The 56,829-nt window shown below is 71.3% G+C and carries 49 protein-coding genes, 1 pseudogene and 1 riboswitch (2 of these 51 only partly in view); of the genes and pseudogenes, 19 read left to right on the plus strand and 31 right to left on the minus strand.

The features are described from left to right. On the minus strand, positions 1-825 hold the 5' end (the start) of the coding sequence (gene pcrA / locus ACIRJP_RS07760) for a DNA helicase PcrA (RefSeq protein WP_404169513.1). It extends 1,650 nt beyond the left edge of the window; the window shows 825 of its 2,475 coding nt (coding positions 1-825); its start codon is at positions 823-825; its stop codon lies off the left edge, out of view. Between the two features lie 248 nt (positions 826-1,073). After that, positions 1,074-1,239, plus strand: a riboswitch (cyclic di-AMP (ydaO/yuaA leader). Between pcrA and ACIRJP_RS07765 the strand changes: the two genes are divergently transcribed. Further along, complete coding sequence (locus tag ACIRJP_RS07765; protein WP_404169516.1) at positions 1,238-2,383, plus strand: NlpC/P60 family protein; 1,146 nt, start codon at positions 1,238-1,240, stop codon at positions 2,381-2,383. (Overlaps the previous riboswitch by 2 nt.) Positions 2,384-2,432: 49 nt before the next feature. Here the strand turns inward: ACIRJP_RS07765 and ACIRJP_RS07770 are convergent, their stop codons facing one another. Next, positions 2,433-2,786: a hypothetical protein gene (locus ACIRJP_RS07770; RefSeq protein ID WP_404169519.1), complete on the minus strand. Its 354-nt coding sequence runs from the start codon at positions 2,784-2,786 to the stop codon at positions 2,433-2,435. Between the two features lie 321 nt (positions 2,787-3,107). Between ACIRJP_RS07770 and ACIRJP_RS07775 the strand changes: the two genes are divergently transcribed. Both ACIRJP_RS07775 and ACIRJP_RS07780 read left to right on the plus strand, forming a co-directional pair. After that, a complete protein-coding gene (locus ACIRJP_RS07775) occupies positions 3,108-4,151 on the plus strand; it encodes an NlpC/P60 family protein (protein WP_404169522.1) in 1,044 nt (347 codons plus the stop codon). 106 nt (positions 4,152-4,257) lie between these two features. Next, positions 4,258-5,019, plus strand: a complete 762-nt coding sequence (locus tag ACIRJP_RS07780) for a GNAT family N-acetyltransferase (RefSeq protein ID WP_404169525.1) — start codon at positions 4,258-4,260, stop codon at positions 5,017-5,019. A 31-nt stretch (positions 5,020-5,050) separates the two neighbouring features. Here the strand turns inward: ACIRJP_RS07780 and ACIRJP_RS07785 are convergent, their stop codons facing one another. Further along, a complete protein-coding gene (locus ACIRJP_RS07785; protein ID WP_404169528.1) occupies positions 5,051-5,746 on the minus strand; it encodes a LuxR C-terminal-related transcriptional regulator in 696 nt (231 codons plus the stop codon). Then, entirely contained in the window at positions 5,730-7,028 is a 1,299-nt protein-coding gene (locus ACIRJP_RS07790; RefSeq protein WP_404169531.1) for a PspC domain-containing protein, read from the minus strand. Before ACIRJP_RS07790 ends, ACIRJP_RS07785 begins: the two co-directional genes overlap by 17 nt. Positions 7,029-7,197: 169 nt before the next feature. Between ACIRJP_RS07790 and ACIRJP_RS07795 the strand changes: the two genes are divergently transcribed. After that, positions 7,198-8,538 (plus strand): PspC domain-containing protein, encoded by a 1,341-nt coding sequence (locus ACIRJP_RS07795; protein WP_404169534.1) that lies wholly within the window; start codon positions 7,198-7,200, stop codon positions 8,536-8,538. A 156-nt stretch (positions 8,539-8,694) separates the two neighbouring features. Here the strand turns inward: ACIRJP_RS07795 and ACIRJP_RS07800 are convergent, their stop codons facing one another. The 5 genes from ACIRJP_RS07800 to guaA form a co-directional block, all read right to left on the minus strand. Next, entirely contained in the window at positions 8,695-9,204 is a 510-nt protein-coding gene (locus tag ACIRJP_RS07800) for a DoxX family protein (protein WP_376418433.1), read from the minus strand. A 169-nt stretch (positions 9,205-9,373) separates the two neighbouring features. Further along, positions 9,374-10,642, minus strand: a complete 1,269-nt coding sequence (locus tag ACIRJP_RS07805; RefSeq protein ID WP_404169538.1) for a hypothetical protein — start codon at positions 10,640-10,642, stop codon at positions 9,374-9,376. A 134-nt stretch (positions 10,643-10,776) separates the two neighbouring features. Next, positions 10,777-11,547, minus strand: coding sequence for a class II aldolase/adducin family protein (locus tag ACIRJP_RS07810; RefSeq protein ID WP_404169541.1), 771 nt, complete (start codon positions 11,545-11,547; stop codon positions 10,777-10,779). A 118-nt stretch (positions 11,548-11,665) separates the two neighbouring features. After that, a complete protein-coding gene (locus tag ACIRJP_RS07815; protein WP_404169544.1) occupies positions 11,666-12,274 on the minus strand; it encodes a Uma2 family endonuclease in 609 nt (202 codons plus the stop codon). A gap of 114 nt (positions 12,275-12,388) precedes the next feature. Continuing rightward, positions 12,389-13,984: a glutamine-hydrolyzing GMP synthase gene (gene guaA, locus ACIRJP_RS07820; RefSeq protein WP_404169547.1), complete on the minus strand. Its 1,596-nt coding sequence runs from the start codon at positions 13,982-13,984 to the stop codon at positions 12,389-12,391. A 364-nt stretch (positions 13,985-14,348) separates the two neighbouring features. Here guaA and ACIRJP_RS07825 point away from each other — a divergent pair, with 364 nt between their 5' ends. Both ACIRJP_RS07825 and ACIRJP_RS07830 read left to right on the plus strand, forming a co-directional pair. Further along, positions 14,349-14,678 (plus strand): chorismate mutase, encoded by a 330-nt coding sequence (locus ACIRJP_RS07825; protein WP_404169550.1) that lies wholly within the window; start codon positions 14,349-14,351, stop codon positions 14,676-14,678. A 642-nt stretch (positions 14,679-15,320) separates the two neighbouring features. After that, complete coding sequence (locus ACIRJP_RS07830; RefSeq protein WP_404169553.1) at positions 15,321-16,349, plus strand: LAETG motif-containing sortase-dependent surface protein; 1,029 nt, start codon at positions 15,321-15,323, stop codon at positions 16,347-16,349. A 101-nt stretch (positions 16,350-16,450) separates the two neighbouring features. Here the strand turns inward: ACIRJP_RS07830 and ACIRJP_RS07835 are convergent, their stop codons facing one another. The 5 genes from ACIRJP_RS07835 to ACIRJP_RS07855 form a co-directional block, all read right to left on the minus strand. After that, the gene (locus tag ACIRJP_RS07835; RefSeq protein WP_404169556.1) at positions 16,451-18,280 is read right to left on the minus strand and encodes a GMC oxidoreductase; all 1,830 of its coding nucleotides are present in this window, start codon (positions 18,278-18,280) and stop codon (positions 16,451-16,453) included. Positions 18,281-18,330: 50 nt separating this feature from the next. Next, on the minus strand, positions 18,331-19,959 hold the full coding sequence (locus ACIRJP_RS07840; protein WP_404169559.1) for a succinic semialdehyde dehydrogenase: 1,629 nt from the start codon (positions 19,957-19,959) through the stop codon (positions 18,331-18,333). Between the two features lie 140 nt (positions 19,960-20,099). Further along, positions 20,100-21,770 carry a serine/threonine-protein kinase gene (locus ACIRJP_RS07845; RefSeq protein WP_404169562.1) on the minus strand — a complete coding sequence of 557 codons (1,671 nt, stop codon included), beginning with the start codon at positions 21,768-21,770 and terminating at the stop codon, positions 20,100-20,102. Positions 21,771-21,901: 131 nt separating this feature from the next. Further along, positions 21,902-24,706, minus strand: coding sequence for a protein kinase (locus ACIRJP_RS07850; RefSeq protein WP_404169565.1), 2,805 nt, complete (start codon positions 24,704-24,706; stop codon positions 21,902-21,904). Positions 24,707-24,933: 227 nt separating this feature from the next. Beyond that, positions 24,934-26,901, minus strand: a complete 1,968-nt coding sequence (locus ACIRJP_RS07855) for a protein kinase (protein WP_404169568.1) — start codon at positions 26,899-26,901, stop codon at positions 24,934-24,936. 120 nt (positions 26,902-27,021) lie between these two features. On the opposite strand from ACIRJP_RS07855, the gene ACIRJP_RS07860 reads away from it, so the two are divergent. Beyond that, complete coding sequence (locus ACIRJP_RS07860; RefSeq protein WP_404169571.1) at positions 27,022-28,110, plus strand: serine hydrolase domain-containing protein; 1,089 nt, start codon at positions 27,022-27,024, stop codon at positions 28,108-28,110. On the opposite strand, the gene ACIRJP_RS07865 is transcribed toward ACIRJP_RS07860, so the two are convergent. Further along, on the minus strand, positions 28,107-29,813 hold the full coding sequence (locus ACIRJP_RS07865) for a glycerol-3-phosphate dehydrogenase/oxidase (protein WP_404169574.1): 1,707 nt from the start codon (positions 29,811-29,813) through the stop codon (positions 28,107-28,109). The two genes, ACIRJP_RS07860 and ACIRJP_RS07865, sit on opposite strands and share 4 nt — an antisense overlap. Before the next feature lie 256 nt (positions 29,814-30,069). Here ACIRJP_RS07865 and ACIRJP_RS07870 point away from each other — a divergent pair, with 256 nt between their 5' ends. Beyond that, positions 30,070-31,332: a nucleotide sugar dehydrogenase gene (locus ACIRJP_RS07870; protein ID WP_404169577.1), complete on the plus strand. Its 1,263-nt coding sequence runs from the start codon at positions 30,070-30,072 to the stop codon at positions 31,330-31,332. 102 nt (positions 31,333-31,434) lie between these two features. Further along, positions 31,435-32,001 (plus strand): hypothetical protein, encoded by a 567-nt coding sequence (locus tag ACIRJP_RS07875; protein ID WP_404169580.1) that lies wholly within the window; start codon positions 31,435-31,437, stop codon positions 31,999-32,001. A gap of 68 nt (positions 32,002-32,069) precedes the next feature. On the opposite strand, the gene ACIRJP_RS07880 is transcribed toward ACIRJP_RS07875, so the two are convergent. From ACIRJP_RS07880 to ACIRJP_RS07895, 4 genes are all read right to left on the minus strand, one after another. Further along, complete coding sequence (locus ACIRJP_RS07880; RefSeq protein WP_072486665.1) at positions 32,070-33,194, minus strand: GuaB3 family IMP dehydrogenase-related protein; 1,125 nt, start codon at positions 33,192-33,194, stop codon at positions 32,070-32,072. 104 nt (positions 33,195-33,298) lie between these two features. Further along, positions 33,299-34,804 carry an IMP dehydrogenase gene (gene guaB, locus ACIRJP_RS07885; RefSeq protein WP_404169583.1) on the minus strand — a complete coding sequence of 502 codons (1,506 nt, stop codon included), beginning with the start codon at positions 34,802-34,804 and terminating at the stop codon, positions 33,299-33,301. 139 nt (positions 34,805-34,943) lie between these two features. Next, a complete protein-coding gene (locus ACIRJP_RS07890) occupies positions 34,944-35,519 on the minus strand; it encodes a sigma-70 family RNA polymerase sigma factor (RefSeq protein ID WP_351255630.1) in 576 nt (191 codons plus the stop codon). A 297-nt stretch (positions 35,520-35,816) separates the two neighbouring features. Beyond that, positions 35,817-36,428: a response regulator transcription factor gene (locus tag ACIRJP_RS07895; RefSeq protein WP_003948568.1), complete on the minus strand. Its 612-nt coding sequence runs from the start codon at positions 36,426-36,428 to the stop codon at positions 35,817-35,819. 412 nt (positions 36,429-36,840) lie between these two features. On the opposite strand from ACIRJP_RS07895, the gene ACIRJP_RS07900 reads away from it, so the two are divergent. After that, complete coding sequence (locus tag ACIRJP_RS07900; protein WP_404169586.1) at positions 36,841-37,167, plus strand: WhiB family transcriptional regulator; 327 nt, start codon at positions 36,841-36,843, stop codon at positions 37,165-37,167. Positions 37,168-37,299: 132 nt separating this feature from the next. On the opposite strand, the gene ACIRJP_RS07905 is transcribed toward ACIRJP_RS07900, so the two are convergent. Continuing rightward, entirely contained in the window at positions 37,300-38,190 is an 891-nt protein-coding gene (locus ACIRJP_RS07905; RefSeq protein WP_404169589.1) for a LysR family transcriptional regulator, read from the minus strand. Between the two features lie 108 nt (positions 38,191-38,298). On the opposite strand from ACIRJP_RS07905, the gene ACIRJP_RS07910 reads away from it, so the two are divergent. Beyond that, the gene (locus tag ACIRJP_RS07910) at positions 38,299-38,973 is read left to right on the plus strand and encodes an MOSC domain-containing protein (RefSeq protein ID WP_404169730.1); all 675 of its coding nucleotides are present in this window, start codon (positions 38,299-38,301) and stop codon (positions 38,971-38,973) included. A gap of 35 nt (positions 38,974-39,008) precedes the next feature. Continuing rightward, on the plus strand, positions 39,009-39,782 hold the full coding sequence (locus ACIRJP_RS07915; RefSeq protein WP_404169592.1) for an SDR family NAD(P)-dependent oxidoreductase: 774 nt from the start codon (positions 39,009-39,011) through the stop codon (positions 39,780-39,782). Between the two features lie 8 nt (positions 39,783-39,790). On the opposite strand, the gene ACIRJP_RS07920 is transcribed toward ACIRJP_RS07915, so the two are convergent. After that, positions 39,791-41,320 (minus strand): right-handed parallel beta-helix repeat-containing protein, encoded by a 1,530-nt coding sequence (locus tag ACIRJP_RS07920; RefSeq protein ID WP_404169595.1) that lies wholly within the window; start codon positions 41,318-41,320, stop codon positions 39,791-39,793. A 242-nt stretch (positions 41,321-41,562) separates the two neighbouring features. On the opposite strand from ACIRJP_RS07920, the gene ACIRJP_RS07925 reads away from it, so the two are divergent. The 5 genes from ACIRJP_RS07925 to ACIRJP_RS07945 all read left to right on the plus strand — a co-directional run bounded on the left by ACIRJP_RS07925 (position 41,563) and on the right by ACIRJP_RS07945 (position 46,982). Continuing rightward, positions 41,563-42,654 (plus strand): substrate-binding domain-containing protein, encoded by a 1,092-nt coding sequence (locus ACIRJP_RS07925; RefSeq protein ID WP_404169598.1) that lies wholly within the window; start codon positions 41,563-41,565, stop codon positions 42,652-42,654. A gap of 191 nt (positions 42,655-42,845) precedes the next feature. Further along, positions 42,846-44,174, plus strand: coding sequence for an ABC transporter substrate-binding protein (locus tag ACIRJP_RS07930; RefSeq protein ID WP_404169601.1), 1,329 nt, complete (start codon positions 42,846-42,848; stop codon positions 44,172-44,174). Continuing rightward, positions 44,174-45,067, plus strand: coding sequence for a sugar ABC transporter permease (locus ACIRJP_RS07935; RefSeq protein WP_327273458.1), 894 nt, complete (start codon positions 44,174-44,176; stop codon positions 45,065-45,067). Before ACIRJP_RS07930 ends, ACIRJP_RS07935 begins: the two co-directional genes overlap by 1 nt. Beyond that, the gene (locus ACIRJP_RS07940; protein ID WP_266730320.1) at positions 45,064-45,918 is read left to right on the plus strand and encodes a carbohydrate ABC transporter permease; all 855 of its coding nucleotides are present in this window, start codon (positions 45,064-45,066) and stop codon (positions 45,916-45,918) included. Before ACIRJP_RS07935 ends, ACIRJP_RS07940 begins: the two co-directional genes overlap by 4 nt. Positions 45,919-45,953: 35 nt before the next feature. Continuing rightward, positions 45,954-46,982 (plus strand): hydroxyacid dehydrogenase, encoded by a 1,029-nt coding sequence (locus ACIRJP_RS07945; RefSeq protein WP_404169605.1) that lies wholly within the window; start codon positions 45,954-45,956, stop codon positions 46,980-46,982. A gap of 131 nt (positions 46,983-47,113) precedes the next feature. On the opposite strand, the gene groL is transcribed toward ACIRJP_RS07945, so the two are convergent. Beyond that, positions 47,114-48,739 (minus strand): chaperonin GroEL, encoded by a 1,626-nt coding sequence (groL, locus tag ACIRJP_RS07950; protein ID WP_266730323.1) that lies wholly within the window; start codon positions 48,737-48,739, stop codon positions 47,114-47,116. A gap of 98 nt (positions 48,740-48,837) precedes the next feature. Further along, positions 48,838-49,146, minus strand: coding sequence for a co-chaperone GroES (groES, locus tag ACIRJP_RS07955; RefSeq protein WP_124716902.1), 309 nt, complete (start codon positions 49,144-49,146; stop codon positions 48,838-48,840). 286 nt (positions 49,147-49,432) lie between these two features. Between groES and ACIRJP_RS07960 the strand changes: the two genes are divergently transcribed. Next, the gene (locus ACIRJP_RS07960; protein ID WP_404169608.1) at positions 49,433-49,900 is read left to right on the plus strand and encodes a DUF6234 family protein; all 468 of its coding nucleotides are present in this window, start codon (positions 49,433-49,435) and stop codon (positions 49,898-49,900) included. 77 nt (positions 49,901-49,977) lie between these two features. Here the strand turns inward: ACIRJP_RS07960 and ACIRJP_RS07965 are convergent. Beyond that, a pseudogene (locus tag ACIRJP_RS07965) lies at positions 49,978-50,109 on the minus strand (polysaccharide deacetylase family protein); the annotation flags it as partial. After that, on the minus strand, positions 50,106-51,128 hold the full coding sequence (locus tag ACIRJP_RS07970; RefSeq protein ID WP_404169611.1) for a polysaccharide deacetylase family protein: 1,023 nt from the start codon (positions 51,126-51,128) through the stop codon (positions 50,106-50,108). The gene ACIRJP_RS07970 and the pseudogene ACIRJP_RS07965, both read right to left, overlap by 4 nt. Before the next feature lie 115 nt (positions 51,129-51,243). On the opposite strand from ACIRJP_RS07970, the gene ACIRJP_RS07975 reads away from it, so the two are divergent. Then, complete coding sequence (locus ACIRJP_RS07975; protein ID WP_404169733.1) at positions 51,244-52,590, plus strand: methyltransferase domain-containing protein; 1,347 nt, start codon at positions 51,244-51,246, stop codon at positions 52,588-52,590. Here the strand turns inward: ACIRJP_RS07975 and ACIRJP_RS07980 are convergent. The 6 genes from ACIRJP_RS07980 to ACIRJP_RS08005 all read right to left on the minus strand — a co-directional run. Then, positions 52,542-52,907: a hypothetical protein gene (locus tag ACIRJP_RS07980; RefSeq protein WP_266730325.1), complete on the minus strand. Its 366-nt coding sequence runs from the start codon at positions 52,905-52,907 to the stop codon at positions 52,542-52,544. The genes ACIRJP_RS07975 and ACIRJP_RS07980 overlap by 49 nt on opposite strands. Before the next feature lie 50 nt (positions 52,908-52,957). Then, complete coding sequence (locus tag ACIRJP_RS07985) at positions 52,958-53,623, minus strand: hypothetical protein (RefSeq protein WP_404169615.1); 666 nt, start codon at positions 53,621-53,623, stop codon at positions 52,958-52,960. A 57-nt stretch (positions 53,624-53,680) separates the two neighbouring features. Next, positions 53,681-54,145 (minus strand): VOC family protein, encoded by a 465-nt coding sequence (locus ACIRJP_RS07990; RefSeq protein ID WP_404169618.1) that lies wholly within the window; start codon positions 54,143-54,145, stop codon positions 53,681-53,683. A gap of 62 nt (positions 54,146-54,207) precedes the next feature. Next, the gene (locus tag ACIRJP_RS07995) at positions 54,208-55,482 is read right to left on the minus strand and encodes an RNA polymerase sigma factor (RefSeq protein ID WP_404169621.1); all 1,275 of its coding nucleotides are present in this window, start codon (positions 55,480-55,482) and stop codon (positions 54,208-54,210) included. 78 nt (positions 55,483-55,560) lie between these two features. After that, positions 55,561-55,929 (minus strand): YciI family protein, encoded by a 369-nt coding sequence (locus ACIRJP_RS08000; RefSeq protein ID WP_404169624.1) that lies wholly within the window; start codon positions 55,927-55,929, stop codon positions 55,561-55,563. A gap of 40 nt (positions 55,930-55,969) precedes the next feature. Then, positions 55,970-56,829, minus strand: partial view of an MFS transporter gene (locus ACIRJP_RS08005; RefSeq protein WP_404169736.1) — the 3' portion only. The gene runs 589 nt beyond the window's last position; 860 of the gene's 1,449 nt are visible here — the last part of the coding sequence; its start codon lies off the right edge, out of view; it ends in the stop codon at positions 55,970-55,972.

Below are 56,829 nucleotides of genomic sequence, written 5' to 3' on the forward strand. Positions count from 1 at the left end.
GAAGCGGCGGCGGTAGTGCTCGGCGACATCCGGGAACGCCTGGAGCAGGTGGACCGTCGTCATGATGATGTCGTCGAAGTCGAGCGCGTTGGCCTCGCGCAGCCGGGACTGGTACATCGCGTAGGCCTGGGCGAGGGTCTTCTCGAAGCCGTCCGCGGCCTGGCCGGCGAAGGTCTCCTCGTCGATCAGCTCGTTCTTCAGGTTGGAGACCTTGGCCGTGAACGACTTCGGAGGGAAGCGCTTCGGGTCCAGGTCGAGATCGCGGCAGACCAGGGCCATCAGCCGCTTGGAGTCGGCGGCGTCGTAGATCGAGAACGACGACGTGAAGCCGAGCCGCTTCGACTCGCGGCGCAGGATGCGTACGCACGCACTGTGGAAGGTCATGACCCACATCGCGTTGGCGCGCGGTCCGACGAGCTGCTCGACGCGCTCCTTCATCTCGCCCGCGGCCTTGTTGGTGAAGGTGATCGCCAGGATCTGGCCGGGGTGCACCCCGCGCTCCGCGAGGAGGTGGGCGATCCGGTGGGTCAGCACCCGGGTCTTGCCCGAGCCGGCCCCGGCGACGATGAGGAGCGGGGAGCCCGCGTGGACGACGGCGGCGCGCTGCTCGGTGTTCAGCCCGTCGAGGAGCGCCGCCGAGTCGATGACGGGGCGGTGCGCGCCGTCGCGGTAGTAGGCGTCCCTGGGCGGCGGGGGCCCGTCGAACACGCCCGCGAAGAGGTCCTCCGGCACCGCTTCGGGTGCGGAGTCCTCGGGGGGCGGCGGGGGCTCTTCCTCCGAGTGCTGGAGGCCGGCCAGGAAGCTGTCGTCAAAGAGGCTGCTCATCGCTTGTCGAGTCTAGGCGGCCGCGCCGACACCCGGAGGCCGCATGGCCAACCACACAGAAGGCGGCAAACACGCAGCGGGACCGGCCACCCACTCCACGTGAGGAATTCCGGGCCTCCGCCACCCGTCGCGGTCAGGTAACGAAAACGTATCGGGCATATCGAACATCAACCTTCCCAGCAGCACCATGGGTTGGCTAGCGTGCTCGACCGGGCGGCCCGTACCCCCTTGAGGCGAACCACGCCGAGCGGGCGCCTGCGCCGAATCCGGGCTGCCCCCACGGCAGTTCGGAACCGGGGACCCATACGCAGTACCGGGGTGAATCGGTCCTTATCCCCCACTCGGACCGTAGGGCAGCCTTCCGTTCCGCCCGAACCCGACAGCTAACCCGGTAGGCGGTCCACGGAAGGAGATGCCGGCCTTGGCATCCCATCGCAAGCCGCGCACCCTGGTGCGCACCACCACACCGGCCATCGGTCTCACCACGGCGGCCCTGGCGTCCGTGACCCTGCTCTCCACGCAGAGCGCGGTGGCCGCGCCCGATCCGAAGCCCAGCGTCGAGGACGTCCAGAAGAAGGTCGACGACCTCTACCGGCAGGCGGGCACCGCGACCCAGCAGTACAACCAGGCGAAGGAAGCCTCCGCCGCCCAGCGCGCCAAGGTCGACGCCCTGCTGGACGACGTCGCCAAGCGCGCCGACAAGCTCAACGACGCCCGCAGGACGCTCGGCACCTACGCGGCCGCGCAGTACCGCAACGGTTCCATAGCGCCGAGCGCCACGTTCTTCCTGGCCGACGACCCGCAGTCGTACTTCGACCAGAGCCAGCTGATGGACCGGATGACCAGCCGGCAGCAGAAGGCGATCACGGACTTCCGTACGCAGCAGGCCAAGACGGCCAAGAAGCGCGCCGAGGCGGTGCGGAGCCTGGAGACGCTGACGACGACGCAGGCCACGCTGCGCACCAGCAAGCAGGACGTCCAGACGAAGCTGGGCGAGGCGCGCACGCTGCTGTCGAAGCTGACCGCCGAGGAGAAGGCGCGGCTCGCGGAGATCGAGCGCAAGAAGGAGGCGGAGGCCAAGCGCAAGGCCCAGGAGCTGGCGAAGCAGCAGGCCGAGGCGGACCGCAAGGCCGAGGAGGCCGCGAAGGAGTCAGGGAGCGGCAGCGGTACGGGGACGGGCACCGGAACCGGCTCGGACAGCGGCGCCACCACCAAGGCGGAGCAGGTCCTCGCCTTCGCCAGGGCCCAGATCGGCAAGCCGTACGTCTGGGGCGCGACGGGCCCGGCGTCGTACGACTGCTCCGGGCTCACCCAGGCCGCGTGGAAGGCGGCGGGGGTCGACATCCCGCGCACCACGTGGGACCAGGTCGAGATCGGCACCCGGGTCGCCACGGCGGACCTGCGGCCGGGGGACCTCGTCTTCTTCTACGACGACATCAGCCACGTCGGCATCTACAAGGGCGGCGGGATGATGATCCACGCGCCGAAGCCCGGAGCGAACGTGCGCGAGGAGTCGATCTACTACATGCCGATCTACGGGAGCGTGCGGCCCGCGTAGGGAATCGCGCCCGCGCCGCCCCGGTGCCGGGGCGGCGCCGCGGGCGGGATCAGACCCAGAGGGTGGCGATGAAGATGTTGAGGAGCGTCAGCCCGCCCACCGCCGCGAAGGCGCCCTTGTCGACTTTCTCCTCGTCCCGCTTGACGTAGACGAGCGCGAGGACGGCGATCAGGACGAGCAGCTTGACGCCGATCTTGATGTTGTTGACGTGGTTGCCGTCGGCCTGGTTGAGCCCGACCAGTGCGACACCGGTGACCAGCATGGTCAGCGCACCGTGCAGCATCGCCGGGACGAACCGGGCCGTGCCCGCGCCCATCGCCTTCATCTGGGTCAGGAAACCGCCAAGCAGGGAGGCGATACCGATGATGTGCAGGGCGACGAAGACATGAATGAGTACGTCCATGAGGCCGCAGCCTAGCCCCGGCCACATCACCGCTCGGAGGGCAGGTGCGCCTTCGCCGCTTCCCGGTCACTTCACTCGCTTCCGTACTAATTGCCTGACTCTGGCGTAATTTTTCCGATCGTTCGACGACAGCGCCGCGCCAAGTTCGGACAATAAGCGTCATTACGACTCCTGCCGGTGCCCCGGGTTTAGCGTCGCTGACCAGACGACCGGATCGCCGCCGCTCCGTACGCGGACGGTGCACCGGTCGCCCCGCCGAGAGTTGTGGCGGGCCCACCGGTATCCCCCGGCGGGCAGTCGTCAGGAAGGACGCACGCCCTCGTGGCAGCGCATCGAAAACCCAAGCAGCGCTTGTACACCGGCCCTGCTGCCCGCACCGCGGCGACCCTCGCCCTCGCCGGGGCCGCCACCGCCGCCGCCCTGCCCGGCCCGGCGCACGCCGACCCGCAGCGCACCCCCGCCCAGGTCAAGGCCGAGGTGGACCGGCTGTACCACGACGCGGAGGTCGCCACCGAGCAGTACAACGGCGCGAAGGAGAAGGCGACCGCCGCCGAGCACGCCCTCGACACCCTGCGCGACGAGGCCGCCCGCCGGACCGATCGCCTCAACGCCTCTCGTGACGCACTGGGTTCGTTCGCCGCGGCGCAGTACCGCGCCGGCGGCCTCTCCACCTCCGTGCAGCTGGCGCTCTCCTCCGACCCCGACCAGTACCTGGAACGGGCGTCGTACGTGGACCGCATCGGCGACCGCCAGGCCGCCGCGCTCGCCAAGGTCCGGCGGCAGGTCGCCCAGATCGCCACGCTGCGCTCGCAGGCCGAGGAGGAGCTGGCCACGCTCACCTCCCGCCGGGCCGAGCTGAAGAAGCACAAGGCGACGATCACCACCAAGCTGGCCGAGGCACAGCGGCTGCTCGACCGGCTCACCCCGCCCGAGCGCACCGCCTACGAGAACGCCGGCCACGGGTCGGCCGACCGCGCCGACCGCTCCACAGCGCGCGGCCCCGTCCGGGCGCCGAACGCCCGCGCCGCCGAGGCCGTCGCGTTCGCGTACGGGGCGCTCGGCAAGCCGTACGTCTGGGGCGCCACCGGCCCCTCCTCGTTCGACTGCTCCGGTCTCACCCAGGCCGCCTGGCGCTCCGCGGGTGTCTCGCTCCCCCGGACCACGTACACCCAGATCAACGCCGGGCAGCGCGTATCGCGCTCCGAACTCGCGCCGGGCGACCTGGTGTTCTTCTACTCCGGCATCAGCCACGTCGGGCTGTACATCGGCAACGGACAGATGATCCACGCCCCGCGCACCGGGTCACCGGTCCGGATCGCACCGATCGACCAAATGCCCTTCGCCGGGGCCACCCGGGTGGCATAGGCTCCGGCTCCGATCGGGATCGACCCGCCATCGGAGCAACTGCCTTCGGGCCGGACCGCCATCGGACCGGCCCACCGTCGCCCAACCGGCCGGAGGACCACCCCACATGACCATGGACGCCGAGGTCCAGAACCACGCCCGTACGCTCGCCCAGCGCTCCCCGGACCACCTCCGGGTAGGGCCCTTCACGGTGCGCCACAACCCCAACTGGTCGATCAAGTACGCCAATTACGCCATACCCGACCAGGACGCCGAGCCGACCCCCGCCGATCTCGACGCACTGGTCGCGGCGTTCCGCGAGCACGACCGGCTGCCCCGGCTGGAGTTCCTGCCCGGTGCGGCGCCCGCGGTCGAACCCGCGCTGCTGGCCGCCGGGTTCACCGTCGAGAACCGGGCCCCGATCATGGCCTGCGCACCGGACGGCCTGCTGACGCCGAAGCAGGTGGACTCCCTCACGATCACCGAACCGGCCACCGACGCGGAGCTGGCCGCCGCCGCGCTCGTCCAGCACCACGGATACGGCGGCACCGGCGAACCCGAGGCCGGTGTGGCGGACTGGCTGCGCACCGCGGCCCGGGACGGCGGGGTCGCCGCCCTCGCCATGGTCGACGGCGTACCGGCGGGCGCGGGCGGCTGCTCCGTCCCGGTCGACGGCCTCACCGAACTGGCCGGTCTCGCCGTCGCCGACGCCTACCGCCGCCGCGGCATCGGCGCCGCGCTCTCCGCGCATCTGACCGCGACCGCCTTCGAGCGCGGCTGCCGGGTGGTGTGGCTGGAGCCGGGCGACGCCGATGTGGAGCGGATCTACGCGGGCATCGGCTTCCGCAGGATCGGCGAGAAGCTGAACATCTCGCTCGAACCGGCCTGACGGGACCGCCTCCCGACGCCCGCCGGCGTACTCAGACCAGCCGCCGGGCCGTCGCCCACCGGGTCAGCTCGTGGCGGTTGGAGAGCTGGAGCTTGCGCAGCACCGCCGAGACGTGCGACTCGACCGTCTTCACCGAGATGAAGAGCTGCTTGGCGATCTCCTTGTAGGCGTAGCCCCGGGCGATCAGCCGCAGCACCTCGCGCTCGCGCTGGGTGAGGCGGTCCAGGTCCTCGTCGACCGGCGGCGCGTCGGTGGAGGCGAAGGCGTCGAGGACGAAGCCGGCCAGCCGGGGCGAGAAGACCGCGTCGCCGTCCTGGACCCGGAAGACCGAGTCGACCAGGTCGGCGCCGGTGATCGTCTTGGTGACATAGCCGCGGGCGCCGCCCCGGATGACGCCGATGACGTCCTCGGCGGCGTCCGACACGGACAGCGCCAGGAACCGCACCGGGTTCTCGACCGCCCCCATCAGCGGGGCGCAGCGGCGCAGCACCTCGACGCCGCCGCCGCCGGGCAGGTGCACGTCGAGGAGGACGACCTCGGGGCGGGTCGCCGTGATGACGGTGACCGCCTGGTCGACGTCGGCGGCCTCGCCGACCACCTCGACGCCGGTCTCCTCGGTGCGGCCGATCTCGGCCTGGACGCCGGTGCGGAACATCCGGTGGTCGTCGACGAGCACGACCCGTACCCGGCGCTCCGGGCCGTCGGTCGCCTCAGTGGTCCTGGTCATCGCTCGCCCTCTCCATCTCCAGCTCGACTTCCGTGCCCCCACCGGGCACCGAACGCAGCCGCGCCGTACCGCCGTTGCGCTGCATCCGGCCGATGATCGATTCTCGTACGCCCATTCTGTCCCCCGGTACGGAGTCCAGGTCGAATCCCGGACCCCGGTCGCGCACCGAGACGAAGACCGTACGGCCCTCGACCTCCGCGTAGACCTGCACGGCGCCACCCTCGCCACCGTACTTGGCGGCGTTGACCATCGCCTCGCGCGCGGCCTGCATCTGCGCGGCCAGCTTCTCGTCCAGCGGGCAGTCGCCGACGACGACCACCTCCAGCGGGACGCCGTGCTTGTCCTCGACCTCGGCGGCGGCGCGCTTGACCGCTTCGGCGAGGGTCTCGGGTTCGTCGTCCTCGTCCTTGCCGGTCCCCTCGGGGTTGTACAGCCAGTTGCGCAGTTCGCGTTCCTGGGCGCGGGCGAGCCTGCGGACCTCGCCGGCGTCCTCCGCGTTGCGCTGGATCAGGGTGAGGGTGTGCAGCACCGAGTCGTGGACGTGGGCGGCCACCTCGGCGCGCTCCTGGGCCCGGATGCGCATCAGGCGTTCCTCGGAGAGGTCCTGGGTCATGCGGACGAGGTAGGGGCCGGCCAGCAGCGCGATGCCGGTGAGGACGGCGATGGCCGCGGTCATGACGTTGCCGAGCTGGGCCGCGGAGCCGCGTACCACCATGAAGACGGCCAGGCCCAGGCCGACCAGGGCGACCCCGGCGAGCCCCCGGGCCAGGTGCAGCACCCGGCGGCGGCTGCCGACCTCCATCCAGCGGGCGCGCCGGGCGTTGTCGGCCTGCCGCCACACCAGTACGGAACCGGCACCGATCAGCAGCGTGGGCCAGATGTAGCGGTTGGCCCCGCTGCCCATGTCGACGTTGCCGACGAAGATCATGGCGCCGAAGAGCAGCGCGATCAGGGCGAAGACCTGGCCCCGGTCGGGTTTGCGGAGCCGGCGGCTGCCGTCCGGGGCGGTCTCGAAGACCGAGCGCGGTGCCTCGACGCCGCCGACGCCGAGCGGGACGACGATCCAGAACACGGCGTAGAGCAGCGCTCCGAGGCCGTCCGCGAAGAAGAGGCCGAGGAAGACGAACCGCACCCAGACGACGGGCAGCCCGAGATGCCCGGCGAGGCCGCGCGCGACGCCGCCCAGCAGCCGTCCGTCGGCGCTGCGGTACAGCCTGCGCAGCGGCGGCTCCTCCGGAGCGGGGTTGCGGGAGCTGGCGGCTCGGCTCGTGGCGGCTGGCATGCCCCGATCGTCACATGTCCGTACGGGTGGAGGCATCAGGGTCGGCCCCCGAATCGACCCTGAGAGCCCGGGGCCGGGACCGCCCTCAGGGGTGCGGCGGGCCAATATCAGGGATCGGCCAGGGTCGGCTCGGGTCCCGGACGGGCTCCCGGCCCGTCACCATGGAGCCATGACCGTTCCCCAGGACACCGCCCCCGGTGTCGCTCCGCCCCCCGAACCGGCCCCGCTGCTGCGGCGCAGTCCGCAGCACAAGGTCGTGGCCGGGGTGTGCGGCGGGCTCGGCCGGTACTGCGACGTCGACCCGGTGATCTTCCGGATCGTGCTCGGTGTGCTGTCCGTGACCGGCGGCATCGGGCTGATCTTCTACGGCTTCGCCTGGCTGCTCGTCCCGGTGGACGGCGAGGAGGAGAACGAGGCGCGCAGGCTGCTGTCCGGCCGGGTGGAGGGGGCGTCGCTGATCGCGGTGCTGCTCGCGCTGATCGGCTGCGGTCTCTTCCTGTCGATGCTGGGCAACGGCGGCACCCTGGCGTTCTCCGCGATGCTGTCGCTCGCGGTCGTCGGATTCGCCGTGTGGACGCAGCACCGCAGGACCGCGGCGCCCGAGGACCCGCTGCATCCGGCGACCGCGCAGGCGGTGGCGGACGCGCCCCCCGAGGTGAAGGCGCCGCCGACGCCGGGCAGCCCGTCGTGGTGGCGGGACCCGATCGTCAAGGACGGTACGACGGGGCCGGTGGGCGCGGGCTATCTGTGGGGTCCGGCCGACACGGTGGTCCCGCCCCGTTCGGCCCGGCCCGCGGGTGCCGCGCCGAAGGATCCGTTCCGCACGCCCCGGCCGGAGGCCGGCACCAGGGGCCCGACCTCGATCGGCGGTGTGGTGTTCCTGTTCGCGCTGATCGCGGGCGGTCTGGGCACCTCGCTGAGCTGGGAGTCCCAGCCGCTCGGTACGAGCCTGCAGTTCGGCCTGGCCGCCGCGCTCGCGGTGTTCGGGCTCGGCATGCTGGTCAGCGCGTTCCTGGGGCGGACCGGGTTCGGCACGGTCATGCTGTCGATGGTCACGGCCGTCCTGCTGGCGTGCGCCTCCGCGCTGCCCAAGGACATCTCGACCCAGTGGGTGCGCGAGGGCTGGCGCCCCGCCTCGGTGGCCGCCGTCCAGCCGCGGTACGAGCTGGGCACCGGGGTGGCCCGGCTGGACCTCACCGGGATCGAGGTGCCCCGGGGCGAGACCCTCGCGACCGAAGTGGGCGTGGGGGCCGGCCGCGTGGTCGTGGTCGTGCCGAAGGAGGTGACGGTGAAGGTGCAGGCGCGAGCGAGCCTCGGCGACATCACCCTGCCGGTCAGCCGGCCCGGCGCGGCCCCGGCCGGCGAGGCGCCGGTCGACGTGGACATCAGGCCGTCGCAGAACGAGCACCGGACGCTGCCGCCGTCCCCGGGCAGCAGGCCGGCGGGCACGGTGGAGCTCACTCTCGAAGTCGGCATCGGACAGGTGGAGGTCACCCGTGCTGCGTCATGAGATCCGTCCGGGGCGGGCGGTGGCGGGCCTCGTCATGCTCGCGCTGGCGGCGGGATACGCGGCGGACGCCGCGGGGTTCTGGGACGCCCCGTGGGTGTTCTTCTTCCCGCTGTTCTTCGGCGGCCTCTGGCTTGCCGCCACCGCGACCTGGGTGAACTACCGGATCCGTCGCCGCCGCGACGCGAGAAGGGCGTCCGCGGAGAACGCCGCGGCCCCGCCGAGCAGCAGCGGCAGCCAGGCCATGAGGTAGACCAGGTCGTTGCCGAAGTAGTACGGCGAGACCTGCCAGCTCACGGTCAGCCACAGGCTCAGCGAGATCAGCGCCCCGCCGAGCGCGGCGAGCCGTGCCCACAGCCCGACGAGGGTGCCGAGGCCGACGAGCAGTTCACCGATGGCGATGGCGTACCCGAAGGCGCCGGGGCTCTTCAGCGCGAGGTCGACGAGGGCCGGGATCGCGGAGGAGTCCCGTACCGCGTGCATGGTCTCGCCTATGGAGCCGGCGCCGCTCGCCCGGAAGAAGCCGCTGTCCGTGAGCTTGTCGAGCCCGGCGTAGACGAAGGTCACGCCGAGGAAGATCCGCAGCGGCAACAGGGCATGCTCCCGCGCCAAGTCCTTGAGCCCTCTCGACTCACCCAGACCGCGTACGTTCATTCCGTACCCCTGCATGTGGCTGCACCGCCTTCCGTAGACCCGTCACCAGACGATACGTAGGCGGGAACCGCGCTGCTCACCCGGTGGGACCTCCGGCCGGATTCCGCCGCCGGCCTGGGCGGTCGCCGGGCCAGGGGGCCCGGGAGTCGCGAGGTCCGGCGTGGCAGGGGCCGGAGCGCGGCTGTCAGTCCGTCACATCGATCTCGACCCGGTTCGTCTCCACCCCGGCGGCGGTCACCACCTGCACCTCCACCACCCCCGGTTCGACCTCCACCGGCACCGGCACGGTGAGCACGCCGTCCGTCGGGTTGGCGAAGCCTCCGGCGACCGGGATCAGCGGCACATGCACATGGACCCGGCCGATCCGGACGACCAGGCGGGCCAGCCGCTCCGGGGTCCCGGCGCCGGGCGGCACGAAGCCCGCGCCCCGGATCTCGATGTCGTCGCCGGTGCGGACCGGTGCGTCCAGGTCCCCGGCCTCGCGGGCCCGGACCACCGAGAGGATCACCGGCCGCCCGCCCTCCGCGTACTTCCCGGCGAAGTAGGCGAGCGCCGAGACGGTCACCAGCAGCGCCAGGCCCCAGGGCAGGTCCGGCAACTGCTCGGGCCGGCGGGCGAGGCGGACCGCGGCGAACAGCACGGCGACGGTGCTCACCAGCACGTACTGCACATCCGTGAAGCTGCCCCGCCCGGAGTCGTCGGTGAGCAGATCGGCGGCGCGCGGCCGGACGGCCCGCAGCTTCTGGAGCCGCCCGGACAGCGTCCGTACGGTCACCACCCGGCGTACGACGACGGCGACGGCGCAGACCAGCGCGAGCACCGTCACCACCCCGGCGCCCCGGGCCAGGTCCAGCCCCTCGATCAGCTCGTCCCGTTCGCCGGGGCGGGAGGCGCCCGCCAGCTGGAGCGCCAGCACCAGTACGGAGAAGACCGCGAGGAGGACCCAGGAGGCGGCGACCGCCCGGGAGGTGGAGAGCCGGTGGTCCTCGCCGATCAGCGGGGCGAGAAGGCCGCCCCGGGCGCGGTGGACATGGGCGGCGCCGGTCAGCAGGCCCGCGGTGACGAGTCCGGCGACCAGCCCGGCCGTGCGGGCGTTGGTCCAGCCCGCTCCGATGGCGGTGACGGCCTCACCGATGACCAGCAGGGCGACGCCTCCCCACACCGCGATCAGGGTGCGCCGCCAGACCCGGTACAGCCAGGCCTCGCCCGCCTCCCGGCCCCGTTCGGCGACGGTCCTGGCGGACTGGGTCAGCTCGTCCGACACCCACTGCCGGGTCGCCGAGGCGGACTGCGCGACCCCGGGCGGCAGCCCCTGCCCGGCGGCGAGTTCGTCCCGCTTGGCCAGGAACGCGGCCACCGCGCGCCGATGGCCCTCGCGCGCCCCGTGCGGGCAGTCGCCGCACGTGCAGCCGCCCCCGTGCGTGCTGCCCGCCCTCGCCTCGTCCAACGCCACTGGGAACGCCGCCCTTTCAAGCCCCGGTACAGCCAACTCTGCTGCGATTGCTGCGAATTGTGCCGTACGACGGGGCTCCGGACCGCATCGGGGCGGCCCCCGGGCGGCGATCGACCGAATGTGCGACCGAATCCTCAGAACGCGCGACTGATCCGGCGCCACAGGGGCTGGTAGTTGATCCAGGCCACCAGGTCGTTGCCCAGTTGTTCACGGGTGGCGAGCGCGTCCGGGTGCTCGATCAGCACCGGCTTCCCGGCGGCCCGCGCGGCCAGCTGCACCTGGCAGGAGCGCTCCAGCGCGATGAACCACCAGGCGGCCGCGTCGACCGAATCGCCGACGGTCAGCAGCCCGTGATTGCGCAGCACGATCGCCTTGTGCCCGCCGAGCGCGGCGGCGATCCGGCGCCCCTCCTCCTCGTCCACGACGACCCCGGTGTACGCGTCGTAGAGGACGTGGTCTTCGTAGAAAGCGCAGGATTCCTGGGTGATCGGCTCGATGAGCTCGCCGAGCGCGGACAGGGCCCGCCCGTGCACGGAGTGGGTGTGGGCGACGGCGACGACGTCCGGGCGGGCCCGGTGCACCTGCGCGTGGACGGCGAACGCGGCCTGATTGACGTGGTGGCGCCCCACGACGACCTGGCCCTCGCCGTTGACCAGGATCAGTTCGTCCGGCGCGAGCCCGGCGAACGTGGCCCCGAAGGCGTTGACCCAGAAGCAGTCGGAGAACTCCGGGTCCCGCGCGGTGATGTGCCCGCAGACCCCGTCCTCGTACCCGTACTCCCCGAACAGCCGGAGCGCCCCGGCCAGCCGTTCCTTGCGGTACGCACGCTCGTCGGCCACGGATTCGTGGACGGGCGGCATCGCGAAGTGGAGCTGGTCCACGGGTACGGGTGTGGGCTCGGACATGGCGGCTCCTCGTGGCTCCCAGGACGTACGGGATCGGAAGTTACCGCCGGTTGCCGCAAGTGGCCAGGGGTACGGGGAGGGATGGGCTGCGCGGAACCGTCCTCGGGGGACGCGCCCCTCACCTGCCGCGGTTGTAGATCCGGGTGAGGTCCGCCTCGATCAGGAACGGAACGTCCAGCTTGAGCTTGTTGTGGTAGATGCCCGTCGGGGTGTACGCCTGCCGGGCCGGGTCGAGTTCGTACACGTACACGATCGGCAGACCGTCGGCGTCCGCTTCCACCCGCCAGAAGTGAACGACTCCGGCGGCTGCGTACTTGCGCGGCTTGACGTCGCGATCGCGGTCCTGGGAGTCGGGTGACACCACTTCCACGACCAGGACGACGTCCTCGGGCTCGTACCAGGTCTGGTCGGCTCCGGTGTCGGCCTCAGCCCGGTAGACCACCATGTCGGGCTCCGGGCGATTCCGCTTGTCGATCCTGATGGTCATTTCCCGGTCGACATCGAGATCCTGCGGCAGATGCGCGAGCAGCGCCTGCTCCAGCAACCACATCGTGCGGGTGTGGAATTTCCGCTGCGGACTCATGAAGACGAGACTCCCGTCGATCAGCTCGGTGTGGGGCGGGAGGCCCGGGATCCGGTCGAGGTCGTCCGCTGTCCATCCGCCCTCGGGCGGGACGGGCCACCGGTACCGCTGCTTCTCAAGCCTGGGCTCGGGTGCGGCGCTCATGATTGCTCCCATGGGGCAGAGTCTCGTCTCCTCAGCCAGCGTACCCAGCTCATACGACGATGCCGCCGCCCAAACGAATGAGCGACGGCATCGGCATTGACCTGGCGGGAGGGGTCACTCCCACTCGATGGTGCCCGGCGGCTTGCTCGTCACGTCGAGCACGACGCGGTTGACGTCGGCCACCTCGTTGGTGATGCGGGTCGAGATCCGGGCGAGGGTCTCGTAGGGCAGGCGCGACCAGTCGGCCGTCATCGCGTCCTCGGAGGAGACCGGGCGCAGGACGATCGGGTGGCCGTAGGTGCGGCCGTCGCCCTGGACGCCGACCGAGCGGACGTCGGCGAGCAGGACCACCGGGCACTGCCAGATGTCGCGGTCCAGGCCGGCCGCGGTCAGCTCCTCACGGGCGATGGCGTCGGCCTCGCGGAGCAGGTCGAGCCGCTCCTTGGTGACCTCGCCGACGATCCGGATGCCGAGGCCGGGGCCGGGGAACGGCTGGCGCTGGACGATCTCGTCGGGCAGGCCGAGCTCCTGGCCGACCATGCGGACCTCGTCCTTGAACAGCTGGCGCAGCGGCTCGACGAGCGAGAACTCGATGTCCTCGGGGAGGCCGCCCACGTTGTGGTGCGACTTGATGTTGGCGGTGCCGGTGCCGCCGCCGGACTCGACGACGTCCGGGTAGAGGGTGCCCTGGACGAGGAAGGCGACTTCCTCGCCGTCGGCGGCGCCCTCGGCGACGATCTCGGCCTGGGCCTGCTCGAAGACCCGGATGAACTCGCGGCCGATGATCTTCCGCTTCTGCTCGGGGTCGGAGACCCCGGCCAGCGCGGTCAGGAAGCGCTCCTCGGCGTCGACGACCTTCAGCTGGACTCCGGTGGAGGCCACGAAGTCCTTCTCGACCTGCTCGCTCTCGCCCTTGCGCATCAGGCCGTGGTCGACATACACGCAGGTCAGCTGGGAGCCGATGGCCTTCTGCACGAGGGCCGCGGCGACCGCCGAGTCCACCCCGCCGGACAGGCCGCAGATGGCGCGCTTGGTGCCGACCTGCTCGCGGATCAGCGCGATCTGCTCCTCGACCACATTGGTCGTGGTCCAGGTCGGCTCGATGCCGGCGCCCCGGTAGAGGAAGTGCTCCAGGACCTGCTGGCCGTGCGTGGAGTGCAGGACCTCGGGGTGGTACTGGACGCCGTAGAGCTTCTTCTCGTCGTTCTCGAAGGCGGCGACCGGTACGACGTCGGTGGACGCGGTGACGGTGAAGCCCTCGGGGGCGGCGGAGCAGGCGTCGCCGTGCGACATCCAGACCGACTGCTCTGCGGGCGTGCCCTCGAAGAGCGTGGAGCCGGTCTTGGAGACGGTGAGCGGGGTACGGCCGTACTCACGGGCACCGTTGTCGTCGACGGTGCCGCCGAGCGTGGTCGCCATCAGCTGGAAGCCGTAGCACATGCCGAAGACCGGGACGCCGGCCTCGAACAGCGCACGGTCGAGGGACGGCGCGCCCTCGGCGTACACCGAGGAGGGGCCGCCGGACAGGATGATCGCCCGGGGGTTCTTGGCCAGCATCTCGGCCACCGGCATGGTGGACGGGACGATCTCGCTGTAGACCCGGGCCTCACGGACGCGTCGGGCGATGAGCTGGGCGTACTGCGCGCCGAAGTCGACAACCAGAACCACGTCGGTGGTGGTGTCGGGGGCGGCGGGGGGTGCTGCTGGCACGGGCGGCCTTCCGGCGGTGAAGGGGGGCGAAAAGCGGGGTCTGTTTTGTCGATTCTACCGGGGTTGCGGAGTCCGCTGTCGTCCCGCTCGTGCTCAGGTGCGGGGTCATCGCTTCCCGGACCCGGCGTCTCAGCATCCGGGCGCCGTGTTGGTCCGCCCACGGCGACCGGGCCATACTGGTTCCATGCTTCAGCACACGACCTTCGTCTTTACCTATGGCATCCGGCCCGCCGGCTGCCATGGTCGTGCTGCTTGATCCCACCGACAAGCAACGTTCCAGGCGCCCCGGGCCGAAAGGCCCGGGGCGCCTTGGCGTTACGGACCGGCCGGCCTCGGGGACCACACCCCACGAGGAGTCACCACCATGACCAGCACCGCCCCCGCGCAGAGCACCGCGAAGAGCACCGCCACGAAGACCGCCGTCGAGAAGACCGGCGCGGGCACCGAGGAGGCCGCCGCGCTGATCGATGACGCGCGGACCCGGATCGACACCCTCGACGACCGGATCATCGGGCTCGTCCAGGAACGGATGGCCGTCTCGGCGGTCATCCAGGAGGCCCGGATCACCTCGGGCGGCCGCCGGATCAACCTCGCCCGCGAGATGGAGGTCCTGGGCTCGTACCGGGACGCGCTCGGCAGGCCCGGCACCTCCCTCGCCATGACGCTGCTGGAGCTCTGCCGCGGCCGGGCGTGACACCCCGCGGACCGGGGGTACTCCGGCGTATCCCAGTTCGGGCCGACTCTCACCCGTACGGCGCGTGACCGGGTCCGGCGCGGCTTCGTTGGTCCCGGTGTCCGTGCCAGCCAGGGGCGGCTCTGGAAAGAAACCACGCGTGGCTCCGCTGGTGCGTGTGGCGTACCGCAGGTACGCCGTGGGACCGCGCTCCAGCGTGCGTGACCGGTCGGCAGGGGACAGCAGCCCGGTCACCCCAGGAAACGGCCGGCTCCGGGGACGCCCGGGGCCGGCCGTTTCCGTTCGAGAGGCGGTCGGCCTGCCTGCTTGAGCAGCAGTCGAACCGTCTGCTGCTCGATATGCGGTCGAACCGTCTGCGCGATGCGGGCCGTGTCCTGGCACCCGACGTACGAGGACCCGGCATACGAGGGCGCCGCCGGCCGAATCCCGGTCCGCGGGGCCCTTTCCCGTACCCGCCCACGTCAGGCGTGGCCCCGGGACGTGAGGGGCGTCACATAAAGGTTCTGTGAGTGTCTGGACAACCATTGCCGCGGACCACGGGTCAACCATGCGGAACCACCGGCCCCGCTCGTGCTGCCGCACGGCGGGCCCGTCCCGATACCCGTATCGCTCATCGCGGTACGCCGGACTTCTGAGGTCACCATGAAGCTTCGCCGAGCCCTGGCGCTCGCCGCCGCCACGGCAGTCATCGCACCGGCCACGCTCCTGGCCTCCACCACCGCGTTCGCCGAGACCACGGACGGCAGCGCTGCCGCCGAGACCACCGTCTCGCCCTCGCCCAGCGACTCCGATTCCCCGGCGACCGAGCCGGCCCCGTCCGCCTCCGAATCCACCTCCGCCGAGGCCCCCGCCGAGGAGCCCGGCGAGCCCGGTCCCGGCGAGGAGTCGGAGTCCGCCGAGGGCTCCGCCCCGGACCCGGACGAGGCCGTCGGCGCGACCCCGAGCGATTCGGCGAGCGCCTCGTCGTCCGCCTCCGCCGCCCCGTCGGAGTCCGAGGACCCGGAGGAGCCGACGGAGTGCGCCAAGTCCGACCTGGACATCTCCATCACCGGCCTGCCGGGACAGATCGTCCGGGGCAGCGGCTGGCACAAGTTCAAGATGAACGTCTACAACTCCTCGAAGTCCGCCGTGAAGGAGATCGACTACTTCGCGGGCGCCTCCTCCGACAAGGCGGGCAACGACCTCTTCCGCTCGAAGCAGGTCAGCCTCCAGGCCCTGGACCAGGAGACCGGTAAGTGGGAGGAGCTCAGCGAGGACGGTCGCGCGGTCGGTTACGTGGGCCAGTCCGACGAGATCCCCGCGGGCTACGAGGTCGACATCCCGCTGCGCATCAACGTGAAGCAGACCGCCCCCGTCGGCGCCGGTTTCACGCTCGGTGCCGGTCTGTACGTGGGCGACAAGGACTGCATGGGCGTCAGCGACGTCGCGTACAAGTTCAAGATCGTGAAGTCCGGCGGGGGCGGCTCGGTGCCGCAGACCGGTGGCAGTGCCCCGGTCCCGGTCACGAAGCCGGCCGGCAACACGGCGGGCAAGGTGTCCGGCAGCCTCGCGGAGACCGGTTCGTCCTCCGCGCTGCCGGTGTTCGCCACCGCGGGCGGCGCGGCCGTGGTGCTCGGCGCGGGCGCGATGTTCATCGTGCGGCGCCGCAGGAACGGTGACGCCGGCGTGTGACGCGTCCGCTCACCGTGAGCGTGAGGGGCTGCACTCGGAGGGGGGTGCAGCCCCTTTCTGCTGCCCGGGCCCGCACTCTCGGCCGCGGCCTGTCCGTCCTGCTACGGCTTCTTCTTCGGCGGGACGGCCGGCAGCCCGAGAAACGGCAGCTTCAGCGCGCCGAACGCGTCCTCGGGCACCGCCGGTGACCGCGGCTCGACCGCGGTCAGCCGCTCGTACTCCTCGCCCTGCGCCGGACGCGGGTCCGCCTCGCCCTTGTTGGGCCAGAAGGACATCGCGCGCTCGGCCTGCGCGGTGATGGTGAGCGACGGGTTGACGCCGAGGTTCGCGGAGACCGCCGAGCCGTCGACGACCGAGATGCCGGGGTGTCCGTAGAGCCGGTGGTACGGGTCGATCACCCCGTCCTCGACGGAGGCGCCGATGGGGCAGCCGCCGAGGAAGTGTGCGGTGAGCGGGGTGCCCATCAGCTCGCCCACGTTCGAACCCGCGAATCCGTTGATCTCCTCGGCGAGCAGCCTGGCGCTGCGCGTCGCCGTCTCGATCTGGGTCGGGTTGGGCGCGCCGTGCCCCTGCCGGGCGGTGAGCAGGCCCTTCCCCACGCCGCCCGGCTTGCGGTACGTCGTCAGGGAGTTGTCGAGCGACTGCATGACGAGCCCGATGATGGTCCGCTCCGACCAGCGGCGGTTGGAGAGCGACCGGGCGGCGAGCGTGGGGTGCTTGACCAGTTCCAGCAGCCACCTGCGCACCCGGTGCGCGCCGTACGGCACCTGGAGGACGGTCAGCGCGCCCATCGAGTTGGAGCCCTTGCCGTAGCGGACCGGCTCGATGTGCGTGTTCTCGTCCGGGTGGATCGAGGAGGTGATGGCGACACCGCGGGTGAAGTCGGCCCGCGCGGTCCCGTGCTTCTTGCGGTAGCGCCGGTCGCTGGTCTGTGAACCGACCAGGCCCTCGGAGTTGGTGCGGGTCAGCTCGCCGAGCCTGGGCGAGATCCGGGGCAGCAGGCCGGTGTCCTTCATCCGGTGCAGCAGTGTCTGGGTGCCGTACGTGCCCGCGGCGACGACGACCCTGCGGGCGGTGAACGTGCGGCCCTTGCCCTTCTTCCGGTTGTCGGTGGGGAGGGTCTTGACCGCGTAGCCGCCCGTGGAGTTCTCGGTGACCGCGACGACCGAGGTCATAGGGTGGACGACCGCGCCGGCCTGCTGCGCGAGGTGGAGGTAGTTCTCGTTGAGGGTGTTCTTCGCGCCGTGCCGACAGCCGGTCATGCATTCGCCGCACTCGGTGCAGGCCTTGCGGGAGGGCCCCGCCCCGCCGAAGAACGGGTCGGCGACCTCGCCGCCCGGCCGGGCCTTCGCCGTGCCGTCACCGTCCTCGCCGTCCCCGAAGAAGACGCCCACCGGCGCCATGTGGAACGTGTCGCCGATGCCCATGGCCTGCGCGGTGGCCTTCAGGTGGACGTCCGACGGGGTCATGGTCGGGTTGAGCCGGACCCCCAGCATCCGCTTGGCCTGGTCGTAGTACGGGCCCAGCTCCTCGCGCCAGTCGGTGATGTCCTTCCACTGCGGGTCCTCGAAGAACGGCGCGAGCGGCTCGTACAGGGTGTTGGCGTAGTTCAGCGAACCACCGCCGACGCCCGCTCCGGCCAGCACCATGACGTTGCCCAGCAGGTGGATGCGCTGGATGCCGTACAGGCCGAGCGTCGGGGCCCACAGGAAGTTCTTCAGGTCCCAGGAGTTCTTGGGCAGTTCGGCCCGGGTGAAGCGGCGGCCCGCCTCCAGGACCCCGACCCGGTAGCCCTTCTCGGTCAGCCGCAGCGCCGACACCGCACCGCCGAAGCCCGAGCCGACGACGAGCACGTCGTAGTCGTACGCGGCGTCGTCGTCAGCCGTTTCCGGGCCGACGGGCCGATTCTGGGCAGGGCTGTCCTGGGCCATGGCTCTCCTCGGTGCGAAACGGGCGGAAAGTGCTGCGGTACCACCGGTGTTCAGCGCAGGCGGAACGCCTTCATCGCCTTGAGGCTGACGCTCATGAACGCCGCGTACTTCTCGTCGTCCATGCCGAAGGCCGGGGCGAGCGGCATCAGCCGCTGCTGGGCGACGGTCTGCGCCTCGGTGTACTTGAGGATGCCCTCGGAGCCGTGCCGTCGGCCGAGGCCGGATTCCTTCATGCCGCCCATCGGGGACTGCACGCTGCCGTACGCGGGGGCGTACCCCTCGTTGATGTTGACGGTGCCGGTGCGCAGCCGGGCGGCGATCTGGTGGCCGCGCCTGGAGTCCTTGGTCCAGACACTGGAGTTCAGGCCGTAGGGGGTGGCGTTGGCGAGGGCGACGACCTCGTCCTCGTCGGTGAAGCGGTAGATGGAGACGACCGGGCCGAAGGTCTCCTCGCTGCACACGGCCATCGGTGCCTCGACGCCGTCGAGGATGGTCGGCTCGTAGAACAGCGGGCCGATGTCGGGGCGGGCGACGCCGCCCGCGACGAGCTTGGCGCCCTTCTCGACAGCCTCCGCGACGTGCCGGGTGACGGTCTCCAGCTGGCGCTCGCCGACCAAGGAACCCATGTCCGCGCCGTAGGCGAGGGAATTGCCGAGCCGCATGGCCTTCGTACGGGCGGCGAAGCGGGCCACGAAGTCGTCGGCGATCGACTCGTGGACGTACAGCCGCTCGATGGAGATGCAGAGCTGGCCGGCGGAGGAGAAGCAGGCGCGGACGGCGCCTGCGGCGGCCTTCTCCACGTCGGCGTCCTTGAGGACCAGCATGGCGTTCTTGCCGCCGAGCTCCAGCGAGACGCCGACGAGCCGGGCCGCCGCGCCCTGCGCGACCTCGCGGCCGGTGCGGGTGGAGCCGGTGAACGAGACGTAGTCGGCGTGCTTGACGACCTCGGGGCCGACGACGGGGCCCTCGCCGAGGACGACCTGGAAGACCTCGGCGGGCAGTCCGGCCTCGATCAGCAGGTCACGGGCCCACAGCGCGGTCAGCGCGGTCTCCGTGTCGGGTTTCATCACGACGGCGTTGCCGGAGACGAACGCGGGCAGCGCGTCGCCGACGGACAGCTCGAGCGGGTAGTTCCACGGCGCGATCTGCCCGATGACGCCGCGCGGCTGGCGCAGCTCGGTGACCTTGGTGAGGGTCGGTACGACCCCGGTGTGCCGCTTCGGCTTCAGGTACGAGCCGGCCCTGCGCCCGTAGTGGCGGGCCGCGACGGCGACGGCCTGCACCTCCTCATGGGCGTGCAGCCGGGCCTTGCCGGTCTCCAGCTGGATGAGATCGAGCACCTCGGCCTGGCGGCTGAGCACCAGGTCGTGGAAGCGGAGCAGTACGGCGGCCCTGGCGCGGACGGGCGTCGCGGCCCAGGCGGGCTGGGCGGCACGGGCCCGCTCGAAGGCGCCGGCCACGTCCTCGGGGGTGGACTCCGGCAGGTCGGCAAGCTTCTCCCCGGTGAAGGGGGTGTGGTTGGCCGTACGGCCCGAACCGGCCACACCCCGGGTCAGCTGGGCGATCACCTCGGGAGTCACCACATCGGCGGCGGTGCGTACGCCCGCGGGCGCGGCGGCCACCGGGTTGGTGCCGACCGGGGCTGCGGAGGTGGATGTGGAGGCCTGCGAGTCCGTCATGAGGGCGAGAGTACGTCCAGCCGCACACTTTGGGTACCCGTGGGTAACGGGTTTTCACAGTCCCCACAAACAAGCCAGCGATCACTGGCAACAAAGCCCCTGATCAGGAGCCCTTCCTCCAGGGAAGGGGTCGGTGGGCCTCAGCCGGAGCTGCCCGGCGCGCGCCAGCCGCGCAGCATCGTGTCGAACTGTGCCCGGGTCGTGTCCCAGTCGTCCGCCGGGCCCGTCATGTACAGCGCGTACTCCGGGCCACCCTCCTCGCCGAAGTACATCTGGTCGATGGCGTGGCGCGGGCCCGGATGGTCCTTGGTCTCGGTCCAGGTGAACTCCCAGAGCGAACCCGGACGGTCCCGGTAGGTGTTGGAGTGCAGGGTCTTGCGCTCGTAGCCGGGGAGCCGCGTGGAGAGCTGCGTCTCCAGGCTCAGCATGTGCATGTACGGGTTGTCGAAGTCGGGCGCCGGGTCGATGCTGATCCGGATGTAGTGCACGCCGTTGTCCGGGGTGTAGTCGATCTGGTTGCCGTCCGCCCGGCGCTCCCAGCCCTCGGGCACGGTCAGGCTGAAGCCCTCGGGGTCCTCCACCCGCTTCCAGCCGTCGGGCACGTCCTTCACCCGTACGTCGGGCTCGTCCGGCGGCGGGGCCTTGGTGTCGGTGTCGGCACCGGGCTTCCCTGGGTCGACGGGCGCGTGCGTGCCCGTGCCGCCGCGCCCGGTGTTGTCCTCCGTCCGGTCGCCGTACTTCATCGCGGCCAGTCCCGCGCCGCCGCCGACCAGCGCCGCCGCCGCGATGACCAGGGCCGCGGTGCGCCAGCGGCCGCGGCCGCGCCGGGTCGTCGGGGCCGGTGCGGCAGTGGTGGGGTGGGGCAGCCGGGTGGTGCCGGGGGCGGGCGGGCCGGACGGGCCGTCCTGGCTCAGGGAGCGCAGGACCTCGTCGGGGACGCTCTGCGTCGGTACGAACGCCTGCGCGGCCACGGGCTTGCGGCCCTCCATGGCCTCCAGCAGCATCCGCTCCGTCTCCGCGGCCGACGGACGCTCGTCCGGCTCCTTGCGGAGCAGCGCGGTGATCACGGGGGCCAGCGGGCCCGCCCGGCCGGGCGGCGGGGGCTCGTCGGCGACGACGGCCTGCATGGTGGAGATCGGGGACGTACGGCGGAACGGCGAGCGGCCCTCGACCGCGGTGTAGAGCGTGGCGCCGAGCGACCACAGGTCGGAGGCCGGTCCCGGGTCGGCGCCGCGTACCCGTTCGGGTGCCAGGTAGTCGATGGAGCCGACCAGCTCACCGGTCCGGGTGATGGTCGAGTCGCCCTCGATGGCGGCGATCCCGAAGTCGGTGAGCAGCACCTGGCCGTCCTTGGCGAGGAGCACGTTGCCCGGCTTCACGTCACGGTGCAGGACCCCCGCCCCGTGCGCGGCGCGCAGGGCGCTCAGCACATGGAGGCCGATCCTGGCTGCCTCGCGCGGCTCGATCTCACCGGACTCCTTGGCCGCGTCGGCGAGGGACGGGCCGTCGACGTACTGCATGACGATCCAGGGCCGGTTGTCGTACTCGATCACGTCGTGCACGGTGACCACGCCCGGGTGCGTGATCCGGGCGGCCGCGCGGGCCTCCTTCTGCGTGCGGGCGTGCAGCACGATCCGGTCGGCCTCCGCGACGTACTGGCCGGCGGTCAACTCCTTGACCGCGACCGTGCGGTGCAACACCTCGTCGTGGGCCCGCCAGACCTTGCCCATGCCGCCGCGCCCGAGGACCTCGCCCAGCCGGTACCTTCCGGCCAGCACCAGTCCCGCGTCCGTGCCCTGTGATCGATCCACGTATCCCCGCCCCGTTCCTCGGCTGCCAGATTACGGAGCGGACGCACGGCCACGGAACCTCGCACCGCCCACGAGACCGCACTGTGATGCTTGTCGCTCCCTCCCCCGCCCGGGAGTTGCACGGAGAGGATTCAGCGGGTCACGCGGTAGGAGGCGATGGCCTGTTCGTAGATGTCGGACACCTTGTCGCGCCGGTTCTCCGGGCCGATGACCTGAATGACGTGGTAGCGGCCCTCGACGATCATCACGAGGTTGCGGGCGTACACCTCGCGCCCCGAGGCGTCCTGCCAGGTGAACTGGCCCTCCGCCATGGCCTGTCGCCCGACGTCGATCCGGCGCAGCCCGCTCGACCCCGACCAGCTGGAGTCGCGGAACGGCTGCAACTCCAGCTCCTTGCCCGCCTGGTACGCCAGCGGGTCGTCGCCGTTGGCCTTGACGGTGTCGCGGCCCGGGACGATCAGCAGGCTGAAGCCGTCGCTGCCGTAGCGGATCTGACGGTCCGCGTTGGCGGGGCTGCGCTGCCAGCCCTTGAGCACACCGACCTCGAAGCCCTCCTTGTCCTTGCGCAGGGTGTAGCCGGGGGCGAGCGCGACGGCGGAGCGGCTGGTCTGCGGCTGCTGGGCGCCGGGCGAACCGGAGGACTCCTGACCGCCGGACTCCCCCGTGCCGGGATCCGGCGAACCGGATACCGAGGAGGCCGGGCCCGAGGAGCCGCCGCCCGGTTCTCCGTCCGACTTGGGCATGAACATCACGGCGTACGCGATGGCCGCGGCGAGGGCGAGCAGGATCAGCACCAGGAGCAGCCGCCCGAGCCGCCGCGGCGCCCGGCCCTCGCCCTCGTGGGGGCGGGGCGGGGTGCGCAGCGCCTTGGGGCCCTTGGGCTCACGCGGCGCCCGGGGGGCTCGCTCGGCCCTGGGCATGTCCAGCCCGGCCTGCCGGTCGTGATGGCCGTGCCGGTCCTGATGGTCCTGTCGGTCCTGATGGTCCTGTCGGTCCTGTCGGCCGGGCTTGTCCTTGGTGTGGCGGTGACGGCCGTGGGCCGCGCTCCGGCCGCGTCGCCTGCGGACCAGCTCGCCCCGGCGGCGTACGACGGGGAGCCGGGCCGTGTCGGCGGACGGCAGGGGTACGACGTCCAGGCCGGCCTCGGGCTCGGGCGCCGACCGCACGAGGGAGCGCAGCCAGCCGCTCAGCTCCTCGAAGTCCGGCCGTTCGGTGGGGTCCTGGCGCAGCAGGGACTCGACGACGGGGCGCAGCGGACCGCACTCCTCGGCGAAGGCGGGCGGCTCCCCGCACACCATCTGGACGAGCTCGGCCGCGTTCTCCTCCGGGTAGGGGGCGTGGCCCTGGACGGCGCGGTAGAGCAGCGCGCCCAGCGCCCAGAGGTCGGTGGCGGGCCCGATCGGCGGTGCCAGCCGCCAGTTCTCGTGGACGGGGCCGGCCTGCTCGGGCGCCCAGCGCTCGGTGACCGCGCCGACCACGGCGATCCTGGTCTGCCGGGCGCGCTCGGCGGCGAGCGGGGTGGCCGGACCCCGGTAGACGGAGTCCGTACGGTCGCTCGCGGACGCCTCGTCCCAGCGGCCCGGCTGCTGCTGCCGTCCCGTGCGGTGCGCGGGCAGCGCCGGGGAGTCGCCATGGCGCCGGGCGTCGGCGCGCAGGGCGTCCTCGCCCGAGCCCCCGGCGGGGACGGGGCGGCCGGAACCGGGGCCGTCGCTCCAGGAACCGGTGAGATGCAACCGCCGCGCGGGCGGCCGGCCGTCGTCGCTGTCGTGGCCGTCGTCGCTGTCGTGGCCGTGGTCGTGGCCGCCGGTCTCGTGGGTTTCGTCGTCCGGGGCGGGCAGGTACGCGTCCTCCGGCCGTGCGGAACGCTGGACCGGCAGGCTTCCGGTGTCCTCCGCGTCGCCCGCACCGGCGCGCCGCCGGTCCTCGTTGACGCGTGCGGCGGCGCGGGCGCCCTCGCGGTAGGCGGCGACCGCCCCGGCGCGCTCGGCCCGCAGCTGTGCGGCGTCTCCCGGGCCGCCGCCACGGGGGGCGTCGGGATCGTCGTCGCCGTCGTCGCCTTCGTCGTACGGCCCGTCGTACGGGTCGTCGTCCGCGTACGGGTCGTCATCTCCGTGGGGCGCGTCGGCCCCCCGGCCCGTCTCGATCGCCGCCGGACCGCGTGAGGCCGGCACCCCGGCCGCAGGGGCGGGCAGGGGCGGCATGGCGGGCGGGGGCGGCGCGAAGGCGCTCGCGGAGCCCGTACCGAGTGCCGGGCGGGCGAACCCGTCCTCGTATCCGTAGCCGTCGTCGTGCCCGTAACCGCCCCGGCCCCCGTAGCCGCCCTGGCTCTCGCCCTCGTCCTCGTCGGGCTGCGGTGTCGTCACGTACCCGCAGAGCGCCTCCTCCGCCGCCCCGGCCGCGAGGCCGGTCAGCACGACCCGGCCGTCGTCGCAGATCAGCACCGTGCGGACGGTGATGTTCCGGTGGGTCCAGCCGTGGGCGTGCAGCACGCGCAGCGCGGTCAGCACGTCGGAGCCGATCTCGGCGGCCCGGAAGGGGTTGAGCGGCCGTTCCGCGAGGAGCGAGGCGAGCGGGCGGGCCGCGACGAGTTCGCTCACGATCCAGAGCGAACCCTCTTCGGCGAACACGTCGAAGACCTGGTCGAGCCTGGGGTGGTCGGGAACCTGGGCCGCCGCCTGCGCCGCCTCCACGGCGCGCCGGACCACCGGGTCGGCGGGAACGCGCACGGCCCCGGCGGTCTGCCGGGCCCACGGGTCCGGATCCCCGGCGTCGAGCACCTCGGCGTCCACCACCTCGGGCAACGGCACCTGCCGGACCAGGACTTCCTGCCCGCTGTAGGTGTCGAACGCCCGGGTCTCGACCGTTTCGTACTCATCGTGCGGAGGCAGCGGAAGGCGGTAGCGGTCGGCAAGTACCCGACCCGCGTAGTCGTCCACGACGCCTCCCCAGAGCGCGCTGTCCCCCCGGCCACGAAAGCCGCATTCAATCCATCAATTGCGTTCACTCACCGCGCAATTGACCCATCGTTCCAGCTGCCTACGGTCTTCAGGCTCTCACGATACGTGGCAAGTGCCGGACACGCGGCCGGGTCGGCGCATCCCGCCCCCTTCCGCCCACGGGATCAGCCGGTGGGACCGAAGAATGCCGCCCGGAGCCTGGATGTTCAGTCGATGGGCTTGAACGTGTCGAACGCGGTCTTGCGCAGCGTCCGGCACTCCTTGCTGTCCCACTCGTCGGCCTTGCAGCTGATCATGATCGCGTAGCCGTGCTTGCCGTCGACCTTGAAGCCCCGGTTGATCACATGGACCCGCTGGCCGTTCTGGGTGCGCTCGAACTGCCAGTCGGCGACGGTCGGGTAGCCGTTGTACTGGACGTTTTTTATGCCGAGATGGCTGTAGCCGTTACTGCTGGCCGCGACGGCGGCCTTCGCGGCGTTCCAGGCCGCGGCCGCGTTGCTGCCGGGCGAATCGGTGTAGTCGACCTGGATACGGGGGAAGCCGCCGCTGACGTTGTAGATGCCGCCGGAGTTCTCGCCCGCCGTCTTGTAGAAGCGGAAGTCCTCGGGCATGGCCATCTGGAAGTGGAACTTCTTGTTCGTGACCATCCGGAATCCGGCGGGCAGCGCATCGCCCGGCTTGTCGCCCTTCCCGCTGCCCTTGCCCTTGTCCTCGCCCTGGCCCTGGTTGCCGTTCTGGTCCTGGTCCTGGCCGTTGCCCTGGCCCTTGCCGCTGCCAGTGCCGCTGTCGGTCTCCGGGGAGCCGCCGGTCGACGCCGAGGGCCCGGCGGAGGTGGACTTGTCGTCCTTGCCGCCTTCGTTGCCCGCGTTGTTCTTGTCGTCCCCGCCGAGCGTGAGCGCGAGGACCGTGCCGAGCACGGCGAGCACGATCACGGCCGCGATGATCGCCAGGGTGCGGCGCGGCACCACGTCCGTGATGGACGCCCGGGGCGGGACGGCCGTGGACGTGGCCGGGCGCGGCGGTGGTACGGCCGCCGAGGCCGGGGTGGTCGCGGGCTTGGCGGGGGTGCCCGCGCCGGCGGACGAGGGAGAGACCGACGGGGGTGCCGAGGGCGGAGGCGGTGTGGTGGTCGCCGCCGCGGCAGCCGGTGCCGCCTTCGCGCTCCGTACGGAGCGCAGGGCGCCCCGCAGCCGGTCCCGCGCGCCCTCGCCCTGTTCCGCGGCCTTCGCCGTCGCCTTGGTGCGGGGCTCGTCGGTCTTCCCGGGCAGTGCCATGACCTGGGTGGCGTCGGCGGGCGGCACCACCACCGGGTCCGGCTTCTCGGGGGCGTGGATCACATCGTTGAGCAGGGCACGGGCGCCCGCGTCGTCGAGCCGCTGCTCGGGGTCCTTGGCGAGCAGGCCGTAGATGACCTCCTCCAGCGGACCGGCGTTCTTCGGCGGGTCGAGCGGCTCGGTCATCACCGCGGTCAGGGTGGCGATGGCCGACCCCTTGTCGTACGGCGGGGAGCCCTCGACGCTGGCGTACAGCAGTCCGCCGAGCGACCAGAGGTCGGCGGGCGGCCCCGGCTTGTGGCCACGGGCGCGCTCGGGCGAGATGTACGAGGGGGCGCCGACGAGCATGCCCGTGGAGGTGACCGACGGGTCGCCCTCGACCTGGGCGATACCGAAGTCGGTCAGCACGACCCGGCCGTCCTCGGCGATCAGCACGTTGGACGGCTTCACATCGCGGTGCAGGATGCCCTCGCGGTGCGCCGAGCGCAGCACGTCGAGGATGGCGAGGCCGACCTCGGCGGCGCGCTTCGGCGTCAGGACACCGTCCTCGCGCACGGCTTCGGCGAGGGACTTGCCCTCGATGAGCTCCATCACGATCCACGGCCGGTCGTCCTCGTCGACCACGTCGTAGACCGTCACCGCGCCGTTGTTGCGGATCCTGGCGATCGCCTTCGCCTCACGCAGCGTGCGCGTGATGAGCCGGCGCTTCTCGTCCTCGTCGATGGCCGTGGGGAACCGCAGTTCCTTGACCGCGACCGTGCGGCCCAGCGTCTCGTCGACGGCACGCCAGACCGTGCCCATACCGCCCCGGCCGAGCACCTCCCCGAGCCGGTAGCGCCCCGCAAGGAGACGTCCGTCCTTGTCCCGTTGGGGCTCCCGTGCCTGTTCCGCCTCCGACATGCGTCCCCTCTGCGATCAACCCGCCCTGGCAGAGCGTTCATTGTCCCTCACCCCGGCACGGGTCATGGTGCCGGGTCCGCAGGCCCGCCATGATGTGCCCCGAGGAAGGGAATCCCCGCCATGCCGATACCCAGGGCACTGCTCGCCGCCCCGTTGCTGCTGGTGCTGCTCGGCCTGGGAACGGTGCCCCTGCCCAGCGAACCACACCTCACGCCCGCGGCCGCCTACCTTCCCCGGCTCGTCGCCGAGGGCGGTGCTCCCACGGCGGCGCTGCTGGCCCGTCGCGCCTCCACCGCACCGTACGACACCTATCGGTCGACAGGCCCCGCAATCCGGCGGGCGGACCGGTTCCGGGCGGGCAGCATCACCAAGACCTTCGTCGCCACGGTCGTGCTCCAACTCGCCCGGGAACGACGGCTCCAGCTGACGGACACGGTCGAGCGGCTGCTGCCGGGGCTGGTGCGCGGCAACGGAAACGACGGCCGCCGCATCACCCTGCGCGCCCTGCTCAGCCACACCAGCGGCCTCCACGACTACACCGCCGATCCATCCGCCCACCCCCTCACGGCCGTCGCGGCGGTCCGCGTCGCCCTGACCCACCGCCCGACGAGCGCCCCCGGCCGCTACGCATACTCCAACACCAATTACGCCGTACTCGGACTCGTCGTTCAACGGGTCACCGGACACAGCTACGCCACCGAGATCCGCGACCGCCTCATCGCCCCCCTCCACCTCACGGGCACCTCCCTTCCCGGCGACCGTACCGCCCTGCCCTCCCCGCACGGCCGCGCCTACACCCGCGATCCGGCCGACGGCGGTCTGCGCGACGTCACCGCGCTGGACCCCCGCACGGCGGGCGCGGCCGGCGAGCTGATCTCCACGCTCGACGATCTGAACCGCTTCTACTCGGCCCTGCTGGGCGGCCGTCTCCTCGCGCCCGCCCAGTTGGCGATCCTGCTGAACACCCGGGCCACGCACGGCGTCTACGGACTGGGCATCTATCCGCAGAAGCTCTCCTGCGGCACCACCGTCTGGGGGCACAACGGCCACATAGCGGGCAGTTACGTCCGTACCGCCGCGACGCGCGACGGGCTGCACACCCTGACGTACCGCATCGACACGGACACGCTGGCCGACGCACGGACCCTCGAACCCGCACTGCTCGAAGCGGAGTTCTGCGACCGGCCGGAGAATCCCCAGAGTTCCTAGATGGGCACGATGTCCGGCGCCCCGAGGCGTGCCGCGTCCGCCGTGAGGTCGTCCGGCTGGCGCTGCGACTCGCGTTCCGCCTGCACCCGCTTCTCGTAGTGCTCGACCTCCCGGTCCATCTGGCCCTCGTCCCAGCCCAGCACCGGGGCCATCAGTTCCGCGCAGAGCCGGGCGCTGCGCGTGCCCCGGTCGAAGGTCTCTATGGAGATCCGGGTACGGCGGGTCAGTACGTCGTCGAGGTGGCGGGCCCCCTCGTGCGAGGCGGCGTAGACGATCTCGGCCTTCAGGTAGTCGTCGGCCGAGGGCAGCGGCTCCCCCAGCACCGGATCGGCGAGGATCAGTTCGAGGATCTGCTCGGTCGCCGAGCCGTACCGGTTGAGCAGATGCTCCACCCGGGCGACATGGAGGCCGGACCGGGCCGCGATCCTCGCCCTGGCGTTCCACATCGCCGGGTATCCCTCCGCCCCCAGCAGCGGGATCTCCTCGGTGACGCAGGCCGCCACCCGCTGGTCCAGTCCGTGCACCGCCTCGTCCACGGCGTCCTTGGCCATCACCCGGTACGTCGTGTACTTGCCGCCCGCCACCACCACGAGGCCCGGCAGCGGATGCGCCACCGTGTGCTCGCGCGAGAGCTTGCTGGTCGCGTCGGACTCTCCGGCCAGCAGCGGCCGCAGCCCGGCGTACACGCCCTGGACGTCGTCCCGGCTCAGGGGCGTGGCCAGGACCGAATTGACGTGTTCGAGCAGGTAGTCGATGTCGGCGCTGGACGCCGCCGGGTGCGCCTTGTCCAGGTCCCAGTCGGTGTCCGTGGTCCCGATGATCCAGTGCCGCCCCCACGGGATGACGAAGAGGACGGACTTCTCGGTCCGAAGGATCAGGCCGGTCGAGGAGTGGATGCGGTCCTTGGGGACAACCAGATGAATGCCCTTGGACGCCCGGACGTGGAACTGTCCGCGCTCCCCTATCAGCGCCTGGGTGTCGTCCGTCCAGACCCCCGTCGCGTTGACCACCTGCTTGGCCCTGACCTCGTACTCACCGCCCGCCTCGACGTCCTCCACCCGGGCGCCGACGACCCGCTCGCCCTCCCGGAGGAAGCCGACCACCCGAGCACGGTTGGCCACGTGCGCGCCGTAACCGGCGGCCGTGCGCACCAGGGTCGCCACATAGCGGGCGTCGTCCATCTGTGCGTCGTAGTACTGCAACGCCCCGACCAGGGCGTCCTTCCTCAGCGCCGGGGCGACGCGCAGGGCGTGGCGGCGGGAGAGATGGCGGTGCACGGGCAGGCCCCGGCCGTGGCCCGACGACACCGACATCGCGTCGTAGAGCGCGACGCCGGAACCGGCGTAGAACCGCTCCCAGCCCTTGTGCTGCAACGGGTAGAGGAACGGCACCGGCTTCACCAGGTGCGGGGCCAGCCGCTCCAGGAGCAGCCCGCGCTCCTTCAGCGCCTCGCGGACGAGCGCGAAGTCGAGCATCTCCAGATACCGCAGCCCGCCATGGATCAGCTTGCTCGACCTGCTCGATGTGCCCGACGCCCAGTCGCGGGCCTCGACCAGCCCGGTCGAGAGCCCTCTCGTCGCCGCGTCCAGCGCCGTGCCGGCGCCGACCACGCCCGCTCCCACCACCAGCACGTCCAGTTCGCGCTCGGCCATCGCGGCCAGCGCCTCGGCGCGCTCCGCAGGTCCCAGTGTCGCTGTCCTCACTGCTGCCTCCCGGGTAGATCGGGGTGGTCCGGCACGGGACACGACCGGCACGTCGGCCGGGGCGGCCCGCGCCCACCTCTCGATTCTGTCCGGCGCCCACGACTTCGGCCACCGCCTGTGGACAACACCGGGACGACAGAAGCTCACAATGCGACATATAGGTCATATATAAGCCTAGTGTGACATTGCGCTGTCCACAGCGGTTGCGCTTTCAGCCCTCATGGTCATAGTCCGACGGGAAGGACGGCCCATCCACATGCCCGCAGACCTCGCAGTCATCGGACTCGGCCACCTCGGCCTGCCACTCGCCCAGGCCGCCGTGGCCGCGGGCGTGCAGACCGTCGGCTACGACACCGACCCGAGCGCCTGCACGGAACTCTCCGCGGGCCGCACCCCCGTCGAGGGATCGCTCACCGCCTCGGAGATCCGCCGGATGCTCTCGGGGGGCTTCCGGCCGACCACCAGCCCGGCCGAACTGGGCCGGGTCCGTACCGCGGTGATCTGCGCGCCCGCCCCCCTCGGCGCCGACCGCACCATCGACCTCACCGCCGTCGGCGACGCCGCCCGCGCACTCGCCGCCCAACTGCGCCCGCACACCACCGTGCTGCTCGAATCGGCCGTACCGCCCGGCACCACCGAGAACTACCTGCTGCCGCTGCTCGAAGAGGGCTCGGGGCTGCGCGCCGGCCGCGACTTCCACCTGGCCTGCTCCCCCAGCCGCCTCGACCCAGGCAACCGGACCCACGTCTACGCCAACACCCCCAAGGTCATCGGCGGCCTCACCCCAGCCTGCACCGAATCCGCCGCCGCCTTCTACGGCCGGCTCACCGACAAGGTCGTCCGGGCGCGCGGACCGCGCGAGGCCGAGATGACCAAGGTCCTGGAGACCAACTTCCGGCACGTCAACATCGCCCTGGTCAACGAGATGGCGGTGCTCTGCCACGACCTCGGCGTCGACCTGTGGGACGTCATCCGCTGCGCCGAGACCAAGCCCTTCGGCTTCCAGCCGTTCCGCCCCGGCCCCGGCGTCGGCGGCCACGGCGCACCCGTCGACCCGGGCTACCTGCCGTACAACAGCCGCACCCCCGGCCACCCCCTGCGGATGGTCTCGCTCGCCCAGGAGATCAACGGCCGCATGCCGCAGTACGTGATCCAGCGCTGCGCCACCCTGCTGAACGAACACGGCAAGTCCGTCCGCGGCGCCCGGGTACTGCTGCTCGGCGTCACCTACAAGCCCGACCTCGCCGACCAGGAGGGCTCCCCCGCCCGGGAGATCGCGACCCGGCTGATGGACATGGGTGCCCAGATCGGCTACCACGACCCGCACGTCCTGGACTGGCGCGTACGCGAGCGCCCGGTCCCGCGCGCCGACTCGCTGTACGAGGCGGCGTCCAGCGCCGACCTCACGGTGCTGCTCCAGCACCACCGGACGTACGACCTCCAGGGCCTCGCCGTGAAGGCCCAGCTCCTCCTGGACACCCGGGGAGCGACCCCGGCGGGGGCCGCACACCGGCTTTAAACATCTCCCCCGGATTTCGGTAGGAGATGTCACAGGCTGCTGCTAGCCTGCGGCGTCACTTCTCGCACAGTCGTGCGCTTCCGTCCCAGGGGGGATATCAACATGAGCCAGCCCGTGCCGCCGCCGAACCAGCCACACGACGCCCAGCCCGGCGGTAATCCGTTCGCGGGCCAGCAGCCCGGTGCCCAGCCCGGCGGCAACCCGTTCGCGGGCCAGCAGCCGGGCGCCCCGTTCGGCGGCGCGCCGTTCACCCCGCCGGTCCCGGTACGCAACAACATCGGCCTCGGGCTGGCCGCCGCCGTCGTCGCGGCCGTCGTCGCCGCGGCCGTCTACGGCGCCATCATCGGCGCCACCAAGCACGAGATCGGCTACGCGGCCGTGGGTGTCGGCTTCGTCGTCGGCTTCGCGTCGGGCAAGGTCGGCGGCCGCAACCCCGCGCTGCCGGTCGTCAGCGCCCTGCTCTCGCTGGTCGCCGTCTACTTCGGCCAGCTGCTCGGCGAGGCGATGATCGCGGCCAAGGAGCTCCCGGTCACCGTCTCCGAGCTGTTCTTCGACCACTTCGGCGCGCTGAACGAGTTGTGGAAGGCCGACTCGAACTTCATCTCGTACCTCTTCTTCGCCGTCGCGGCGGTCGCCGCGTTCTCCGGCGCCAAGAAGGCCGCCGGATAATCGCGGACACATACGGGAGGGCCCGGACCGCAGCAGCGGTCCGGGCCCTCCCGTCATGCCGGGACCAATCAGCGGCGGTGCTGCGAGTCCGCCACCGTGACCTCGACGCGCTGGAACTCCTTGAGGTCGCTGTACCCCGTCGTCGCCATCGCCCGGCGCAGCGCGCCGAAGATGTTCATCGAGCCGTCGGGGGTGTGCGAAGGACCGGTCAGGACCTCCTCGGTGGTGCCGACCGAGCCCAGGTCCACCAGCTTGCCGCGCGGCACGTCCTCGTGGACGGCCTCCATGCCCCAGTGCCGGCCGCGGCCCGGCGCGTCCGTCGCACGGGCCAGCGGGGAGCCCATCATCACGGCGTCCGCACCGCAGGCGATGGCCTTCGGCAGGTCGCCCGACCAGCCGACGCCGCCGTCCGCGATCACGTGCACGTACCGGCCGCCGGACTCGTCCATGTAGTCACGGCGGGCGCCGGCCACATCGGCGACCGCGGTCGCCATCGGGACCTGGATGCCGAAGACGTTGCGCGTGGTGTGCGCCGCGCCGCCGCCGAAGCCGACGAGGACACCGGCCGCACCGGTACGCATCAGGTGCAGGGCGGCGGTGTACGTGGCGCAGCCGCCGACGATCACCGGGACGTCCAGCTCGTAGATGAACTGCTTGAGGTTGAGCGGCTCGGCGGCACCCGAGACGTGCTCGGCGGAGACCGTCGTACCGCGGATGACGAAGATGTCCACGCCCGCGTCGACGACGGCCTTGGAGAACTGCGCGGTGCGCTGCGGGGAGAGCGCTGCGGCGGTGACGACACCGGAGTCGCGCACCTCCTTGATGCGCTGCCCGATCAGCTCCTCCTGAATAGGCGCGGAGTAGATCTCCTGGAGGCGGCGGGTCGCCGACTCGACGGGCATCTCGGCGATCTCGTCGAGCAGCGGCTGCGGGTCGGCGTGCCGGGTCCACAGGCCCTCGAGGTTGAGGACGCCGAGGCCGCCGAGCTCACCGATGCGGATCGCGGTCTGCGGGGAGACCACGGAGTCCATGGGAGCGGCCAGGAACGGCAGCTCGAAACGGTAGGCGTCGATCTGCCAGGCGATCGAGACCTCCTTCGGGTCGCGGGTACGGCGGCTCGGAACGACGGCGATGTCGTCGAATGCGTACGCCCGGCGGCCGCGCTTGCCGCGCCCGATCTCGATCTCAGTCACGTGTGTGGCCTTTCCCTCTGCGTTTCAGCGCCTTCCAGTATCCCCGACATACGCGCCAGGGGCGGCCCCGGCAGTCCCGGGGCCGCCCCTGGCACTGTCGGCGACTACTTGTTGCGGCTGTAGTTCGGCGCCTCGACCGTCATCTGGATGTCGTGCGGGTGGCTCTCCTTGAGCCCCGCGGACGTGATGCGGACGAAGCGGCCCTTGGTCTCCATCTCGTCGATGGAGGCGGCGCCCACGTAGCCCATCGTCTGGCGGAGGCCGCCGACGAGCTGGTGCAGCACGTTGGCCAGCGGGCCTCGGTAGGGCACCTGGCCCTCGATGCCCTCGGGGACGAGCTTGTCGTCCGAGGCCACGTCGGCCTGGAAGTAGCGGTCCTTGGAGTACGAGCGCCCCTGTCCACGGGACTGCATCGCCCCGAGGGAACCCATGCCGCGGTACGACTTGAACTGCTTGCCGTTGATGAAGAGGAGCTCGCCGGGAGACTCCTCGCAGCCCGCGAGGAGGCTGCCCAGCATGACGGTGTCGGCACCGGCTGCGAGCGCCTTGCCGATGTCGCCGGAGTACTGCAGACCGCCGTCCCCGATGACCGGGACGCCGGCCGCGCGTGCGGCGAGAGCGGCCTCGTAGATCGCGGTGACCTGCGGGACGCCGATACCGGCGACCACGCGCGTGGTGCAGATGGAGCCGGGGCCCACGCCGACCTTGACGCCGTCGACACCGGCGTCGATCAGGGCCTGCGCGCCGTCACGCGTCGCGACGTTGCCGCCGATGACGTCGACGCCGACGCTGGACTTGATCTTCGCCATCCAGTTCAGCGCGTTGCTGTTGTGGCCGTGCGAGGTGTCGACGATGAGGAAGTCCACGCCCGCGCCGGCCAGCGCCTGAGCGCGCTCCAGGGCCTCGGGGCTCGCGCCGACCGCCGCGCCGACGAGGAGCCGGCCCTCGGCGTCCTTCGCCGCGTTCGGGTACTGCTCGGCCTTCACGAAGTCCTTGACCGTGATGAGGCCCTTGAGGACGCCCGCGTCGTCGACCAGCGGAAGCTTCTCGATCTTGTGGCGGCGCAGCAGCTCCATGGCGTCGACGCCGGAGATGCCGACCTTGCCGGTCACGAGCGGCATCGGCGTCATGACCTCGCGCACCTGGCGGCTGCGGTCGGACTCGAACGCCATGTCGCGGTTGGTGACGATGCCGAGCAGCTTGCCCGCCGGGTCGGTCACCGGGACGCCGCTGATGCGGAACTTGGCACACAGCGCGTCGGCCTCGGCCAGCGTCGCGTCCGGGTGCACGGTGATCGGGTCGGTCACCATGCCGGACTCGGAGCGCTTCACGAGGTCGACCTGGTTGACCTGGTCCTCGATCGACAGGTTGCGGTGCAGGACACCGACGCCGCCCTGCCGTGCCATGGCGATGGCCATGCGGGACTCGGTGACCTTGTCCATCGCCGCGGAGAGCAGCGGGATGTTCACGCGTACATTGCGGGAGATACGGGACGAGATGTCGACCGCGTTCGGCAGCACCTCGGATGCGCCGGGCAGCAGCAGCACGTCGTCGTATGTCAGCCCGAGCGTCGCGAATTTCTCGGGCACTCCGTCGACGTTTGCAGTCATGACACCTTCCCCAAATGGCCTTGATCGGTGCGGATGTCCATGCTAACGGCCTCCGGGGGTGTCTCATTCCACGAGCAAGATCACCTGGAGGTTCTGTAGTTTCGTACGGACCCTCGCGGACGGCACCGACCGCGTCAGCTCACTGCTCCGCGAGCGCCCGCAGCCTGCTCAGGGCCCGGTGCTGGGCGACCCGGACCGCGCCCGGCGACATGCCCAGCATCTGCCCGGTCTCCTCGGCGGTGAGCCCGACGGCGACCCGCAGGACCAGCAGCTCGCGCTGGTTCTCCGGGAGGTTGGCCAGGAGCTTCTTCGCCCAGGCGGCATCGCTGCTGAGCAGGGCCCGCTCCTCGGGCCCGAGCGAATCGTCCGGCCGCTCGGGCATCTCGTCGGACGGCACGGCCGTCGACCCCGGGTGCCGCATGGCGGCGCGCTGGAGATCGGCGACCTTGTGGCCCGCGATGGCGAACACGAAGGCCTCGAAGGGCCTGCCGGTGTCCTTGTAGCGCGGCAGCGCCATCAGCACCGCGACGCAGACCTCCTGCGCCAGGTCCTCCACGAAGTGGCGAGCATCACCGGGCAGCCGGTTCAGCCGCGACCTGCAGTAGCGCAGCGCGAGTGGGTGGACATGGGCCAGCAGATCATGGGTGGCCTGCGCGTCGCCCTCGACGGCACGGTGCACCAGGGCACCGATCGCCGTCGTCTCGTCGTCGCGCATCGGACCATGGTGCCCCGGAGCCGAGTCATCCGTGCCGCCGCGTCCGTAGTTGTGCACCGAAGCGTTATGAGCGGGTGCGCCGGAAGTCATGTCCTGCGCCCTCCCCTTCCGCTCGACCGAATCGTTCCCGAGGAACTCCACATCTCAAGGATGCGGCATCGGCCGGGAAGCGTCACATAGCGTCGGCGCGACGGGCTCCACCGGTCGGGCGGAACCCGTCCCGCGCACGTCGGTCACGTCACCCCGCCCGCCGCTGCGCGGGCGGGGAACCGATCGACTGCCGGCCATGGCCGGACCTCAGCGGACCAGGCCCCAGCGGAAGCCGAGCGCCACGGCATGCGCCCGGTCCGAGGCGCCGAGCTTCTTGAACAGACGCCTGGCGTGCGTCTTCACCGTGTCCTCGGAGAGGAACAGCTCACGGCCGATCTCGGCGTTCGAACGGCCGTGGCTCATTCCTTCGAGCACCTGGATCTCACGTGCGGTGAGCGTCGGCGCCGCACCCATCTCGGCCGACCGCAGCCGGCGCGGGGCGAGCCGCCACGTCGGATCGGCCAGCGCCTGGGTGACGGTGGCGCGCAGCTCCGCGCGGGAGGCGTCCTTGTGGAGGTAGCCGCGGGCACCGGCGGCGACCGCGAGCGCGACACCGTCCAGGTCCTCGGCGACGGTCAGCATGATGATCCTGGCTCCGGGGTCGGCGGAGAGCAGCCGCCGGACCGTCTCCACACCTCCGAGACCGGGCATGCGTACGTCCATCAGAATCAGATCCGAACGGTCGGCGCCCCAGCGGCGGAGGACTTCCTCGCCGTTGGCCGCCGTCGTCACCCGCTCCACGCCGGGCACGGTCGCGACCGCGCGACGAAGCGCTTCTCGGGCAAGCGGGGAGTCGTCGCAGACGAGGACGGATGTCATGACCGTCCTCCGAAGCCGATGCGCGTCACCTTGAGCCTCCAGGCTGTTACAAGTCGTCACCTGTGCGGTTGACACTCTCGGACACCTGCCCGATCGCTTTTTCCGTCAACCGCCTCCGCCCTCTCAACGACGGTCACTCGAAAGAGTTACGGGCCGAGACACCGAGTTCGGCACTCTACGTGAGGGGCCGCACACGGAGGAGAACGACGCGGATCATCCGATCGTCAACCGAAACTTCAGATGAAGGTATGCCCCATTTAGCGGGTTTTCTTCCCTTTTGCTGGTGTCTGTGGATAGATTCGCAATCAGTCATATTTACATCTACTTACACAGCAGATGTACGGTCGTGGGCACGGTCGATGACGGACGACAACGACGTTTCCGACTCAGCAAGGTTTCGAGGGGACAAGCAATGGCAGATTTCTCCCGCCTTCCCGGACCCAACGCCGATCTCTGGGACTGGCAGCTGCTGGCGGCCTGCCGCGGGGTGGACAGCTCACTGTTCTTCCACCCGGAGGGTGAACGCGGGGCGGCACGGAGCGCCCGCGAGAACTCGGCGAAAGAGGTCTGCATGCGATGCCCGGTACGCGCCGAGTGCGCGGCGCACGCCCTGGCGGTGCGAGAACCCTACGGAGTGTGGGGCGGGCTCACCGAGGACGAACGCGAGGAGCTCATGGGACGGGCCCGCAGCCGGCTGATCACGGCCGCGGCGCCGTCGGGCGCCCCGGGGCACGACTGATCCCGTCAGGCCCTAACAAGAACAAGAAAAACGTTTCTGCGGCGGGGTTCTTCCGACCCTGGTCCGCCGGACAGGCCCCGGAGGGGCCGAGCACCCGGCCACCGACTGGCGACCGGGGTACAGGCAGGCCCCTCAGCGGGCGGCCGCCAGGGACAGCCGGTCCAGGGTGGCGGCCACCGCCGGGACCTGGGCCAGGTCGGGCAGGGTCAGCGCGACGATCTCGCGCTCGATGGCCGGCTCCACCGTCACGGTGCACGCACCCTTGGGGCGTACGGACTCGATCGCCAGCTCCGGCAGTACGGCGACCCCGAGTCCGGCGCCGACCAGGCCGACCACCGCCGGGTAGTCGTCGGTGGCGAAGTCGATCCGGGGGGTGAAGCCCGAGGCCTCGCAGACCTCCACGAGTTGGCGGCGGCAGCGCGGACAGCCCGCGATCCAGGACTCCTCGGCGAGCTCGGCGATCCCCACCGTGGCGGAACGCGACAGCCGGTGCCCCTCCGGGACCAGGCCGATCAGCCGGTCGGTGAGCAGCGGGCGCACCACCAGGTCGTCCCATTCGGCGCCGGAGGCTCCGTAGCGGAACGCCAGCGCGATGTCGCAGTCGCCCTCGCGCAGCATCTCGACCGAGCGCGGCGGCTCGGCCTCCACCAGCGAGACCCGGGTGCCGGGGTGGGCGGCGCGCAGCGCGGCGAGGGCCCCGGGGACCAGGGTGGAGCTGCCGCTGGGGAACGAGACGAGCCGGACCCGGCCGGCCCGCAGCCCGGCGATGGCGGCGACCTCCTCCTCGGCGGCGGTGAGACCGGCGAGGATGCCCGAGGCGTGCCGGACGAGGGCCTCACCGGCCTGGGTGAGCCTCATCTCCCGTCCGGTACGGATCAGCAGCGTGGTGCCCGCCGATGCCTCCAGGGCCTTCATCTGCTGGCTGACCGCGGGCTGGGTGCAGCCCAGTTCGCGGGCGGCGGCGGAGAACGAGCCGGTGGCGGCCACGGCACGCAGGACACGGAGATGACGGGCTTCGATCACCCTTCAACCATAAGCGGCTCTTGGATGGGATGCGAATAATTGGCGTGCATCTTTGAGGGTGGAGTCGTTAGCGTGCTCGGTATGAAGTCCATGGAACCGACCGGGCCGATGCGGCTGCTGACCGTGAACACGGGGCGCCCGAAGGCCGCCTCCTGCACCGACGCCCCGGCCGGGGTGACCGGCATCGACAAGCGGCCGGCCGACGGGCCGGTCCGGGTCGCCGACCCCGGGCCCAAGGGCACCGGCGGCAGCGGTCTGGCCGGGGACTCGGTGTGCGATCTGCGGCATCACGGCGGCTCCGACCAGGCGGTGTACGCCTTCGCCCGCGAGGAGCTCGACGCGTGGGAGCGCGAGCTCGGGCGCCCGCTGGCCAACGGAGCGTTCGGCGAGAACCTGACGACCGGCGGGGTCGATGTGAGCGGCGCGAGGATCGGCGAGCGCTGGCGGATCGGCGCGGGCCTGGTGCTGGAGGTGACGTCGGGCCGGATTCCGTGCCGCACGTTCGCCGGTCATCTCGGTGTGGAACGCTGGGTCAAGCGGTTCACGCAGGCGGCGGCCCCCGGTGCCTATCTGCGGGTGATCGAGCCGGGCGAGATCCGGGCCGGGGACCCGGTCGAGATCGTGTCCCGCCCGGACCACGACGTCACCGTACGGATGGAGTTCCTGGCCACCACCACGCGGCGGGACCTGCTGCCGGAGCTGCTCGCCGCTGGGCACGCGCTGCATCCCGAGGCACTGCGCGCCGCTCTGAAGTACGCCGGGAAGTCGGCGGTGGACAGCTGATCGCCGCGTGCCGGACAGGCACTAACGTGCCGCGTATGACGACTGCACTGATTACGGGCGCGACCACGGGGATCGGTGCCGCCTTCGCGCGGCGGCTCGCGGCGGACGGGCACAACCTGGTGCTGGTGGCGCGCGACACCGAGCGGCTGCGCGAGCAGGCGACGGAGCTGCACGACCGGCACGGCATCGAGGCCGAGGTGCTGAGGGCCGATCTTTCCGAGGACGACGGGATCGCCTCGGTCGAGGACCGGTTGACGGACCGTCGCCATCCGGTCGACCTGCTGGTCAACAATGCCGGGTTCGGCAACAAGGGCCACTATCTGGACGTGCCCATGGCCGATGAGCTGAAGATGCTGAAGGTGCACTGCGAGGCGGTACTGCGGTTGACCTCGGCGGCGGCGGCCGGGATGCGGGAGCGAGGCCGGGGCGGCGTGGTCAACGTGGCCTCGGTGGCCGCTTTCGTGCCGCGCGGCACGTACGGCGCGTCGAAGGCGTGGGTCGTGCAGTTCACCCAGGGCGCGGCGAAGGACATGGCCGGTACGGGAGTCCGGCTGATGGCGCTGTGCCCCGGGTTCGTACGGACGGAGTTCCACCAGCGGGCGGGGATGGGGACCGGCAACATCCCGGGCTGGATGTGGCTCGACGCGGACAAGCTGGTGGCGACGGCCCTGGCGGACCTGGCGCGCGGCAAGTCGGTCTCGGTCCCCGATCCCCGGTACAAGGCGCTGATGGGGGTCGTGAAGGTGACGCCGCGCGGCCTGCTCGGAGGAATGACCTCCAAGACAGGCCGCAAGTACGGTCCTCAGTGAGCTGCGGGTTACCGGACCCCGCGGCCCGCGTAGGCGCCGATGTTGGGGGCGCCGGGCTTCAGTTCGTTGCCGAAGTAGTCCTTGCCGCCGTTGTTCTCGATGACGGCTCCGGCGGCGAGGGCGGGCGAGCCGGCGCCGAGCCGGAAGTCGGCCCGGAGCTTCGGGTCGGCCGTGATGCCGCCCGGGTTGGGCCGGGTCATGTCGATGCCGTAGAAGGCGTTGTGGTCGAAGGAGAGCCCGGGGGTCGGGTTCTTGAAGGCGTAGCCGCCGGTCCCCTCGCTCACGAAGATGTTGTTGCGGATGGACAGTTCGTGCTGGGTGGTGGCGGGGCTGCCGGCGTCGTCCTGGACGAGGTAGCCGGGGATCTGCTCCTTGTTGTGGAAGGTGTTGTTGTAGATCTCGGTGCCCAGGATCGGGCCCCAGCAGTTCTGGACGAGCCGGGCGCCGTCGTTGCGGCTGACGTTGTAGCGGGCGACCGTGCCGATGGTCTTGGCGCCGCTGTACGGGCAGATCAGCAGGAAGCCGCCCTTGTTGTCGTGGCTGTAGTTGTACTGGAAGACGGTGTTCTGGGAGGCGCCGTCGGCGTCGAAGGACATGCCGTCGTGGGTGTTGCCGCCGCCGGAGACCTCGTTGTACTCGACGGTCGTGTCGTCGGTGTTGAAGGTCCAGATGCCCGCGTTGGCGGAGGGCGAGCGGAGCTGGAAGCCGTCGACCCTGTTGTGGTCGACGCGGGCGCCGCTGGTGGTGTCGAGCTTCATCCCGTCACCGGCCAGGGACTTGAGCGTGTTGTGGTGGATGCGGACCCCGGTGCTGGGCGTCCACTCCCCCGGGTACACGTTCGGGTCCTGCTGCTGGCCGACCAGGTCGCGCTTGGAGAAGGTCGACTTGAAGTAGATGCCCTCGCGGTCGACGGCCTCGATGCGGTTGTGAGAGATGTCCAGACCGTCGTACCAGCTGGCCTTCGCCTTGCCCTCGACCGCGATGTGGATCGCGCTGGAGCCGGAGACCGTCTTGTAGTCGCCGCCGCGAACATCGTGGATGTAGAGGCCGGAGATGTCGAAGCCACGGGCGACGCCGTAGTCGGTGAGGCGGAGGCGAACGCCGTTGCGCTCGCTGCCGGGGTTGTCGGCGTTGGTGATCTCCAGCGCCTTGAGGTGCACGTACTGCGTGTCGGCGAGCAGGACCACGTCATGGGCGCCCGCGCCGTCGAGCCTGGCTCGCGCCGGGCCGCCGCCGTAGTCGGCGATGGTGAACGGGGCGTGGGCGGAGCCGGAGCCGGTGGGGGCGAGGGTGCCGGTACAGGTTGCGCCGCGCTTGAACAGGAGCCGGTCGCCGGGGCCGTAGGTGTGCGCGTTGGCCTCGGCGAGCGAGGTCCAGGGGTGTTTCTTGCTTCCGGTGGCACCGGCCGGGTCCGCGGCGCAGTCGACGTGGAAGGTACGGCCGGTGGGCGCGGCCTGTGCGGCGGTCTGGCTCGCGACGGTCAGGCCGCCCGCGGCGGTCAGGGCCGCGAGCGCCGCAGCGGTGACGCGATGTCTCACAATTCCTCCGTACGAACAGTCAGGGGCGGGACGGACGGTCGGGGTGGGGGCGGACCGCCGGGGTGGGACGGGGGACGTCCGCATCGCCGGGAATCCTGGACTCGGATTGATCGAACGTCAATGGATCGCGTTTGAATGATCGAAACTCCCATCGTTCGATCACGTTGGTCTAGGGTCGGACAACGGCCGCCGGCACCGGCCGGACCGGGGGCCGGGCCACACACTGCGAGGGGACTGCTGCCGTGCGCGAGAGTGCTGCCGAACGTCATGACCGCCTGCTCGGGCTGGTACGGGAACGGGGCTCGGCCCGGGTCTCGGACCTGGCCTCGCTGCTGGGGGTCTCACCCGTCACAGCGCGCCGTGACGTGGAGGAGCTGGCCGGCCGCGGCCTGCTGGACCGGGTCCACGGATCGGTGTCCTGGCCGCAGGACGCCACCCCGGGCGCCGCCGCCGGACCCGGCGCCACGGGCGGCGGGCTGGTCCTCGGCATGCTCGCGCCCTCGTCGACCTACTACTTCGCCGAGGTCATCCGCGGGGCCCATGAGGCCGCCGCCAGGGCCGGGGCCAGGCTCATCCTGCGGATCTCCGACTACCGGCCGCAGGAGGACCACGCCCGCACCGAGGGCCTGCTCTCCGCAGGCGCCGAAGGGCTGCTGGTCGCGCCCGGCTGGCAGGACCCGGGCGACCCCGCCGCGTTCGGCGACTGGATCGCCTCGCTGCCCGTGCCGACCGTGCTGCTGGAGCGCAGGCCCACCGCGGGCTCCCCGCTGGACGGCCTGGACCGGGTCTGCTCGGACCACGCGCACGGCGTACTGCTGGCCGTCCGCCACCTGGTGCAGCTCGGGCACGGGGCGCCGCTGCTGATGGCCCGCGCGGACTCCCCGACCGCCGTCGCGGTGCGGTCCGGGTACGCGGAGGCGCTGGCCGTGCTCGGGCTGCGCGCACCGCAGGACGTGATCGATTCCGTACCGGCCGAACTCGCCCCGGACGCCTTCGAGGAGGCGGTGCGGGCGCTGCGCGAGGCGGTCCTGTCGGGGGTGGCGACGGCGGCGCTGATCCACAACGACGTGGACGCGATCCAGGTGGTGCAGCGCCTGGCCGAGCTGGGCGTGCGGGTGCCGGAGGACCTGGCGCTCATCGCCTACGACGACGAGGTGGCGGCCCTCGCGGACACCCCGCTCACGGCAGTGGCGCCGCCCAAGCGCGAGGTGGGCCGCCATGCGACGGAGCTGCTGGTGGAGCGGCTGGGCCAGAGCACGGGCGCTCCCCGACGGCATCTGACGCTGCTGCCGCAGCTGAGGGTCAGGGACTCGTGCGGGGCGCGCCTGCCGTAGACGCCGAACGGGGCCCCGGAGCGGGTGCTCCCGCGCCCTCGTACCCGATTTCGCAGGATATCTCATGCCCTTCCGTACGTAACTTATCTGATCTTTTTTCGATCAATCGATCTTTCGCTCTTGACTTCGGTCACGACTGGTCCAAGGATCACGGCCAACGCCAATGTCGCCGCCAGTTCAGGAGCCTCGCTGTGAGCCGCAGTCCGAGCAGAACGTCCCTCGCCGTTGTCGGCACCGCCACCGCCCTCGCCCTTCTCACGGCCTGTGGCGGCAGCGGTGACGACGACTCCGCCGCCGGAAGCGACGGCAAGCCCGTCAGCATCACCTTCTGGGGCTGGGCCAAGGGTTCCAAGGAGGTCGTTGACGCGTTCAACGCCTCGCACAAGAACATCAAGGTGGTCTACGAGGAGATCCCGTCCGGCAACGCGGGCGGTTACGCCAAGATCTCCAACGCGGTGAAGGCGGGCAACGCCCCCGACCTGGTCTCCATCGAGTACCCGCAGCTTCCGGAATACGTCAGCCAGGGCGCGCTCCAGGACATCGGCCAGTACTTCACCGAGGACATCCGCAAGAAGCTGCTGCCGCAGGCGGTCGAGCTGACAACGCTCGGCGGCAAGAACTGGGCCGTTCCGTTCGACGCCTCGCCGCAGTCCTTCTACTACCGCAAGGACCTCTTCGAGAAGTACGGCGTCGAGGTTCCCAAGACCTGGGACGAGTTCCGCAAGGCCGCCGAGAAGATCAAGAAGGCCGACAAGAAGGCCCGGATCGGCACTTTCTTCCCCGATGACCCGACCACGTTCCAGGCGATGGCCTGGCAGGCCGGCGCCCAGTGGTACAAGCCCGAGGGCGACACCTGGAAGGTCAGCACCGCCGACGCGGCCACCAACAAGGTCGCCGACTACTGGCAGGGGCTGCTCGACGACGACCTGATCCGCTCCAACGCCTCGTTCAGCCCCGAGTGGACCAACTCCCTCAAGAACGGCGGCACCGTCGGCTACCTCGGCGCCGCCTGGGGTGCGGGTGTCCTCAAGGGCACGCTGCCCGAGCAGAGCGGCAAGTGGGCCGTCGCCCCGATGCCCAGCTGGGACGGCAAGCCCGCCAGCGGCATGCTCGGCGGCTCCACCTTCGCGGTGACCAAGACCAGCAAGAAGGCGAAGGCCGCGGTCGAGTTCGCCACCTGGATGTCGACCACCGAGGAGGGCATCAAGGCCCGCATCGAGTCCGGAACTTCGAGCGCCTTCCCGGCCGCATCGGCCCTGCGCCCGGTCGCCAAGAAGTCCTTCGACGCCGGGTTCTACGGCGGCGAGGACATCTACCAGGTGTTCGAGGGCGCCGCGACGTCGATCGGCCAGAACTGGAACTGGGGTCCGACGACCGGCACCACGAACACCACCATGAAGGACCAGTTCGGCAAGGTCGCCAGCGGTGGCACCACCATCAAGGACGCCGTGAAGGCCGGGCACGACGCCACGGTCGCCGAGCTGAAGAAGCGCGGTCTGAAGGTCGAGGACGCAGGCTGATGAAGCGCGCCCGGACGACCAGAGCCGCCGCCATCCTGCTGGGGCCCTTCTTCGTACTGTTCACCGTGGCCATGGTGCTGCCGATCGGTTACGCGGTCTGGCTCAGCCTGTTCACCGAGAAGCAGTCCGGCCTGGGCTTCGGCGGCACCGAGACCGTCTTCAGCGGGCTCGACAACTATACGGCGGCCCTGGGCGATCGGGCATTCCGCGAGGGCTTCGGCGTACTCCTCGGATACTGCCTGTTCTACATTCCGCTGCTGCTCATCGGAGCCCTCGCCCTCGCTCTGCTGCTGGACTCCACGCTGGCCCGTGCCCGCCGGTTCTTCCAGCTCGCGCTCTTCCTGCCGCACGCCGTGCCCGGCATCATCGCCGCGCTGATCTGGGTGTACCTCTACACACCGCAGCTCAGCCCGGTGGTCAGCGCCATGGAGTCCGGCGGGATCGGCTTCGACTTCTTCTCCCCCGAAGGCGCCCTTCCCTCGATCGTCAACATCGCCCTGTGGGAGTGGCTCGGCTACAACATGGTGATCTTCTACGCCGCGTTGCAGGCGATCGACCGCTCCGTGCTCGAAGCGGCGACGGTCGACGGGGCCGGCGCCTGGCGCGTCGCGCTCAGCATCAAGGTTCCGCTGATCCGCGCCTCCGTCGTGATGGTCGCGCTGTTCACGGTCATCGGCTCGCTCCAGCTGTTCACCGAGCCGCTGATCCTCAACAAGGGGACCGGCTCCGCCGTCACCTCCACCTGGACGCCGAACATGTACGCGTACACCGCGGCCTTCGAACGCAACGACTACGGTCTCGCCGCGGCCGCCTCCATCCTGCTGGCGCTCACGGCCGCGCTGCTGTCCTTCGTCGTCACCCGCTTCACCGGCCGGAAGGGCAAGAAAGCATGAACTCCCCCGCCTCCCGCAGCCGCTGGATGTCGAAGACCGCGGTCAACGGCTTTCTCCTGCTCGCCGTCGTCTACATGCTCTTCCCTCTCGTCTGGCTGGTGACCGCCGCCACGAAGGACACCGGCGGCCTGCTCGCGGGCAACGCCTTCTCCTTCGAGGGCTTCAACCTCGGCGAGAACCTGTCGAACCTGGCCTCCTACGGCGACGGCATCTACTTCCGCTGGTACCTCAACAGCCTCATGTACGCGGGCGGCGGGGCAATCGTCTGCTCGCTGATCTGCGTCGCCGCGGGATACGCCTTCGACAAGTACGAATTCCGGGGCAAGGAGAAGCTGTTCGCCCTCGTGCTGATGGGTGTGCTGGTGCCCACCACGGCGCTCGCCCTGCCGATGTACCTCCTGGCCTCCAAGACCGGCCTGGTCAACACCTACTGGTCGGTGCTGATTCCGGTGCTGGTCAACCCGTTCGGCGTGTATCTCGCCCGGGTGTTCAGCACCGGCTACATACCGAACGAGGCCCTGGAGGCCGCCCGTATCGACGGGGCCGGCGAGCTGCGCGTCTTCTGGTCCATCGGGCTGCGCATGGTCATGCCGGGCTTCGTGACGGTCTTCCTCTTCCAGTTCACCGCGATCTGGAACAACTTCTTCCTCCCCCTCGTGATGCTCTCGGACCGCAAGCTCTTCCCGCTGAGCCTCGGTCTGTACTCCTGGAACACCAACACCCACGGCGAGCCGAGCTTCTACCCGCTCGTCGTCACCGGGTCCCTTCTCGCCGTCATCCCCCTGATCGTCGCCTTCGTCTCGCTGCAGCGGCACTGGAAGGCCGGACTGACCGCCGGCAGCGTCAAGTGACCTCACCGCGAGCCCTGAGGAGTACGAGTCCCACCATGCCCCACGCCACTGACAACCGGCCGACGGCCCTGCTCGCGATGGGCTCCGGCATCGCCGACCGTCTCCTCGCCGACCGCCACCGCACCCGGCTGGCCGCTCTCACCCGCACCGACCCGCACTTCGTCGCCCACGACCTGGCCGACCCGACGCCCGAGGTGGCCGCCGCGCTCGCCGAGGCAGAGGTGCTCTTCACCTGCTGGGGTGCCACCCCGCTCACCGCCGGGGTACTGGCGGGCGCGCCCCGGCTGCGGGCCGTCGTGCACGCCGCGGGCTCCGTGAAGCACCACATCACCGACGCCTGCTGGGAACGCGGCATCACCGTCACCTCGGCGGCCGGGGCCAACGCCCTGCCGGTCGCCGAATTCACCCTCGCCGCGATCCTGTTCGCCGGCAAGCGGGTCCTGCACTCCGCGGAGCGCTACCGCGGTCTGCGCACCGAGCACAACTGGCTCGCGGAACTCGACGGGGCCGGCAACTACCGCCGTACCGTCGGCATCGTCGGCGCCTCCCGGATCGGCCGGCGCGTGATCGAGCTGCTGCGCCCCTTCGACCTGAACGTGCTGCTGTACGACCCGTACGTGGACGGCCCGGAGGCAGCACGGCTCGGTGTACGGCTCACCTCGCTCGACGAGCTGTGCGCGAGCAGCTCCGTCGTCTCGGTGCACGCCCCCCAGCTCCCGGAGACCCACCATCTGATCGGTGCGGCGCAGCTGGCCGCCATGGCGGACGGGACGACGCTGATCAACACGGCGCGGGGGTCGCTGATCGACGAGGGCGCGCTGCTGCCCGAGCTGACGGCCGGGCGGCTCCAGGCGGTGCTGGACGTGACGGACCCCGAACTCCCGCCCGCCGACTCGCCGTTGTACACCCTGCCGAACGTGCTGCTCACCCCGCACGTCGCGGGTTCGCTGGGCGACGAGCTGCACCGGATGGCCGACCAGGCGCTGGACGAGCTGGAGCGGTTCGCGGCCGGCCTGCCCTTCGCGGACCCGGTGCACTCCGGCAGCCTGAGCCACTCGGCCTGAACGCCCGAAGGCCCCCTGTCCCACCGTCGAGGGGTGGGACAGGGGGCCTTCTGCTGCCTTCGGTCTTCCGAGGGCTGCCCGGCCTTCCGAGGGCGGTGAGCCCTCAGTGGCCGGGCGCCGGTGACCAGGCGTCAGTGCGAGTGGCCGTGACCGCCGTGGCCGGCCTCGGCCTCTTCCTCGGCCGGCTTCTCGACGACCAGGGTCTCGGTCGTGAGCAGCAGCGACGCGATGGACGCGGCGTTCTCCAGCGCGGAGCGGGTGACCTTGACCGGGTCGATGACGCCGGCCTTCACCAGGTCGCCGTACTCGCCGGTCGCGGCGTTGAAGCCCTGGCCCTTGTCGAGCTCGGAGACCTTCGAGGTGATGACGTAGCCCTCGAGGCCCGCGTTCTCGGCGATCCAGCGCAGCGGCTCGACGGCGGCGCGGCGCACGACCGCGACACCGGTGGCCTCGTCGCCGGTCTTGCCGAGGTTGCCGTCCAGCACCTTGACGGCGTGGACGATGGCGGAGCCACCACCGGAGACGATGCCCTCCTCGACCGCGGCGCGGGTCGCGGAGATGGCGTCCTCCAGACGGTGCTTCTTCTCCTTGAGCTCCACCTCGGTGGCGGCACCGACGCGGATCACGCACACGCCGCCGGCCAGCTTCGCGAGGCGCTCCTGGAGCTTCTCGCGGTCCCAGTCGGAGTCGGTGGCGTCGATCTCGGCCTTGATCTGGTTGACCCGGCCCTTGACGTCGCCGGGCTCGCCGCCGCCGTCCACGATCGTGGTGTCGTCCTTGGAGACGGTGACGCGGCGGGCGGTGCCCAGCACGTCCAGACCGGCCTGGTCGAGCTTGAGGCCGACCTCCTCGGCGATGACGGTCGCACCGGTGAGGGTGGCGATGTCGCCGAGCATGGCCTTGCGGCGGTCACCGAAGCCCGGGGCCTTCACCGCGACGGCGTTGAAGGTGCCACGGATCTTGTTGACGACGAGGGTCGACAGCGCCTCGCCCTCGACGTCCTCGGCGATGATCAGCAGCGGCTTGGAGCCACCGGCCTGGATGACCTTCTCCAGCAGCGGGAGCAGCTCCTGGATCGAGCCGATCTTGCCCTGGTGGATCAGGATGTACGGGTCGTCGAGGACGGCCTCCATACGCTCCTGGTCGGTCACCATGTACGGGGACAGGTAGCCCTTGTCGAAGGCCATGCCCTCGGTGAAGTCGAGGTCCAGACCGAAGGTGTTGGACTCCTCGACGGTGATGACACCGTCCTTGCCGACCTTGTCCATCGCGTCCGCGATGAGCTCGCCGACCTGCGGGTCCTGCGCGGAGAGCGCGGCCACGGCGGCGATGTCGGTCTTGTCCTCGATCGGGCGGGCGGTCGCGAGGAGCTCCTCGGACACGGCCTTGACCGCGGCGTCGATGCCCTTCTTCAGGGCGGCCGGGGAGGCACCGGCGGCGACGTTGCGCAGACCCTCGCGGACGAGCGCCTGGGCCAGCACGGTGGCGGTGGTCGTACCGTCACCCGCGACGTCGTTGGTCTTGGTCGCCACCTCCTTCACCAGCTGGGCACCGAGGTTCTCGTACGGGTCGTCGAGCTCGACCTCGCGCGCGATGGTGACACCGTCGTTGGTGATGGTGGGAGCGCCGAACTTCTTGTCGATGACGACGTTGCGGCCCTTGGGGCCGATCGTCACCTTGACCGTGTCGGCAAGCTTGTTGACGCCGCGCTCAAGGGCGCGACGGGCGTCCTCGTCGAACTTCAGGATCTTCGCCATGGGAGCTGAGCTTTCCTCTCGAACGAACTGCGCCCCCGACCACCCGGCTGGTTATTCGCGGGGGCCAGGGGCGCAGAACAGAAGCAAACGTGGGTGAATTACTTCTCGACGATCGCGAGCACGTCGCGGGCCGAGAGGACGAGGTACTCCTCGCCGTTGTACTTCACCTCGGTGCCGCCGTACTTGCTGTACAGCACGACGTCGCCGGTCTTGACGTCGAGCGGAAGGCGCTCGCCGTTCTCGAAGCGGCCCGGGCCCACGGCCAGGACGACGCCCTCCTGGGGCTTCTCCTTGGCGGTGTCCGGAATGACCAGGCCGGAGGCCGTGGTCTGCTCGGCGTCGAGCGGCTGGACCACAATGCGGTCCTCGAGCGGCTTGATCGCAACCTTGGTGCTGGCGGTCGACACGATCCGGTCTCCCCCTTCGGAGATCTCACGGGGTAACAGTCTTTGGGTGGCGACCAGGTCGATCCGTCGTCGCGGGTGCCGGACCTGCCAGTCGCGCAGTACTGCTGGCACTCTCCAGTGGTGAGTGCCAGCACCGAGACTATGACCGGGATTAGCACTCGGTCAAGCGGAGTGCCAATTCAGACGTTCGTGGCGCGGCACTTCCGGACACCGGTCCGGACAACAGTCCGGGCAACATGGAGGCAACGTACGGACTGACCGGACCGTTCCGTACGACCGTGGGGAGATGACCCGCCCTTCTCCGTACCGGCAGCCGGACCCCGCGCCCGGGCGGCGCCCGTACCGATCTCGCACCGTGAACGGCTGCCTCGATGTGGTGCTCGGGCTGCTGCTGATCCTCCTGGAGGGGCTGATCTGTGCGGTCGCCACCATCCAGTCGGCCTTCTCCCGAGCGGACCTCGACGGCTCAAAGGCCACGGGCCCGCCGCCGATGGACTGGACGCCCGTTCTCGTCCTCGGCTCGATCGCCGCGGTGATCTGCCTGATCGCCGTCGTGCTGATCCGCAGCAACTGGCCCTGGGCGGGCGCGCTCCAGGTGCTGGCGGCGCTGGCGTTGTGCGTGGTCACCGTGCAGGCAGGCCACGAGGACTACCGCCGCTCGCACCCGGCGCCCGCACCCTCGTACGATCCCGGCCGGACCGCCCACCAGTGCCTCAGCGGCGACAGCCGCGAGTGCCGGGACTCCGGCAGCTGACCGCAGGAGATCACGACCATCGACCCCGACTCGCTGTGATCACCGTGCGCGGGCGGGCCCGCCGCGGGCGTCCGCTGCGGGTGATGCACCTTCTGGGCGGCCTTGCGGCCCAGCCGTTCGATCGGGTCCACCGACTGGGCACAGCCGGTGGCGGCCAGGAGCGCACCGGCCGCCAGCAGTCCGGCCAGCAGCCGGTGCGCCTTTCTCATACGTAGTCCTCCAGCCGGGCCACGGCGTATCCCCGGTCCGTGACGGTCTTCATGACCGCCCGGACCAGGTCGGCCATGCTGCCGTCCCATTCACCGCGCCCCCGGAAGTGGGTGAGGATGATGTCGCCCGGGTGCAGGTCCTGGTCATCCTCGCGCCACTCCATGTGGTCCGGGAACGCCTCGGCGTTCCAGAGGGGCACGGCCTTGATCCCGCAGGACTGCGCGATGCGGAGGGTGTCGCCGTTGTAGTTGCCGTACGGAGGGCGGAAGAGGACGGGCCGCTTGCCGAACTGCTTCTCGATGATCTCCTGCTGGTGGCAGATCTCGCGTTCCTGCTCGTCGTACGGGAGTCCGGGCAGATAGGGGTGGTTGAGCGTGTGGTTGTTGATGGAGACGCCCAGCCGCTGGGCCTCACCGAAGTACCCGTAGTTGTCGCTCACCTCGTAGTCGCTGAGGAAGGCGCTGTACGGGATGTCCAGCTCGTCCATCATCTGCAGCAGCTCGGGGTCCTTCTCGGAGCCGTCGTCCATCGTCAGGAAGACGATCCGGTCCTCGGTCGGGACGGTGGTGAAGACCGGCGGCAGCGAGTCGTTGCCGCCCTTCACCTCGAACCCCTCACGGGTGGTGATGCGCGGCTTCACGGCGGGTGGCGGCGGCGCGATCAGCGGCGTCTTCTCCAGCCCCCACTTCTTGGCCAGCGCCGCCCGCACGGCCGGAGCGAGCTGCGCGTTCTCATGGGACCCGTCGGGTGCGCGGCCCTGGCCGGGCCGCTGTCCGGGGCCGCCCGGATGCCCGGCGGCGGGGTTCGAACCGGGGTTCGGCTCCGGGTTCGCACCTGGGTTCCCGGCCAGGGGCCGGTCCCGGTGTTCGGTGTCGCCCGCCTGTTCGCCGGCCCCGGAGGCGCAGCCGGAGCCGACCGCGGCGACCAGGAGTGCGGCCAGGACGGCGCAGGCGGGCCGGTGCGCGCCCGAGCCCCGGTCGCGCCCGGACCGGGGCATGCCCGGCTCGCTCCGTTTCATGGTGTTTTTTTCGTTTTGTCGTACAAGCTGCATGGCGCCGCATACTGCCAGCACGGGACGGGCCTCCCGGTCCGACACCGCCGCCGGGCCCGCCGCTCTACCCGGCTGGCTCACAATGGGGCGGGTGAACGCTCTCGCCCCGAACGACCCGTCCGACGCCAGCGACCCTTCCCCAAGCTCTCGGCTTCGCTCCAGCGGGGACCCCATCGCCGCCGACGACCGGTCCGACGCCCCCGACCCCCTCGCCGCCTTCCAGGCCCTGCGCACCCCCGAGGGCACCGGGCTCCTGGACGGGCTCCGGTCGTACGACCCCTCCCAGGAACTCGCCACCGCCACCCGGCTGCGCCGCTCCCACCCGGCCGCCCTGGTCTCGGCGGCACTGGGCCAGGCGCGGCTGCGGCAGCGGGCGGTGGCGAAGTTCGGCGCCGAGGACGCGTACCGGATGTTCTTCACGCCCAACGGCGTCGAGCAGGCGACCCGTACCTCGGTGGCCACCCATCGCGCGCGGCGGTTCGCCGCGGGCGGGGTGCGCAGCGTCGCCGATCTGTGCTGCGGGATCGGCGGCGACGCGATCGCGCTCGCGCGGGCGGGCATCCGCGTGCTCGCCGTCGACCGCGACCCGCTGACCGCGGAGGTGGCCCGGGCCAACGCCGTCGCGCTGGGCCTGGACGGTCTGATCGAGGTGCGGTGCGCCGATGTCGCGGGCGTCGACACCTCGTCGTACGACGCGGTCTTCGTCGACCCGGCCCGGCGCGGCGGCCGGGGCCGGATCTTCGACCCCGAGGCGTACTCGCCGCCGCTCTCCTGGGCGACCGGTGCCGCGCTCGCGGCTCCCCGGGCCGCCCTGAAGATCGCCCCGGGCATCCCGCACGAGGCGATCCCGGCGCAGGCGGAGGCCGAGTGGATCTCGGACGGCGGCGACGTGAAGGAGGCGGTGCTCTGGTTCGGCGAGGGCTTCGCCGCCGGTTCGTACCGCGCCACCGTGCTCCCGGCCGGGGCCACCCTGTGGTCCGCCTCCCCGCCGCCCGCCCCGCCGGTCGGCCCGGTGGGCCGCTATCTGTACGAGCCGGACGGCGCCGTCATCCGCGCCCATCTGGTCGCCGACCTCGTCGAGCGGTGCGAGGGCCGGCTGCTCGACGAGACGATCGCGTACATCACGAGCGACGAGCCTTACGAGTCCCCCTACACCTCCGGGTACGAGATCACCGACCAGCTCCCCTTCAACATGAAGAAGCTGAAGGCGCTGCTGCGGGAGCGGAAGGTGGGCGTGCTGACCGTCAAGAAGCGCGGCTCGGCGGTCGAACCGGAGGAACTGCGCCGCAGGATGAAGCTCCAGGGGCCCGAGTCCGCGACGGTCTTCCTGACCCGGGTGGCCGGAGCACCGACGATGCTGATCGGCCACCCGCTGACCCGTCAGGCCAGGTCGGTCAGGTCCTCGGCGTACACCTGCGAGAGCGGCTGAGGGCCCACGTACTGCTGGCAGTTGCACTGTCCGGACTCGAAACGGACCGGCTTCTTGGCCTCGTCCCAGGCCGTCGGCACCTCGACCCGCTCATGGCACTTGCCCTGCTTGTCGTGCTTGGCGAGATGGTGCGTGCAGCCGCAGACCGGCTCCGGCGGCCTGTTCGCCGCTTCGAGCGCCAGCCGCTCCTGCTTGGCCGCGTCGAGCAGTTCCAGCTTGCGGTCGTGCCGGTTGCGCAGCGCCGTACGGACGTTGTCGACGGCCCATCCGAAGCCGCCCGTCCAGAAGATGATGAGCACCCACCAGTACCACTCCATGTCGCCCTCCCCCGGCATGACCCATGTGTCCCGTCAGGATAGGTCCGCGGTCAGCGGTGGGCGCCGCCCCCGACGGAGATCAGCGGCTGCGGGGCGGGCGCCCCGGCCAGTACCCGCCGCACCCAGCGCCGGTGGGCGGACGCCTTGACGAGGCCGATGAGTCCGACGAGCCAGCTGATCAGCCCGAGCCCCATGACCAGGGCGACCATGCTGTAGGTGGACCTGCCCGGGGTGGCGGTCGCCGGCACCACGAAGCACGTGACCGCCCCGACCCCGCACAGCACGGCGGACATCAGCATCCAGGCGGTGCCGGCACCCGGCATCCGCAGCGCCGCGTCACCTGCCGGATCGCGGTCCAGCCCGCCCCAGGCGTCGAGCAGTCGGCGGATCCTGCGGTCCCTGCGCAGGCCGATGACGACGAGGACGACCGCGGGCACCATGCAGCAGAGGCCCATGGCGGCGATGATCACACCGATCCCGGCGCTGATGACGTCGTACGACTCCTCGAAGGTGACGAGCGCCGTGCCCACCAGGAGCCAGCCGAGCGCGCACATCGCACCCCACAGCCACAGCATCGCCAGCCGCCCCGGCGAGACATGGGCCCTCACCAGCGCCCCGAGCACCGCGGCCCGGTCGGCGAGCAGCGCGTCCCGGTCGGGCCAGGAGCGTATTTCCACGGGTGGCGGCGGAGGCGGCAGCGGTGCGCGACGAGACATGGGCATGACCCTACCGACCGTGCCCGCAGGCCGGTTCAGACGTCGCTCAGGTGTTGCTCACGCGTTGCGCAACGCCTCGATGTCCAGCTTCCGCATGCCCATCATCGCCTTCATGGCCCGCGCGGCCTTGTCGGGGTCCGGGTCGGACAGCGCCTCTTCGAACCCGCGGGGGACGAGCTGCCAGGACAGGCCGTACTTGTCCTTGAGCCAGCCGCACTGCCCCTCCTCGCCGTCCGCGGTGAACTCGGCCCACAGGGTGTCCACCTCTTCCTGCGTGGCGCAGTCCACGGAGAGCGAGATCGCCTCGGTGAAGGGGAACTGCGGGCCGCCGTTGAGCGCGACGTACTCCTGGCCGGCCAGCCGGAACCGGACGGTCATGACCGATCCCGTCTCCCCCGGACCGGCCCCGGGGTAGTACGTCGTCCTGAGCACCTCGGAGTCGCCGCCGAAGACGGACACGTAGTAGTTCGCGGCTTCCTCGGCCTGGGTGTCGAACCACAGGAAAGTGGTGATCTTCTGCATGGTCTGCTCCTGTCGGGTGGTACGGGAGGCTGTGGAAGGCAGACCCCTGCGACGGCCGGAACTCATCGGCCGTCGCGGACCGGATGTTCCGCGCGCTCCAGGAGCATCGTCCGTTCCCGTTCGTTGCGGGCCAGTCCGGCCGCCCTTACGAACTCCGCCCGCGCCTCGTCCGTACGCCCCGTCCTGGCCAGCAGGTCCCCGCGCACGCTGGGCAGCAGGTGGTAGTCCCGGAGCGCCGGGTCGTCGGTCAGTGCGTCGACCAGGGCGAGTCCGGCGGCCGGGCCCCGCGCCATCGAGACGGCCACGGCCCGGTTCAGCTCGACGACCGGGGACGGCGCGATCGCGGCGAGGCGGTCGTAGAGGGCGGCGATGGTGGTCCAGTCGGTGTCCTGGTACGTCACGGCGCGCGCGTGGCAGGCCGCGATCGCGGCCTGCACGGTGTACGGGCCGAGCCCGGCCCCCTGGCCGGTCGCCGCCACGGCCCGCTCCAAGGCCGCGATCCCGCGCCGGATCAGCAGGCGGTCCCAGCGGGCCCTGTTCTGGTCGGCGAGCAGCACCGGCGCACCGTCCGGACCGGTCCTGGCGGCGGTGCGCGAGGCCTGAAGCTCCAGCAGCGCCGCCAGTCCGTGGGCCTCGGGCTCCCGCTCCATCAGGCCGGCGAGCACCCGGGCCAGCCGCAGCGCGTCCTCGCAGAGCGCCGGGCGCAGCCAGTCGTCGCCCGCGGTCGCCGCGTAGCCCTCGTTGAAGATCAGGTAGATGACTTCGAGCACGGAGCCGAGGCGGGCGGCACGCTCGGGTCCGTAGGGCACCTCGAAGGGGATGCCCTCGCGGCCCAGGGTCCGTTTCGCCCGGACGATGCGCTGGGCGACGGTCGGTTCGGGGGCCAGGAACGCGCGGGCGATCTCCTCGGTGGTGAGTCCGCCGAGCAGCCGCAGGGTGAGGGCGATCCGGGCCTCCGTGGAGAGCACCGGGTGGCAGGCGGTGAAGATCAGCCGGAGGAGATCGTCGTCGATGTCGTCGGCTTCCGGCGGCTCGGGCGGCGGCACGTCCTCCAGGGACCGCCCCACCTCGGCGAGCTTGCGCGCGTAGGTCTCCTTGCGGCGTACGAGGTCGATCGCGCGGTGTCTGGCGGTGGCCATGAGCCAGGCGCCCGGCCGGTCCGGGACACCTGACTCGGGCCACTGCTCCAGTGCGGCCACCAGGGCGTCCTGCGCGAGTTCCTCGGCGATGCCCACGTCCCGCACGATGCGGGTGACACCTGCGATGATCCGCGCCGACTCGATCCTGAAGACCGCCTCGACCGCCTCGGCCGCCGGCTTCGGGCTTGCTGCCGTCATGATCACTCATCACAGCAGCCGTGCCGGGGCGGGGCAAGCAGGCCGGTCAGAGCCGGTCGGAGGACACCCGGCCGGCTCTCAGGCGCCCAGGGTGGTCTCGTCGATCTGGCGGACCTCGGAGGTCACGGTCCAGTTCTCCGGGTGGGTCCGCAGGAACCGCCGGGTCCACTCCAGGGCCTCCTCCTTGTCCTTGGTCTGGAGGATGGCGTAGCCGCCGACGACCTCCTTGGTCTCGGTGAAGGGCCCGTCGGTGTGGGTGAGCTTCCCGCCGGACCAGGTGACCCTGGTCCCCCGGGAGGTCGGGGTGAGCCCGGCCGTCTCCAGCATGACGCCGGCCTTGGGGATCTCCTCGAACAGCGCGCCCATGCGTGCCTCGAACCCGGGGTCCGGGTCGTCGAAGGGGAGGCTCTGCTCATCGATGCGGATCAGTGTCATGAAGCGCGGCATGGTGACTCCTAGGTCGGAGGGCGGGGGCTCTCCCCGCCTCTCACCCTTGCGTCGAACGGGACCCGGCCGGATCGACAGCTCCCGGGAAATTCTTCTGAGAATCTTCCGGCCCGGCCTCCGGAGCGGTCTCGGGGGCGCTCTCCAGGGCGGTCTCCGCGGCCCCCGCCGGCGCCTTCGCAAGCAGCACCAGGGCCACCAGCGCCGCGGCCACGAGCAGCCCGGCGCAGACCCGGAACGCCGCCGAGTACCCGGCCGCCAGGTCGGCCGGGCGGTGCCCGTCGCCGGTGACCCGGGCGGCGACGGTGACCAGGACCGCGAGGCCCAGCGAGCCGCCCACCTGGCGGGCGCTGTTCAGCAGCCCGGAGGCCATGCCCGTCTCGTCGGGCGCCACATCGGTCGTGGCCGCCGTGCCGAGCGGTACGAAGCACATCCCGACGCCGATGCTGCAGACCAGTGAGGGGCCGAGGATCGAGAGCAGGAACCCGCCGTCGGTCCGCGCGGTCGCCGCGTATCCGGCGAGGCCGAGCGCGGCCAGGAAGGCGCCGAGCGCCAGCAGCCGTCCGGTGCCGAGCGCCGCGACCGTACGCGTGGCGACGACCGAGCCGACGACGACGCCCACCGGGAACGGAAGGAAGGCGAAACCGGCGGCGGTCGGCCCGTAGTCGAGCACCTGCTGCATGTAGAGCGAGACGAAGTAGAACGCGGCGAACTGCCCGGAACTCAGCAGCAGGCAGATGAGATTCGCGCCCAGGACCGGCCGCTGTGCCAGCAGCCCGGGACGGAGCAGCGGGGAGCGGGTGCGCAGCTCGACGGCGACGAAGGTGGTCAGCAGCAGCGCGGCGGCACCGAGCGTGCCCAGCGTCCGGGGCGACCCCCAGGAGTCGGTCGAGGTGCGTACGA

The sequence above is a fragment of the Streptomyces sp. NPDC102437 genome, assembly GCF_044765565.1.
In the GTDB taxonomy this organism is placed as follows: Bacteria; Actinomycetota; Actinomycetes; order Streptomycetales; family Streptomycetaceae; genus Streptomyces.

Coding starts and splice junctions, on each gene's coding strand:
- ACIRJP_RS07765 (WP_404169516.1), top strand. CDS start 1,238: ATGCCGGCCTTGGCATCCCATCGCAAGCCGCGCACCCTGGTGCGCACC.
- ACIRJP_RS07770 (WP_404169519.1), bottom strand. CDS start 2,786: ATGGACGTACTCATTCATGTCTTCGTCGCCCTGCACATCATCGGTATC.
- ACIRJP_RS07780 (WP_404169525.1), top strand. CDS start 4,258: ATGACCATGGACGCCGAGGTCCAGAACCACGCCCGTACGCTCGCCCAG.
- ACIRJP_RS07785 (WP_404169528.1), bottom strand. CDS start 5,746: ATGACCAGGACCACTGAGGCGACCGACGGCCCGGAGCGCCGGGTACGG.
- ACIRJP_RS07790 (WP_404169531.1), bottom strand. CDS start 7,028: ATGCCAGCCGCCACGAGCCGAGCCGCCAGCTCCCGCAACCCCGCTCCG.
- ACIRJP_RS07795 (WP_404169534.1), top strand. CDS start 7,198: ATGACCGTTCCCCAGGACACCGCCCCCGGTGTCGCTCCGCCCCCCGAA.
- ACIRJP_RS07800 (WP_376418433.1), bottom strand. CDS start 9,204: ATGCAGGGGTACGGAATGAACGTACGCGGTCTGGGTGAGTCGAGAGGG.
- ACIRJP_RS07810 (WP_404169541.1), bottom strand. CDS start 11,547: ATGTCCGAGCCCACACCCGTACCCGTGGACCAGCTCCACTTCGCGATG.
- ACIRJP_RS07815 (WP_404169544.1), bottom strand. CDS start 12,274: ATGAGCGCCGCACCCGAGCCCAGGCTTGAGAAGCAGCGGTACCGGTGG.
- ACIRJP_RS07825 (WP_404169550.1), top strand. CDS start 14,349: ATGACCAGCACCGCCCCCGCGCAGAGCACCGCGAAGAGCACCGCCACG.
- ACIRJP_RS07830 (WP_404169553.1), top strand. CDS start 15,321: ATGAAGCTTCGCCGAGCCCTGGCGCTCGCCGCCGCCACGGCAGTCATC.
- ACIRJP_RS07835 (WP_404169556.1), bottom strand. CDS start 18,280: ATGGCCCAGGACAGCCCTGCCCAGAATCGGCCCGTCGGCCCGGAAACG.
- ACIRJP_RS07840 (WP_404169559.1), bottom strand. CDS start 19,959: ATGACGGACTCGCAGGCCTCCACATCCACCTCCGCAGCCCCGGTCGGC.
- ACIRJP_RS07855 (WP_404169568.1), bottom strand. CDS start 26,901: ATGTCGGAGGCGGAACAGGCACGGGAGCCCCAACGGGACAAGGACGGA.
- ACIRJP_RS07860 (WP_404169571.1), top strand. CDS start 27,022: ATGCCGATACCCAGGGCACTGCTCGCCGCCCCGTTGCTGCTGGTGCTG.
- ACIRJP_RS07870 (WP_404169577.1), top strand. CDS start 30,070: ATGCCCGCAGACCTCGCAGTCATCGGACTCGGCCACCTCGGCCTGCCA.
- ACIRJP_RS07875 (WP_404169580.1), top strand. CDS start 31,435: ATGAGCCAGCCCGTGCCGCCGCCGAACCAGCCACACGACGCCCAGCCC.
- guaB (WP_404169583.1), bottom strand. CDS start 34,804: ATGACTGCAAACGTCGACGGAGTGCCCGAGAAATTCGCGACGCTCGGG.
- ACIRJP_RS07890 (WP_351255630.1), bottom strand. CDS start 35,519: ATGCGCGACGACGAGACGACGGCGATCGGTGCCCTGGTGCACCGTGCC.
- ACIRJP_RS07895 (WP_003948568.1), bottom strand. CDS start 36,428: ATGACATCCGTCCTCGTCTGCGACGACTCCCCGCTTGCCCGAGAAGCG.
- ACIRJP_RS07900 (WP_404169586.1), top strand. CDS start 36,841: ATGGCAGATTTCTCCCGCCTTCCCGGACCCAACGCCGATCTCTGGGAC.
- ACIRJP_RS07910 (WP_404169730.1), top strand. CDS start 38,299: ATGCGGCTGCTGACCGTGAACACGGGGCGCCCGAAGGCCGCCTCCTGC.
- ACIRJP_RS07915 (WP_404169592.1), top strand. CDS start 39,009: ATGACGACTGCACTGATTACGGGCGCGACCACGGGGATCGGTGCCGCC.
- ACIRJP_RS07935 (WP_327273458.1), top strand. CDS start 44,174: ATGAAGCGCGCCCGGACGACCAGAGCCGCCGCCATCCTGCTGGGGCCC.
- ACIRJP_RS07940 (WP_266730320.1), top strand. CDS start 45,064: ATGAACTCCCCCGCCTCCCGCAGCCGCTGGATGTCGAAGACCGCGGTC.
- ACIRJP_RS07945 (WP_404169605.1), top strand. CDS start 45,954: ATGCCCCACGCCACTGACAACCGGCCGACGGCCCTGCTCGCGATGGGC.
- groL (WP_266730323.1), bottom strand. CDS start 48,739: ATGGCGAAGATCCTGAAGTTCGACGAGGACGCCCGTCGCGCCCTTGAG.
- ACIRJP_RS07960 (WP_404169608.1), top strand. CDS start 49,433: ATGACCCGCCCTTCTCCGTACCGGCAGCCGGACCCCGCGCCCGGGCGG.
- ACIRJP_RS07970 (WP_404169611.1), bottom strand. CDS start 51,128: ATGAAACGGAGCGAGCCGGGCATGCCCCGGTCCGGGCGCGACCGGGGC.
- ACIRJP_RS07975 (WP_404169733.1), top strand. CDS start 51,244: ATGGGGCGGGTGAACGCTCTCGCCCCGAACGACCCGTCCGACGCCAGC.
- ACIRJP_RS07980 (WP_266730325.1), bottom strand. CDS start 52,907: ATGGAGTGGTACTGGTGGGTGCTCATCATCTTCTGGACGGGCGGCTTC.
- ACIRJP_RS07985 (WP_404169615.1), bottom strand. CDS start 53,623: ATGTCTCGTCGCGCACCGCTGCCGCCTCCGCCGCCACCCGTGGAAATA.
- ACIRJP_RS07990 (WP_404169618.1), bottom strand. CDS start 54,145: ATGCAGAAGATCACCACTTTCCTGTGGTTCGACACCCAGGCCGAGGAA.
- ACIRJP_RS07995 (WP_404169621.1), bottom strand. CDS start 55,482: ATGACGGCAGCAAGCCCGAAGCCGGCGGCCGAGGCGGTCGAGGCGGTC.
- ACIRJP_RS08000 (WP_404169624.1), bottom strand. CDS start 55,929: ATGCCGCGCTTCATGACACTGATCCGCATCGATGAGCAGAGCCTCCCC.